59 protein-coding genes and 2 pseudogenes (1 of these 61 only partly in view) are annotated in these 56,630 nt (G+C 52.7%); 33 read left to right on the forward strand and 28 right to left on the reverse strand.

Translation table 11 applies throughout. The features are described 5' to 3' along the window. Positions 1-650: 650 nt before the first annotated feature. Positions 651-1,919, forward strand: coding sequence for a LamG-like jellyroll fold domain-containing protein (locus tag WOA58_RS16730; RefSeq protein WP_340605431.1), 1,269 nt, complete (start codon positions 651-653; stop codon positions 1,917-1,919). Between the two features lie 764 nt (positions 1,920-2,683). Here the strand turns inward: WOA58_RS16730 and WOA58_RS16735 are convergent. After that, positions 2,684-3,295: a DUF5828 family protein gene (locus WOA58_RS16735; RefSeq protein ID WP_340605432.1), complete on the reverse strand. Its 612-nt coding sequence runs from the start codon at positions 3,293-3,295 to the stop codon at positions 2,684-2,686. A 1,401-nt stretch (positions 3,296-4,696) separates the two neighbouring features. Here WOA58_RS16735 and WOA58_RS16740 point away from each other — a divergent pair. The 3 genes from WOA58_RS16740 (at position 4,697) to WOA58_RS16750 (ending at position 7,530) form a co-directional block, all read left to right on the forward strand. Next, the gene (locus WOA58_RS16740) at positions 4,697-5,359 is read left to right on the forward strand and encodes a helix-turn-helix domain-containing protein (RefSeq protein WP_340605433.1); all 663 of its coding nucleotides are present in this window, start codon (positions 4,697-4,699) and stop codon (positions 5,357-5,359) included. Positions 5,360-6,250: 891 nt separating this feature from the next. Next, positions 6,251-6,490 carry a DUF4177 domain-containing protein gene (locus WOA58_RS16745; protein WP_340605434.1) on the forward strand — a complete coding sequence of 80 codons (240 nt, stop codon included), beginning with the start codon at positions 6,251-6,253 and terminating at the stop codon, positions 6,488-6,490. Beyond that, positions 6,487-7,530 carry a hypothetical protein gene (locus WOA58_RS16750; protein ID WP_340605435.1) on the forward strand — a complete coding sequence of 348 codons (1,044 nt, stop codon included), beginning with the start codon at positions 6,487-6,489 and terminating at the stop codon, positions 7,528-7,530. Before WOA58_RS16745 ends, WOA58_RS16750 begins: the two co-directional genes overlap by 4 nt. A gap of 12 nt (positions 7,531-7,542) precedes the next feature. Here the strand turns inward: WOA58_RS16750 and WOA58_RS16755 are convergent, their stop codons facing one another. Next, positions 7,543-7,743: a hypothetical protein gene (locus WOA58_RS16755; protein ID WP_340605436.1), complete on the reverse strand. Its 201-nt coding sequence runs from the start codon at positions 7,741-7,743 to the stop codon at positions 7,543-7,545. A gap of 193 nt (positions 7,744-7,936) precedes the next feature. Between WOA58_RS16755 and WOA58_RS16760 the strand changes: the two genes are divergently transcribed. The 3 genes from WOA58_RS16760 (at position 7,937) to WOA58_RS16770 (ending at position 10,769) form a co-directional block, all read left to right on the forward strand. Then, on the forward strand, positions 7,937-8,956 hold the full coding sequence (locus WOA58_RS16760) for a DHH family phosphoesterase (protein WP_340605437.1): 1,020 nt from the start codon (positions 7,937-7,939) through the stop codon (positions 8,954-8,956). Positions 8,957-9,253: 297 nt separating this feature from the next. Beyond that, positions 9,254-9,757 (forward strand): tyrosine-type recombinase/integrase, encoded by a 504-nt coding sequence (locus WOA58_RS16765; RefSeq protein WP_340605438.1) that lies wholly within the window; start codon positions 9,254-9,256, stop codon positions 9,755-9,757. A 730-nt stretch (positions 9,758-10,487) separates the two neighbouring features. After that, positions 10,488-10,769, forward strand: a complete 282-nt coding sequence (locus tag WOA58_RS16770; RefSeq protein ID WP_340605439.1) for a hypothetical protein — start codon at positions 10,488-10,490, stop codon at positions 10,767-10,769. Positions 10,770-11,192: 423 nt separating this feature from the next. Here the strand turns inward: WOA58_RS16770 and WOA58_RS16775 are convergent, their stop codons facing one another. Then, positions 11,193-11,699, reverse strand: a complete 507-nt coding sequence (locus WOA58_RS16775) for a DUF302 domain-containing protein (protein ID WP_340605440.1) — start codon at positions 11,697-11,699, stop codon at positions 11,193-11,195. A gap of 285 nt (positions 11,700-11,984) precedes the next feature. On the opposite strand from WOA58_RS16775, the gene WOA58_RS16780 reads away from it, so the two are divergent. Together WOA58_RS16780 and WOA58_RS19115 are read left to right on the forward strand one after the other, a co-directional pair. Then, a complete protein-coding gene (locus WOA58_RS16780; RefSeq protein ID WP_340605441.1) occupies positions 11,985-12,350 on the forward strand; it encodes a YhjD/YihY/BrkB family envelope integrity protein in 366 nt (121 codons plus the stop codon). Then, complete coding sequence (locus WOA58_RS19115) at positions 12,250-12,756, forward strand: YhjD/YihY/BrkB family envelope integrity protein (RefSeq protein WP_390220973.1); 507 nt, start codon at positions 12,250-12,252, stop codon at positions 12,754-12,756. The genes WOA58_RS16780 and WOA58_RS19115 overlap by 101 nt, the downstream gene beginning before the upstream one ends. Before the next feature lie 690 nt (positions 12,757-13,446). Here WOA58_RS19115 and WOA58_RS16795 read toward each other — a convergent pair. Further along, positions 13,447-13,929: a SprT-like domain-containing protein gene (locus WOA58_RS16795; protein ID WP_340605443.1), complete on the reverse strand. Its 483-nt coding sequence runs from the start codon at positions 13,927-13,929 to the stop codon at positions 13,447-13,449. On the opposite strand from WOA58_RS16795, the gene WOA58_RS16800 reads away from it, so the two are divergent. From WOA58_RS16800 to WOA58_RS16820, 5 genes are all read left to right on the forward strand, one after another. Then, positions 13,881-14,084: a hypothetical protein gene (locus WOA58_RS16800; RefSeq protein ID WP_340605661.1), complete on the forward strand. Its 204-nt coding sequence runs from the start codon at positions 13,881-13,883 to the stop codon at positions 14,082-14,084. The two genes, WOA58_RS16795 and WOA58_RS16800, sit on opposite strands and share 49 nt — an antisense overlap. Positions 14,085-14,777: 693 nt before the next feature. Beyond that, positions 14,778-15,887, forward strand: a complete 1,110-nt coding sequence (locus WOA58_RS16805) for an acyltransferase (protein ID WP_340605444.1) — start codon at positions 14,778-14,780, stop codon at positions 15,885-15,887. A 170-nt stretch (positions 15,888-16,057) separates the two neighbouring features. Beyond that, positions 16,058-16,513 carry a hypothetical protein gene (locus WOA58_RS16810; protein ID WP_340605445.1) on the forward strand — a complete coding sequence of 152 codons (456 nt, stop codon included), beginning with the start codon at positions 16,058-16,060 and terminating at the stop codon, positions 16,511-16,513. A gap of 267 nt (positions 16,514-16,780) precedes the next feature. Continuing rightward, positions 16,781-16,990: a hypothetical protein gene (locus WOA58_RS16815; protein WP_340605446.1), complete on the forward strand. Its 210-nt coding sequence runs from the start codon at positions 16,781-16,783 to the stop codon at positions 16,988-16,990. Positions 16,991-17,050: 60 nt separating this feature from the next. Beyond that, entirely contained in the window at positions 17,051-17,419 is a 369-nt protein-coding gene (locus WOA58_RS16820) for a DUF7344 domain-containing protein (RefSeq protein ID WP_340605447.1), read from the forward strand. A gap of 1,049 nt (positions 17,420-18,468) precedes the next feature. On the opposite strand, the gene WOA58_RS16825 is transcribed toward WOA58_RS16820, so the two are convergent. From WOA58_RS16825 to WOA58_RS16835, 3 genes are all read right to left on the reverse strand, one after another. Next, positions 18,469-19,002 carry an Rrf2 family transcriptional regulator gene (locus WOA58_RS16825; protein ID WP_340605448.1) on the reverse strand — a complete coding sequence of 178 codons (534 nt, stop codon included), beginning with the start codon at positions 19,000-19,002 and terminating at the stop codon, positions 18,469-18,471. Between the two features lie 509 nt (positions 19,003-19,511). Next, a complete protein-coding gene (locus WOA58_RS16830; protein ID WP_340605654.1) occupies positions 19,512-19,814 on the reverse strand; it encodes a helix-turn-helix transcriptional regulator in 303 nt (100 codons plus the stop codon). 540 nt (positions 19,815-20,354) lie between these two features. Further along, positions 20,355-20,717, reverse strand: a complete 363-nt coding sequence (locus tag WOA58_RS16835) for a hypothetical protein (RefSeq protein WP_340605449.1) — start codon at positions 20,715-20,717, stop codon at positions 20,355-20,357. A 212-nt stretch (positions 20,718-20,929) separates the two neighbouring features. On the opposite strand from WOA58_RS16835, the gene WOA58_RS16840 reads away from it, so the two are divergent. The 3 genes from WOA58_RS16840 (at position 20,930) to WOA58_RS16850 (ending at position 22,514) form a co-directional block, all read left to right on the forward strand. Continuing rightward, positions 20,930-21,538, forward strand: coding sequence for a hypothetical protein (locus WOA58_RS16840; RefSeq protein ID WP_340605450.1), 609 nt, complete (start codon positions 20,930-20,932; stop codon positions 21,536-21,538). Then, positions 21,538-21,714 carry a hypothetical protein gene (locus WOA58_RS16845; RefSeq protein ID WP_340605451.1) on the forward strand — a complete coding sequence of 59 codons (177 nt, stop codon included), beginning with the start codon at positions 21,538-21,540 and terminating at the stop codon, positions 21,712-21,714. The genes WOA58_RS16840 and WOA58_RS16845 overlap by 1 nt, the downstream gene beginning before the upstream one ends. A gap of 68 nt (positions 21,715-21,782) precedes the next feature. Continuing rightward, positions 21,783-22,514, forward strand: coding sequence for a hypothetical protein (locus WOA58_RS16850; RefSeq protein ID WP_340605452.1), 732 nt, complete (start codon positions 21,783-21,785; stop codon positions 22,512-22,514). Between the two features lie 254 nt (positions 22,515-22,768). Here WOA58_RS16850 and WOA58_RS16855 read toward each other — a convergent pair whose 3' ends face one another. The 3 genes from WOA58_RS16855 to WOA58_RS16865 form a co-directional block, all read right to left on the reverse strand. Next, positions 22,769-23,059, reverse strand: a complete 291-nt coding sequence (locus tag WOA58_RS16855; protein WP_340605453.1) for a hypothetical protein — start codon at positions 23,057-23,059, stop codon at positions 22,769-22,771. Between the two features lie 110 nt (positions 23,060-23,169). Continuing rightward, positions 23,170-23,472: a hypothetical protein gene (locus tag WOA58_RS16860; RefSeq protein ID WP_340605454.1), complete on the reverse strand. Its 303-nt coding sequence runs from the start codon at positions 23,470-23,472 to the stop codon at positions 23,170-23,172. Between the two features lie 212 nt (positions 23,473-23,684). Next, entirely contained in the window at positions 23,685-23,966 is a 282-nt protein-coding gene (locus WOA58_RS16865; protein WP_340605455.1) for a hypothetical protein, read from the reverse strand. A 295-nt stretch (positions 23,967-24,261) separates the two neighbouring features. On the opposite strand from WOA58_RS16865, the gene WOA58_RS16870 reads away from it, so the two are divergent. Continuing rightward, positions 24,262-24,411, forward strand: a complete 150-nt coding sequence (locus WOA58_RS16870) for a hypothetical protein (RefSeq protein WP_340605456.1) — start codon at positions 24,262-24,264, stop codon at positions 24,409-24,411. A 198-nt stretch (positions 24,412-24,609) separates the two neighbouring features. Here WOA58_RS16870 and WOA58_RS16875 read toward each other — a convergent pair whose 3' ends face one another. Further along, positions 24,610-25,677, reverse strand: coding sequence for a 2,3-butanediol dehydrogenase (locus WOA58_RS16875; RefSeq protein WP_340605457.1), 1,068 nt, complete (start codon positions 25,675-25,677; stop codon positions 24,610-24,612). A gap of 989 nt (positions 25,678-26,666) precedes the next feature. Between WOA58_RS16875 and WOA58_RS16880 the strand changes: the two genes are divergently transcribed. From WOA58_RS16880 to WOA58_RS16890, 3 genes are all read left to right on the forward strand, one after another. Continuing rightward, complete coding sequence (locus tag WOA58_RS16880; RefSeq protein WP_340605458.1) at positions 26,667-27,596, forward strand: ParA family protein; 930 nt, start codon at positions 26,667-26,669, stop codon at positions 27,594-27,596. Then, on the forward strand, positions 27,589-27,987 hold the full coding sequence (locus tag WOA58_RS16885; RefSeq protein ID WP_340605459.1) for a hypothetical protein: 399 nt from the start codon (positions 27,589-27,591) through the stop codon (positions 27,985-27,987). Before WOA58_RS16880 ends, WOA58_RS16885 begins: the two co-directional genes overlap by 8 nt. A gap of 263 nt (positions 27,988-28,250) precedes the next feature. Then, the gene (locus tag WOA58_RS16890) at positions 28,251-28,556 is read left to right on the forward strand and encodes a hypothetical protein (RefSeq protein ID WP_340605460.1); all 306 of its coding nucleotides are present in this window, start codon (positions 28,251-28,253) and stop codon (positions 28,554-28,556) included. A 28-nt stretch (positions 28,557-28,584) separates the two neighbouring features. Here the strand turns inward: WOA58_RS16890 and WOA58_RS16895 are convergent, their stop codons facing one another. Next, the gene (locus WOA58_RS16895; RefSeq protein ID WP_340605461.1) at positions 28,585-30,501 is read right to left on the reverse strand and encodes an archaea-specific SMC-related protein; all 1,917 of its coding nucleotides are present in this window, start codon (positions 30,499-30,501) and stop codon (positions 28,585-28,587) included. 315 nt (positions 30,502-30,816) lie between these two features. On the opposite strand from WOA58_RS16895, the gene WOA58_RS16900 reads away from it, so the two are divergent. Next, the gene (locus WOA58_RS16900; RefSeq protein WP_340605462.1) at positions 30,817-31,167 is read left to right on the forward strand and encodes a DUF6788 family protein; all 351 of its coding nucleotides are present in this window, start codon (positions 30,817-30,819) and stop codon (positions 31,165-31,167) included. Between the two features lie 347 nt (positions 31,168-31,514). Beyond that, positions 31,515-31,934 (forward strand): TRAM domain-containing protein, encoded by a 420-nt coding sequence (locus WOA58_RS16905; RefSeq protein WP_340605464.1) that lies wholly within the window; start codon positions 31,515-31,517, stop codon positions 31,932-31,934. Positions 31,935-32,359: 425 nt separating this feature from the next. Here WOA58_RS16905 and WOA58_RS16910 read toward each other — a convergent pair whose 3' ends face one another. From WOA58_RS16910 to WOA58_RS16930, 5 genes are all read right to left on the reverse strand, one after another. After that, the gene (locus WOA58_RS16910) at positions 32,360-32,722 is read right to left on the reverse strand and encodes a PadR family transcriptional regulator (RefSeq protein WP_340605465.1); all 363 of its coding nucleotides are present in this window, start codon (positions 32,720-32,722) and stop codon (positions 32,360-32,362) included. A 184-nt stretch (positions 32,723-32,906) separates the two neighbouring features. Continuing rightward, entirely contained in the window at positions 32,907-33,164 is a 258-nt protein-coding gene (locus WOA58_RS16915; protein ID WP_340605466.1) for a hypothetical protein, read from the reverse strand. Positions 33,165-33,831: 667 nt separating this feature from the next. Beyond that, positions 33,832-35,079 carry a vanadium-dependent haloperoxidase gene (locus WOA58_RS16920; RefSeq protein ID WP_340605467.1) on the reverse strand — a complete coding sequence of 416 codons (1,248 nt, stop codon included), beginning with the start codon at positions 35,077-35,079 and terminating at the stop codon, positions 33,832-33,834. A 147-nt stretch (positions 35,080-35,226) separates the two neighbouring features. Further along, positions 35,227-35,823: a methyltransferase family protein gene (locus WOA58_RS16925; RefSeq protein ID WP_340605468.1), complete on the reverse strand. Its 597-nt coding sequence runs from the start codon at positions 35,821-35,823 to the stop codon at positions 35,227-35,229. A 602-nt stretch (positions 35,824-36,425) separates the two neighbouring features. Further along, positions 36,426-36,602: a hypothetical protein gene (locus WOA58_RS16930; protein WP_340605469.1), complete on the reverse strand. Its 177-nt coding sequence runs from the start codon at positions 36,600-36,602 to the stop codon at positions 36,426-36,428. Between the two features lie 201 nt (positions 36,603-36,803). Here WOA58_RS16930 and WOA58_RS16935 point away from each other — a divergent pair, with 201 nt between their 5' ends. Both WOA58_RS16935 and WOA58_RS16940 read left to right on the forward strand, forming a co-directional pair. Next, complete coding sequence (locus tag WOA58_RS16935) at positions 36,804-36,989, forward strand: DUF4177 domain-containing protein (protein WP_340605470.1); 186 nt, start codon at positions 36,804-36,806, stop codon at positions 36,987-36,989. 610 nt (positions 36,990-37,599) lie between these two features. Next, a complete protein-coding gene (locus tag WOA58_RS16940) occupies positions 37,600-38,361 on the forward strand; it encodes a CPBP family intramembrane glutamic endopeptidase (RefSeq protein WP_340605471.1) in 762 nt (253 codons plus the stop codon). A 343-nt stretch (positions 38,362-38,704) separates the two neighbouring features. Here the strand turns inward: WOA58_RS16940 and WOA58_RS16945 are convergent. Then, a pseudogene (locus WOA58_RS16945) lies at positions 38,705-38,854 on the reverse strand (IS200/IS605 family accessory protein TnpB-related protein); the annotation flags it as partial. A 272-nt stretch (positions 38,855-39,126) separates the two neighbouring features. Between WOA58_RS16945 and WOA58_RS16950 the strand changes: the two are divergent. The 3 genes from WOA58_RS16950 to WOA58_RS16960 all read left to right on the forward strand — a co-directional run bounded on the left by WOA58_RS16950 (position 39,127) and on the right by WOA58_RS16960 (position 42,498). After that, positions 39,127-40,050 carry a CPBP family intramembrane glutamic endopeptidase gene (locus tag WOA58_RS16950; protein WP_340605472.1) on the forward strand — a complete coding sequence of 308 codons (924 nt, stop codon included), beginning with the start codon at positions 39,127-39,129 and terminating at the stop codon, positions 40,048-40,050. A 484-nt stretch (positions 40,051-40,534) separates the two neighbouring features. After that, on the forward strand, positions 40,535-41,020 hold the full coding sequence (locus WOA58_RS16955; protein WP_340605473.1) for an alpha/beta fold hydrolase: 486 nt from the start codon (positions 40,535-40,537) through the stop codon (positions 41,018-41,020). 218 nt (positions 41,021-41,238) lie between these two features. After that, the gene (locus WOA58_RS16960; RefSeq protein WP_340605474.1) at positions 41,239-42,498 is read left to right on the forward strand and encodes an inorganic phosphate transporter; all 1,260 of its coding nucleotides are present in this window, start codon (positions 41,239-41,241) and stop codon (positions 42,496-42,498) included. Positions 42,499-42,650: 152 nt separating this feature from the next. Here WOA58_RS16960 and WOA58_RS16965 read toward each other — a convergent pair whose 3' ends face one another. Further along, a complete protein-coding gene (locus WOA58_RS16965) occupies positions 42,651-43,502 on the reverse strand; it encodes an IS5 family transposase (RefSeq protein ID WP_340605655.1) in 852 nt (283 codons plus the stop codon). A gap of 897 nt (positions 43,503-44,399) precedes the next feature. On the opposite strand from WOA58_RS16965, the gene WOA58_RS16970 reads away from it, so the two are divergent. From WOA58_RS16970 to WOA58_RS16980, 3 genes are all read left to right on the forward strand, one after another. Continuing rightward, complete coding sequence (locus tag WOA58_RS16970) at positions 44,400-45,374, forward strand: transcription initiation factor IIB (protein ID WP_340605475.1); 975 nt, start codon at positions 44,400-44,402, stop codon at positions 45,372-45,374. Between the two features lie 208 nt (positions 45,375-45,582). Further along, positions 45,583-45,966 (forward strand): helix-turn-helix domain-containing protein, encoded by a 384-nt coding sequence (locus tag WOA58_RS16975; RefSeq protein ID WP_390220981.1) that lies wholly within the window; start codon positions 45,583-45,585, stop codon positions 45,964-45,966. Next, positions 45,963-46,241, forward strand: coding sequence for a DUF7521 family protein (locus WOA58_RS16980; RefSeq protein ID WP_340605477.1), 279 nt, complete (start codon positions 45,963-45,965; stop codon positions 46,239-46,241). Before WOA58_RS16975 ends, WOA58_RS16980 begins: the two co-directional genes overlap by 4 nt. 600 nt (positions 46,242-46,841) lie before the next feature. Here the strand turns inward: WOA58_RS16980 and WOA58_RS16985 are convergent. After that, a complete protein-coding gene (locus WOA58_RS16985) occupies positions 46,842-47,573 on the reverse strand; it encodes a uroporphyrinogen-III synthase (protein ID WP_340605478.1) in 732 nt (243 codons plus the stop codon). A 93-nt stretch (positions 47,574-47,666) separates the two neighbouring features. Here WOA58_RS16985 and WOA58_RS16990 point away from each other — a divergent pair, with 93 nt between their 5' ends. Next, a complete protein-coding gene (locus tag WOA58_RS16990) occupies positions 47,667-48,641 on the forward strand; it encodes a deoxyhypusine synthase (protein WP_340605479.1) in 975 nt (324 codons plus the stop codon). Between the two features lie 27 nt (positions 48,642-48,668). Here WOA58_RS16990 and WOA58_RS19120 read toward each other — a convergent pair whose 3' ends face one another. Together WOA58_RS19120 and WOA58_RS16995 are read right to left on the reverse strand one after the other, a co-directional pair. After that, positions 48,669-48,866: a MoaD/ThiS family protein gene (locus WOA58_RS19120; RefSeq protein WP_390220974.1), complete on the reverse strand. Its 198-nt coding sequence runs from the start codon at positions 48,864-48,866 to the stop codon at positions 48,669-48,671. Between the two features lie 153 nt (positions 48,867-49,019). Next, a complete protein-coding gene (locus WOA58_RS16995; RefSeq protein ID WP_340605480.1) occupies positions 49,020-50,147 on the reverse strand; it encodes an aspartate aminotransferase family protein in 1,128 nt (375 codons plus the stop codon). 358 nt (positions 50,148-50,505) lie between these two features. Between WOA58_RS16995 and WOA58_RS19215 the strand changes: the two genes are divergently transcribed. Continuing rightward, positions 50,506-50,832: a DUF7853 family protein gene (locus tag WOA58_RS19215; RefSeq protein WP_461782297.1), complete on the forward strand. Its 327-nt coding sequence runs from the start codon at positions 50,506-50,508 to the stop codon at positions 50,830-50,832. Positions 50,833-50,849: 17 nt separating this feature from the next. Here WOA58_RS19215 and WOA58_RS17000 read toward each other — a convergent pair whose 3' ends face one another. From WOA58_RS17000 to WOA58_RS17025, 6 genes and pseudogenes are all read right to left on the reverse strand, one after another. Beyond that, the gene (locus tag WOA58_RS17000; protein ID WP_340605481.1) at positions 50,850-51,074 is read right to left on the reverse strand and encodes a hypothetical protein; all 225 of its coding nucleotides are present in this window, start codon (positions 51,072-51,074) and stop codon (positions 50,850-50,852) included. Between the two features lie 671 nt (positions 51,075-51,745). Then, positions 51,746-52,825 carry a mechanosensitive ion channel family protein gene (locus WOA58_RS17005; protein ID WP_340605482.1) on the reverse strand — a complete coding sequence of 360 codons (1,080 nt, stop codon included), beginning with the start codon at positions 52,823-52,825 and terminating at the stop codon, positions 51,746-51,748. 320 nt (positions 52,826-53,145) lie between these two features. Continuing rightward, a complete protein-coding gene (locus WOA58_RS17010; protein WP_340605483.1) occupies positions 53,146-53,328 on the reverse strand; it encodes a hypothetical protein in 183 nt (60 codons plus the stop codon). 711 nt (positions 53,329-54,039) lie between these two features. Next, complete coding sequence (locus tag WOA58_RS17015) at positions 54,040-54,813, reverse strand: hypothetical protein (RefSeq protein WP_340605484.1); 774 nt, start codon at positions 54,811-54,813, stop codon at positions 54,040-54,042. Between the two features lie 68 nt (positions 54,814-54,881). Then, positions 54,882-55,589 carry a helix-turn-helix domain-containing protein gene (locus WOA58_RS17020; protein ID WP_340605485.1) on the reverse strand — a complete coding sequence of 236 codons (708 nt, stop codon included), beginning with the start codon at positions 55,587-55,589 and terminating at the stop codon, positions 54,882-54,884. Positions 55,590-56,074: 485 nt separating this feature from the next. Then, positions 56,075-56,630: pseudogene (locus tag WOA58_RS17025) on the reverse strand (IS5 family transposase) (its annotated part continues 199 nt past the right edge of the window); the annotation flags it as partial.

Raw genomic sequence — 56,630 nt, forward strand, 5'->3', positions numbered from 1 at the left:
CCCTCTATCGCTAAAAGCACGCGCCAACCATAGTGAAAGTGAATCACAACTGGATCACCAAATGATCTCTAAGAACAGCTGTGGTAGTGACTGGTACTTTTATAGCCATCACTACTGCCAGATGGAACAATTACTAATATTCTTGCAGAAAGCGAGCAAGAAGTCGATGCTGGAGACGATCTCTTCGTTCTCAAGAGCGGCTAATTTCGCGAATTCGTTTCATAGCCTTCTTAGATAGCGACCTTTGGTCATTGCAACCGACTTCGCGAATCCCTCTCCGAACACAACCTCGGCGGCGATTTCGTGACACACTCATTTGGGGACGCCATAGTGACGACCAGAGTAGCTTTTGGACCAGCACACCCCGCCAACTATTCGCAGCGAACCTGAAGTCTCTCTGCCGGGAGATCGAGAATCCCAACTCGAAACCTGCACTCCTTCGAAGGTCAAGTTGGCTTCTATTCATCGTCCAACCCCCGCTTCGACCCGATATCCGAGTCTATAAAATGTTAATCATGACAATTAAACTAAAGTACTAGCAACGAGACAGTAATCATAACAGTGAATAATCCCTTTAGCCGTAATCGATTACGTCATAGATATCGCCATCCCACTGAGTATATTCGATATAAAAATATAATAAAATACATATGAAATTAGCCCAGAATCGTCGCCGGTTTCTCTCTACATTAGGTACTAGTTCGGTTGTCTTCACCGCGGGATGTATAGGACAGTCTGATACGAAATCAGATGATAACGCTAATCCGGATGAGACACCGTCCAACGAAGAGAATGAAAGCAAAGAAGACGATGAACCGGATTCTCCCGAACGGATAGAGCTCAAGTGGTCAACGAGCTCAGACTGGGATAACGCCCAAGAGCGCGAGGGCGTCATGAATATCAACGTTGGCGGGCGGAATGCAGAATCTCTCGCGCTGGGCTATGATCCGACGGCTGATCGGATCAGTGAGTTCGACGCGTTTTGGCCGCTCGACGAGGACGATCCCGATGCCGATACGTTTGTCGACGCACTTGGCAGTGCCGACCTATCCCACGATCCCGAGCGATGGGGGTTCACCGATGATATCGATCCCTCTACCCCAGGACTGCTTGGAGGGACATCCGTCGAGTTCAGTGGGGACGACGCTATCCTGCATGAGGGGCTCCCCATCGATCCTAGCGAAAACTGGACGATGGGGCTATGGGTATGGTTCGACGGCCCTGAGGACCAACCTCATTCAAACGCAATGATGCTGGAAAGCGTCACTGATGACGAGGCGCTCGGTCTTATGCCAAATGTAGATCCTCCCGCGTTCAAGATTGGGAGTGTAAACAATACGCCGGGGTCTGGAACGGAGATCGAACGGCAACAATGGCATTTCCATGTTATACGATATCAGGCTTCCGACACCAGAGTCCAGGGATATCTCGACGGAGAGTTCGACTACTCCATCCAACCTGAAGACGATTCTGAGGAATGGATCCCCGAGCTTCACGACGTCACGCTGGGACATCGCCGTGTCAGTAGTATGGACAAGATCTTCAACGGGCGGCTCGATTCGGCGTGGATGACTCAGGGGTTGCTTTCAGAAGACGACATTCGATGGCTTTACAACATTACCAATAAGGGTGAGGGAAAATTAACAACGATGCCAAAACAGGCGCCTCAGCAGGCTGTGAACCTCAAAGCAGCGGCCGATATCCCGGATAAAACGACCGTTTTGGTAACCATCCATCAAGACATCACCGGCAACGGCACAAGCGATACGTCACAGACTGTTGATATCAGTGACGGCGCGAACTCGTACGAGTTGGACGGATTCAAGGCGATTGATGGCGGTACATACTGGACCACAATTGAACTCAAAACGGATGACCGAGAGACTACACCCCGTGTCGAGTCGGTAATAGTACGGTGAGGATGAAGGTACCAAATCGTAGTCCTGGCACTACCGCACTAGCATAGCTTTATTTTTCTGTCAGAGCTAACAGCATTCGCTCGTCGAAATTCCGCTCGAGCCGGCCATATTTCGAAGTGTAATCGCCGTCACGTCTCGATTGCGAACACTTTCCCGGAGCGCTTGGTACTCGGGGCGCTCATCGACGTCCTGCGTGACGGTTTCGGTCGCAATACCGTCGTCAGTTACGACCAAGACTACTACGTATTGTAAACAACGCTTTAGTGTTGAGAATCCTACTCGCGAGTGATCTGTGTAATCGGAACAATTGTAGCCTCATCACACTCACGGCAAAACTCTAGCTTGTCTTTGTATGGAGCTCCACAACGCTGGCATGCATAGAGCCATAATTCTCGATTAGGATTCCGCGCATCGTACGTCATTTGATTTTCCCCCCGCTAGAATTGCCCCTTCAAATATTAAAGCTACTTGTCCATAGGAGTCGAGCGAACGCGACAGAAATTTTGCTGTGGTAGAATAAAATACATCAACTATTGAAATAATATTATATTTACCAAATTCTACCACTTGAGACTCCGATAAACGTGATCCGATCATATTATCAATCTCTCAGTGAAGATGGCTTCGGGTATACAGTCTCAGTGCCAACTTATAGCGACAAAACGATTACTGAAAACGGAGCGCTTGGTGATCCATATGAAGCAGCTGCTAAAGCTGGTAGCATCATATTGCAAGAGGCGTGGATACGTATGTTGATCACGTTATTAGTCGATCGAGTCCTCATCGGTAAGGCGCTCAGAGATCACACTTTTCAGATCGTCGTCATTCACATTGACCTCAAAGATGAATTCCTCCTCATCACCGGTCGTGACTTGGCCGAGGTTAGCACTCATCAATTCATTGTCAAAATAATACGGTGAGATTTGGGTCATCACCTGGTCATAGACGGTCTCTTCGACTTTCCTGAGGGTCTTTCGTCCTGCCGTGTCGGCTGCCCGGGCGACGTGTTCCATGGATTCGCCCGCTTTATCGGTTGGACTCTCGTCATCGTCTTTTTCCAGTTCCTCCGAGGATTCGGTAAGCTTCTCCCCGGCAGTCTGAATGTCTTCGGTAGGCGATTCACCGACCTTCTCGCCTGTTCCCTCATCGACGCTGGCCTGCTCAGCGGTTTTCTCGCTGATGGCGTCTTCAAGTTGATCGTGGGGCTTAGGACGCCATTCGTCCCACTCCGCAAACGCGTCGGGGTAGCTTGAATTCGGTTTGCTCGATGCCGTATGAATCCCTGCATCCCGGAGCGCGCGCGTGATACACTCGCCGTGTTCGATGATGTCGGCCCATGTGCCGCGGACCTTGAACCCTGAGACACTCTCTTCCATCTCTCCGTCTGCGTATGTCTTCCAGAGGTTAATTTGTTACCACATATTATACTAGTGTTCTATATTCCGAGAGGACGCGAGCAGCGAGCGACTGCAGCAGTATAAGCCTGCGAGCTGGAGTGAAAGGCTACGTTTTAGTCAATCCCATTGCCTGCATTGTAAGCTTGCTCGAGAATACGATATCGACCATGTCTTCATGTTCGACCCCGACGACCTTCGGACGCTCGAGTTTACCGTCGTTCCCGATGATACCGGCGAAGCGTGACTTATTCTTAGATGTTGGTATTTGTGTAGTGGAAACTCTCGGGTTTCTCGCTCCGCTCGCCTGTATTTCGACTACGGTCGTATCAAGGCGTAGTCGCTCAACTCCCCGGTTCGATCGTTCGTTTTTTGTGGTGCACACCGAACGATCCGCGAGAAGCGTTTGCTACGAGCGGCGAGTCGAAGTAATCTGAGAGTAGCCGGATAGTTCTCCGCTTCTGCTGCCTGATCAGAGATGATCCTAACCCTAACGCCATGACAGGTGCCACGAAAACTGTGGAGGCGTTGATTACAGCCAGTACAACAGGACGAACATGACGATGCCACCGATCGTAACAGTTGGGAGGTCGATGAGTGGCTCCGCTACCCACCCTCGACGGAGTTCGAACTCGTCGAGCTCGTCGGGGAGATCAAAGCTCTCCAGAACAACGAAGACCAATAAGTAAAATGAAGGTCGTCATACTGGAGAGGGGTACGTTCGCTCTCTCCTCTTTCACTGATTCCTCTCAGTCGTCTTCAGGATTCATTGGAGCGTGCACCCCTTGACATGGAACTCGGAGTGCTCTCCGTCCCACGTCGGAGCGACTCGCGCCCACAGTTCTCACACCGGTAGTACGTCGCACCACCCTGCTCCGGCAGCTTGAGGTGCGGACCGGTGATTAGCGTCTCCTCATCGCTGGTAGTTGCCTTGTGCAACATCGCCTTTATTGGAGGAAGAATGTTGCACAAGAGCCATATATCGGTGTATTCGTTCGCTATCGAGGGTGGTAGGCCAAGTGGGGAAGTTATACCTATTGCTACCGAATCGCCTCACCTGACCCAATCATACGAGATTCGCAGTGAGCGGGAACTGCAACGGGAGCTATCGCGCCTCTTCCAATCTGCCTACAGGAATGACGTGCCAATCGGACCTACTTGGGTCTGTGAATACACAGACCGGCCAGATTTGGAAGTAATGGCGATCGAGCTTGCGGAGAACTGAGACCAGAAAGGCGAGTCACGAGATAGAAACTTCGGACACCTCTTTTCGACTCACATTACACACTGACAGACTGTATTCGCCAGTTTGGAGGGTGATCTTCAGCGGTAAAACTACCCCTAAGAGCACAGCCTTATCTCGAGTAATAACCCCGCATATGCATGGCGACGATCTTCGAATTCGAGGTCCCAACTGACAAATTCGCGCTTGAAAAAACGCTGACCGCATGCCCGGAGGCAGTCATCGAAATCGAACGAGTTGTTGCGGATGATCCAGACCAGATCACCCCGTACGTATGGGCGCACGCTGACGACTTTGCAGCACTCGAAGACACCTTCGACGACGATCCGACCGTCGAGGACCGAATCCTGCTCTCGGAGATGGGTGACGAACGGTCGTATCAAATGACCTGGGAGGGGATGATCGATCAAATCGTTCCGCTCCTGACCGATCATGAAGGAACCATTACTCATGCCACTGGTTCGGCAGATGGGTGGAGCCTTCGCGTTCTGTTTCCGGATCGGGCAGCGCTCTCTGAGGCTCATGACTATCTACAAGAGGCGGGCTTTTCGCTGACGGTTGGAGCGATATATGAAGCCACAGATGACGGCCATATCCAGCATGGACTGACCGAGACGCAACGTGAGACAATTGTTGCAGCATTTGAAGCCGGCTATTTCACCGTCCCGCGAACGGTAACACAGACAGAGCTCGCTGAGCAACTTGGGTTATCACATCAGGCGCTTTCTGAACGGCTCCGACGGGCAACGGGCGAACTCGTTGAGTCGACGTTAATCACCGGCGGTGACAAAAAGGGAGAGTGAACTTTCCCTGCAGTATTGGGATTCTTTGAGTGGGTTGTCTCTTCGATCAGTTTTCGGCACGACCAGAAACACAGGATGAGCCGCCGGCGAGCGATTCAGGTACCTCATCACCCATAGTTGGGAGCTGGTTGCGGTGCAACTGGCCTGGCTGAGAATCCGCCTGACAGTCGACCAGGCCACACCAGCGAAGCGGCCATCGATCGCTTGCTCTTGTCTTTTTCAATTCGTTCGGGACCCCGACGGCCGTATCATAATTCTCGTTCGGCGTGAGATAGTCCTCGTTCACGACAAATCCGAATAGCGGTCGCCGGTGTGCTCACCGTTCCGCTTGGCGGTCTCGAGTTGGGCGATCGTCCCTGACAAGTAGACCATAGTTGTGAGACAATCAGAAGCTGTTTCTCACAAGTCCAATGATCACCTTCTATGCCATATCGAATCACTTAAACACTCATTGCACTCCTTTTGGTCATAGTCCTCTCATTCAGTGGCTGTCTAACGCTCAGTCCATCAGTTACAGCGGATACGGATGCATCACCGGTGTTCAACACATTCTCGACCGATGAGCCCTGGGGTGGTCAACACGTCCGCACTGACGCAACCCCTGAAGCCAGCAACATAACGACAATAACGGTTATTGATTAGTCAGGACAGCTCTATAGCACAGTAAGTGTTGACGCAGGCCAGACCACAGTTTCCGTCTGTGTGCCCACGAACCAGAATCCGACTCTAGTTGCCAGCAACAGTGTTGACTCAACCACCATAGATACGATGACCGCCACTGCAACCGGCGAACAGATCATCTAAACCGGTTTCACTATATGGACCGAGCAGAGGAGAACAGAGACGAAGAGGGGATGGGGGTTTTTGATAGCAGTACCAGTAAATTCGTGTATGAGCCATCCCCCATACGATGAATCTAACATATACTGGGAATACGAAACGCTCAGACCTCCCCGCGGCGACACCAAAAAAGAAGCTGAGGATCCGAAAGACGAAATAAACGAGCTTGCCGCCGCTGGATGGCGACTCGTCGAAACAATCGACTACACGAGTGGCGGGACCAAGTATCTCGTCTTCGAACGTCCCGTTCGAAATAACGATGACTGTGTAGAGGATGCGCACTCGACATGAACTCCGAAATCGATGAGTCGAACATCGACAAAGACGTCGACGTTAGTACGGCCAATACGATGCACGAACGGGCTGGTGAAAGTCGTATCAAACTCTGGGTTCTGCTCAGCGCAAACCGCCTCGTTCTTACTGGTGTCTTAACCTTCGCGATGTTTCTCGTATTTGTAGTCGCTGTCACGCTTATTCCTCCACCAATTGTTCCACAACTTAGGTCCGGAGATACGATTGAAACGCTATTTTCGACAATGATCACCGTGATTGTCACGGGCACGACACTTGTTGTGACAATTGGTCAGCTAGTCATTGCTGAAGAGAATGGCCCACTTGGCGAACAACACGGCCGAATGGAAGATTCAATGGATTTCCGTGACTACACCCAGGAATTAATTGGAGCACCAAGTCCTGCTGATCCATCGGCGTTTCTTCGGAACCTCATTGATGTCTCGCAGGATCGTGCGGAGGCAGTTCGTGATGAACTCAGTGATATCGAAAGTGATCAACTTCGGTGGGAGATAGAACAGTTTACTGATAGCCTCATCGGTAATTCAGAAGTAGTACGTGATCGACTGGAAGGAGCTCAATTCGGAACGTTCGACGTCATGTATGCGGCATTGGATTATAATTACGGGTGGAAGATCTTTCAAGTCGAGCGCTTGCTCCACGATCATGAGGAAGATCTCGGCCAACCCGAGAACGATCTCCTGAATGAGTTGAAAGTGGCTCTCTCGATGTTTGGTCCAGCTCGGGAACACGTCAAAACGCTCTACTTCGAGTGGGCACTGGTAACGCTCTCACAGCTCATTTTGTATGCCGCGATTCCAGCACTCGCAGTTGCAGGTGTCATGGTTACTGTTGTCGATGTAACAACCCTAACGGGAAGCACGATTGGTGTTGAAAACATCACATGGGTAATCGGGGCTGCTTTTGCAGTAACGCTAGTACCCTTTTTCTTATTTACAGCCTACGTATCCCGGGTCGTTACGATCGCCAAACGGACGCTTGCTATTGAGCCGCTGATCCTCCGGGAATCACAACGGTAGGCAGGTAGACAACTACTCATCAGTCAACTCTAATGAGATTTGTGCGACGGTGATATCTTTATAATCGTCTTCAGGGGAGAGCACGGTCATGCTCCATGTTTCGGCCGTTGCTGCATGGAAGGCATCAAAATAACCTGCCACCAGTCGGCCGATACGAAGCCGTCTCCGAGGCAAAGGTCCGGGGCGTTCGGGCACCGAGAACTCATCGATCACCGAGCGCGTCGTCCGAGGTGGTGTCGCCGAGTACTATTCCTCTTGGTAAATCCTTCGAAATATGATAATTATCATACTGAATGGTGGGTTCGTATCTTACACAAACTGCAACGATCCTTGTACGAGGAACTCATTGCCTCCTACTCAAGAGAGCATATACTCCTAACTATGTAGAACCCATATATTTAAGATAATGAATAAAGCGCAACATCTACACGAAATCCTCACCGAAGGCAGCGAGATCAACATCGTCTGTCACAACAATCCAGATCCGGATTCCCTTGCGAGCGCGCTCGCGTTGGGGCAGATTGCAACTGACGCCGACATCGACGAGCAGCGTATCCTCTATAGCGGCGATGTTTCCCATCAGCAGAACCGGGCGTTTATCAATCTGTTCGATATGGACCTCCAACTGTTCGAACCTGCGACCGTTCAGAATCGACCTGCAGACTCGTTGCTCGCGTTCGTCGATCATGCAGTTCCAGGCGTAAACAATCAGGTCCCCGAGGGGACTCCCGTTGATGTTGTGATCGATCACCACCCTGCCGATGAAATTGACGCCCGGTTCGTTGACCATCGTGAGGATATTGGGGCAGCTTCGACTATTCTCACGGAGTACATTCGCGCCCTCAACATCGGTCTTGACGCTGCGCTTGCGACGGCACTTCTGTTTGGTATCCGGCGTGAGACTCTTGACTTTCTCCGCGGAGTGACCCGAGAGGAATACGACGCGGCGGGATATCTTCACGACCACGCGGATCAGGACCTGCTCCGACAGCTATCGGCACCGTCGGCTACTGGGAGAACCCTCGACGCAGTCGCGACTGCTATCGGCAACCGAATAAGAAAGCGCGCGGTACTCATCTCTCACGTCGGCTGGACGACCGAACAGGATGCGCTCTCGCAGGCCGCCGATTATCTCGTGGCGCTGGAAGGCGTCGAAACGGTCGTCGTCTTCGGAATCGTCGACAAAGCCATTCACCTCAGTGCACGATCTCCAGATCCACGAGTCCACGCTGGTGATATCCTTGAAGAAGCATTCGGAGACGATGGGAGCGTCGGGGGCCAGTATGATGTAGCAGCCGGTGAAATCCCGCTCGGCATCTTTGCCGATTTTACGACTGATGACGTACAGTTGCTCAGTGTCGTTGAACGGGCTATTACCGCTCGCCTTCTCACAGTACTCAATCTTGCCGACGATTTGGAGGAATGAACGCAGCCATCTGTACTTCATGGAGACGCTCAACTCGAGTGAGCTCTGCTAACATGATCATTAAGATTGATCGGAAGCGTCTGTGCTGCCGAGTACGTCGGGGAGTCTTTCTCCATGAAGGCTTCTCTCTCTCTGCGTAGTCGCCATTTATCAGGATCGGCTGCACTGATGCCGCTGTGTGTTCTGTTCGATTGAGTTTCTGCTTTGGAAACTCGGTAACTCAGAAACAAGGCAAGACCTGGTTTTCCTCCAAAATAAATCGAACACATCCGCGATGCCTGCCCCTCTGAATCGTTCGTGACCTACCTCCAAGATCGGAATGAGACACTCATCGTTCTCCTTGCAAACACTGGGCTCCGCGTCAGTGAACTCGTCGCGCTCAACTGGGAATATCTCGACCTGAATGCCGACCCCGGCGAGCTCTACTTGCCGAGTAAGATCCAGAAAGGCCATCCTATCTCGATCTCGCTGATGAAACCCGCCGACAGCTTCGCCGGTATCGGAACCGCGTCTTGGAACAAGAGTAAAGCGTTATTCCCATCACGCCAGTCTGACCGTATGACCGACCGATCTATTCGCAATACCGTTACACGAGTTGCAAAAGAGGCTGGTGTTTGTTCCTATTGGATCGAAGGAGGACGCGACAAGTCACACGAGATGTCGCCCCATACATTCCGTTATTCAATCGTGTTTCAGATGATCCGACGCGAAAACAAGCGTCTCGAAGATGTGATGCTGCGACTTCGGCACGCGAATTTACAGACGACTGACGAGGTCTATGGACACTTCCGCCCACGCTAGGGGTACTGAGCATCCCAGGCGACGTTCCTACTCTCGATAATCGAAATCCGAAAATAACTCCCATGGCCGTCGGCGGTGGTAGCGGCCCAATCAGAGTGTCTCGTCGTCGTCCTGCGTGGATGATTCGGCCACAACACCGCCATCAGTCACGACTACGCCATCGTTAGCCGGTGGGCACTCAACCATCGAATCACCAAACCTACAGCAATGCTCATGAGCGGCGACCATCACTGCTCCCGAAACGCCCTAGACACACCGAGACGGGCACGGTAGTAAATAGACATAACCCGCTTGCGGTAGCCCGGCCAATGTTTTTGCTGACTCATAGGATACCGGTAGAACAATCGAATGTGTCATTACTGCTTACTGTGTGACTGGACCGCAAATACAAATGAGATGAATACAAACGGATCGGGGCATGCAGCCATCAACCACCACGTTGCTACGGGCCACCCTATTGTCTCTGAGCGATTCCCCTCGGAGTCACTCGAGAACGACTATCGAGTTCAACATGTCCTGAAATAGAATCCTAGATCATCCAACTACCAGAGGACTAGACACGGCGATTGGATTGCGATATATGGTGTTCATGTCTCAGGCAAGGGCAACCTGGCCTCGGGGTCTCTACTACTGAGACCCGTTGATACCAGCCTCAACCAGCAGGGTTGTGAACCACCAGTTATCGAACGCGATCCCAATCTATACGGGTGCATTTGCCGTCGATTCCGATATGAGTCCAACTGTTCTCGAACTGCAGAACGCGATCCGTACAGCCGTCGGTCGCTTTGAGCGTGAGGTGAGTGCGTCGTTCACTAAAGAGAAACTTATTGCCATCGCGAATGGGGTGGGATATACTGTCGACGAGGGGTCACGCCCATCAACGACGACGATGCGAGCAGGCATCCGGTGGGAGACTGGACTGAGTGAGTCGAAAGAGGCCGCCAGCGGTGGGTCGTTTATCAAAGATGAATTGCAAGCGATCGCCGACGAACTCGGCGTACAGATGGAATGACGACGTTCTTTACTCACTGATTTACACGAGTTGTCTGGCGGTACGCTTTCCGTTCCTCGTGAAAGCAATCTCCGACAACGATTGCGTCAGTACCCGAATCGAGAACGGTATTCACTTTCTGCGTCGAATCAGTCCCGTCACCATGCAGCAAGTGGGTTTCATAAAAACTGTCGTGGCCGCGTCTACAGCAGCTGTACCTCCGAATTGGCCCGAGTCCCAACATAGAAGAGCGGAAAATCATAGAATTCTTCGGTGACAAGAACAGCTCCTTGGACCTCCTCTATTGAGTGAGGAGGTCCTTGATATCAACAGATGATAAGTTCATAGGTAGCTGAGCTTTAAAAATTCCTCTATTATATTAAATTAGATCTGGTCACTAAGTATTTTGCCAGCCAACTCCTTTAGAAGTGTTTGATAGGTGTTTTACTCCTCTGCGCCGGCAGCTGCAAAGCCTGCGAGGGCCTCGCTCATCATTTCGATTTGTTCAGATTCGGACACGCTGTGCCGATCCACAAGGTTCCACTCAGGATCGTTATAGGTGATCTGTACTTGGCCGTCTTCATCACACCAAACGAGGAGCTTCTGAGGAAGATCGATTCCGGCCGTTTGGTTTTCTTGCATAATTGGTGTACCGACTTCCGGTGTTCCAAAAAGGATCAGTGTCGTCTCGCGGAGCTCCTCGTCAACCGACGCAGCGTTTGCAGCGTGATTGAATGTCGTGATCAGCTCCGGCGGCCCCTCTTCAATCGCGGCTTCGATCCGTTCGACGGTTCCCTCTACTGTTTCGCCTCCCTCGACTGTGATGAGTCCGTCCTCAGAGTTGGAGGCAGCGGCTGTTCCACTGAGTCCTGCAATGCTGCCAACACCGGCAGCGCTCAACCCTGCAAGCTTTAGAACGGTTCGTCGGTCATCATCAGGTTCTCGTGTCATAATTCAGTCTGATAGAGTCAATCTAAGCACAAAATACTGGCGCAACAAATCATCGTGTAGATACCATCCCGTCCGTACGTGATTATCTCACACAATCCAATTAACAGTTATTGTGTTGACAATGAGCACACCGATATCTATGTCATCGATCCAACTTTTGGAGACCTCCACAATTATTCCTCCTAGCAGAAACGCAAACAATGGATGATCCTAATAGATACTTTCGGGTCGTTGCCTTGCAAGTGATACCCATGGGTCTTTATCTGTGTTGAGAGCAGTACCGATGTGAGTCGAATTGACAGTAGTATCGCCATTAGGCGAAGAGTGATTGAAGAAGCCCAGAACGATCAGATCACGTTTCTGGCGGCGAGCATCGCCTACTACGCATTTACGCCAATTATTCCACTTTTACTCTTTCTGTTTCTCATCGGTTCGATCGTCGGCGGCCAAGAGCTGGCGAACCAGACCATCGACCAGGCAGGTGAATACCTCGCTCCGGCTGGACAGGACGCGATCGAGGACGCGATCACGGGTGAGGAAGGACGAGGTGGTGCAACGATCGCAGGGTTCTTGGTCCTGTCTGTGGAGCGCACTGAAGCTGTTTCGCGGACTCGACACTGCGTTCTCGATCGTCTACGATGCCGGCCTTGAGAAATCGATCATTGGCCAGATCATCAATACAGTGATCGTCTTCGGTGCAGCCATTATTGCTGCAATGGGGATGATCGTCCTCGGGACAATGATTGTAGTCTTACCGGACGTTCCGTTTGTATTCTTCACCCCGCTGTTTCTGATAGCGGGCCTCACGCTCGTGTTCTTGCCGATGTACTACTTCTTGCTTGATACTGAGACGATTTCTGTTAGGCAAGCACTCCCTGGATCGTTTCTCGCGGCGGCTGGCTGGACAATCCTTCACACGCTGTTCGGACTCGAACGCTGGTCAGTACGATGCCTACGGTGTCGTCGGTGCAATCCTGCTGTTACTTACCTGGCTGTATGTTGGCGGCATCATCATTATTTTCGGCGCGCTCTTCAACTACGTCCTCATGGATCGTGAGGATGAGTTGCCTGATGACGCCGAAGCCGCAGACCGCTCACCTCTGGCATCCTCATACAACTAATATAGAAGACCAGATTCATCCTTTATCTTTCTCAATAGTACTGCCCTGTCACGACCCCGCTCGATTACCGGACGACGTCCTACTATTAGTTCAGATACAATTATAAATAGCACATTGATATAGCCCTAGAACAGGACACGAAAACCTCTCCGAATCGAGGAGGTCGAACGTGATACCGGTCGTCGATCGATCGCCAGCGAGTGTTACAACTTCACATTACTTAGCTCATGGGGAAACCTACCCCGCCCTGAAGGGGCAGGTCCCATCTAATGGGCCAACAACCACGCTTCTGGACCGACGAGCTCGGAAGCTCGCCAACTCGTGCTACCGAGACTCATAGTATAGGCTTTGTGGTTAATTCGGCGATTGTGAACGCTTCTGGGGGTTCAGCAACGATCTCCAAGCAACTATTGACATGACTCAGCCTACTCCAAGAGATAACCGAATGAACCGCTTGAACCGCCACAGGGTTGTACTGGCTGAGGCGAACAGTCCTTTATTCGTGTCCTTTCTTGGAAATCGGGACCGGAATCTATCTGCTCTCATTCACTCTATCTTGACTCGCCTTGTACAACGTCAGCACTTGATGAAGACAATATGTTGCACAAGGAAGAAATGAACGCGTACTACGCATTTTCGACACTGATCTCCCCACCACACTGCCCACACAAATACTTCTCGGAGAGCTTCACAACCTTCGACCGGCGATATCGGGAATCACAACTTTCACACTCCTCGTAGATAACCCAGTAGTTCGGCTCAGCGTACTGCTCACGATGACGATCTGTCTCCAGCGGTTCAACCCATTGGTGAAACGTCGGTCCGTGGTCGGCCTTATCGTACTCGTGATACTGCCAGACGTGGATCAGATCGTGGCGAACGATTCGGGAAAACTGCTGCCAACCGTACGCCTCGTAAGCATCCCACGAGAGACGGATCGTGATCTGCTCACTCTGATGGTCATTGTTTCGCCTCTTTTCGACTGAATCAGCTGTTTTGTGGAGCAGTATCGTAACCGTGCTGGCAAATGTATTTGAGGAGTACTGAGAGACGGCTACATATGGTTGATATTGTCCTGCTTCGATTGGCAGTACGGTCCGGATGGCCACAACGGGTCATGGAGCTTCTTATCCGGGTATTCGCCCTCGAACAGTTCATCATGCAAGAGGGTGGTGGGATCGGAGACGCGTTTCGGAACTGGATGAACGCTCAATTCACGCCGGTCTTGGTCGACGAAGGAATCTACACCATGAACGATCTGTAGCCAGGAAGCTACGATTCCGATCGACCTCGACTAAGAGCTTGAAACAGTTGACGTCGTTGACGATGCCGAACATGGAACGGCTGTAGGTAACGCCTTTTTCATAGGTGGTGCGCAAGATACGCGCTCTGTATTCAGCACCACTTCTGAAACCTGTCACAGTCTGAGGATTCCAACAGGGCCACTACTTCCTCTCAGTCGTCTTCAGGACTCATCGGTGCACTTTCCGTCCCCGCGTCGGAGCGACTCGCACTACCAGTGAACTACCTCGGCCTCGGTGTCTCTACCACCGAGAACAATTCTGCGGCAACCCAGCCTGCTGAGACACCACTCGAACAGATCTGCACGCGCTCGGGCATAGTTGCTGATCGTGAACTCACGACCACCCAGGAACATGCGCGATTCATCGCATAACGTTATGGGATGATCAGTTAGATAGTGCCTTCTGCAATATCGACTCTTTCCCGACAGGATATGGTTGCACAAGGTTCCCACTTCCAGCGACCTGAGAATCTATTGATTCCGAATCACCAAACTCATCGAAGAGTGTCTAATCCCAGAGACTCCCTTCGCAGGGCCATAATGTCGTCTCTTTCTCAAATTTGACTGAGTGATCTATCCATTTCTTGCATGATAATTATAACTTGTAACCCATGAATCGAAAAGCTCACAACCAGAATCACCTCCTCTCAACTAATGGCCGATCGACTGCAGAGTATCGATTCGATGCGACTACTCGCAATGGTCTTCATCGTCTCGATCCATACAGACCCATTTAGAGGGCTAGGAGTATACGGCAATACTCTCAACTTTCTAATAGACAGTACAGCACGGTTTGCAGTTCCGTTTTTCTTCGTGACCTCCGGGTATTTTTTCGCGCTTAAAACAGTCCACCGTGATCCAACGAAATATTTCATCAAGCGAGCGATCATTATCACGTCACTGTACATCTTTGGACTCTTACTTGCGTTTCCCGTGTTTATCACTGGTACTGTCATCCGTTCAGGGACCGATACCGAAGCGATAGTCCAGAGTAGCCTTCTCAGAATCGGCGAGTTCATCGCACCAGTTGAGCTGCTCTACTATGGCACTTCTATCTCCGTGATTCTCTGGTTTCTCCCCGCATTACTGTTCTCACTCGGGCTTATCTACCTCGCTATCCTCTCGAAGACAACGAAGTACCTTCTACCCATCTCGATAGGCCTTCATATCATCGGCTTACTGGGAGCGAGTTATACGATGTTTGTCGATATTCCCCTTGAGACTCGGGATGCGCTCTTCTTTGGATTCTTTTATACTAGTCTCGGTTACTGGATTGCCGCATCCGATTGGCAGCCAGATTCTGCGCATAGTACGCTCTATCTCGGTGCGACGATCTTATTCAGTATTCTTCATATCGGAGAACGATACATGCTTGGCTATGTCCTTACCGGTGAGACGCTTGCCCAGGGAGTCTATACGGCGAGTTATACGATCAGTACTGCGTTTCTTACTCTTTCGTTGTTTCTATTCTTGCTCTCACGACCACATTTTGGTCGATCGACTCCAGTGCCAGCATGGGGAAAATACGCTGTCGGCATCTATGTCGTCCATCCTGCGGTGTTGTACATCGTAGAACGTACAGACGGTCCAATACGTCACATTGGCATTGAGGCGACCGACACCCTCCTCTGGCATTTGTTGTTAACGCCGGCGACTTTCTTCGGGGCTCTCTTGGTCTACTTTATTGCCCACAAAATAGGACTTATCGAAATGGGAGGGGATCATCTACCACGTCTCAGTCGAATACGGAGTCAATTATTCTAAGCAGGAGGATGCCCCAGATCAAACGTAGGTACTGTATATTATCTCTCATTACCTGCCTAACACGCGATTGGTTATCGGAATATGACACGTAGCCCCGGTAATGCCTATAAAATAGGTCGAATATCCCTGCAAGGGCGCCGGCTATTTCAGTGATTGTTCTACCAGATCTCGTGGTATCCATAATCAGCTTCGTATTCTCACTGGGTCTAGCGTTTTTCGTCGCCATGACCGTTGGAGCAAGCAGCGTTTCAGTATCGATGGCACCCACGATCAGCGCGAATTCCGTCAGTGTCCTTCGCAGAGCATTCCTCACTGCGATTCACGAGAACGATGATTTCTTCAACCCCGACATTCAGACTGTGTTCATCCTCGGCCACTATGGAGAAGACGAAAAACCACACCTCAAAGCAGTCCAGGAACCTCTGAACGAACCGGGGACACATCCTCGCCTAATGGAGGATGTCTTCGATTTTACCGAGAACTGGATAGCGAGGTTCAAACTGCTACTCTCGTACGCGGACACCATCGTCGGTGTCTACGAACAGCGAATTTGCAGACAAGTCTGGCTATCTGGCGCTGGTTGGTATTACGATGATAAGGTAATGGATATATCCGTGCGACTTTGATTTTCTATGCAGGAGTGATCCGTGTCGAGAGGTGTTATGATCACGCGCACCAGCTTGTAATTCATCTTGATACTGATCGGCCTCACACCTCCGGCATCGGTCATTCCAATCACTATATACTCTCGATGTTGACGTTGGTGGACGCGTACTGCTAGTCTTGAGTAGGCGGCTTCAGTGCCTCCACACGCCCCCAAAGTGGCTCCATTGACGCCTTCTTCATCCTATCGAACAGACAGCGTTATACTGATACAATTGGAGAACAATTGTATGGGCGATCAAACCACTATTACGCTCGATCGCGCCGACAAAGAGCGTCTTAACGAAGAACGAGGCGCTGTTCCGTGGGGCGTATATCTGATTGGGTTGCTCGAAGATAAGGAGGAAGAACCGGTCCGATTAGATCCCGCACAGGCCGAAGAACTCTCCCGAATGACCGCAGAACGGACAGTTGATCTCTTCGAGGAGCGACGATACTGACTTCTCACCTCTCATGGCGATACAACAGAGTTATACCTGCGAATTATAGTAGGCCTGCCAATGGCACATGGATCAACGAAACAACACTCATCTCTCTCACTCGACACGGTATTCGAACTCTTAGCCAACAAGCGACGACGGTTTGCGCTGTATTCGCTGCTTGGCTCCTCCGATGCTCCCATCGAATTCGAGACGCTAATTGAGGATGTCGCAACTCTCGAAGCCGCCATACTCCGAGAGCCACTCACTCGAGAACTCTACCAGAACGTTGCAGCGGACCTCTATCAGTGGCATCTCCCGGTCCTCAGTGACGTTGGAATCGTTGATTGTGATCCTCGGCACGAACTCATACGCTGTCTTGATCAGCCCCTACTCGCTCAGTGGGCCGCTCGTGTACGGCATGATGAACTTACCCAAGCTGAGGAGTGATAGTTCCTGATTGCGATCGCGGCAATGTCACCGCTTGCCAACCCCATTCAGCAAATTGCAACGAGGCCGCAGGTCAGTCACTCTATGAGGGCAAGAGTAGATTTGGTAGACCCAAGGATAGTACCCTGTCAGCGATGTCTTCATTCCAGCATTGTTGTGTTGGGCTCGTTCTTGGGAAGAGTTCAGTTGTCCCTCCATTCGTGCGAGTTGGTCTCAATATGTCACGCAAGTCCTTTATTCACTCCTGAGTTAATATCTGGTGATGACACCCGCATTCCTCGGCCTCAACAAGATCGAGCACCACCAGAAAATCAACGACGACGGTGAGAGCGAACCGACTCGGTTCTTCTAAGTAGTACTGAACGTTTCACATCTCGTCACCTCTCTTAGAATTCAATCGTCTGACCTCTCAGACGGCTCCAAGGCCCTAGTGACAACCACTGTATCCAACTAGAGGCGACTTTGCGGTACCATAGCTAGTAAACAGGGACGCCAACGACAAGACGTGACAGAGTAGTCTATCTCACTTGTCTAAGTCTGAATCACACGGCGCCTATTTGAGATACCCCGATAGCTATTTTTGTGTGAGTGTATAACATAGTCCGCGGTTGGCTTAGTCCTCCGACCGGTTGAGAGAGCTGACCTCCCCACATGGGAGGTTTCGTACCAAACGAAGAGTAGAAACTCCACAGTATATATCAATAGGTTTTAATAGATATGCGTCATCATCTAGCATGGGTACGAACCGTTCAGACATGACGGCTCCGTACCCCGTATCCGTGGTGGGCTGGATTCCATACCAGCCCTCTCACCAACATTCGCAGCTCAGCCGATTCCGCTTCATCGAGATGCTAATCTATGGTTGGCCGAACAAGTCCGTGGTTTTTTCGCGGAGAGTGTCGATGGCTCACACGGGCACGGGATCTGATGTGGCCCATTGCAATCCTGCTGCCTGTCGGGGCTGGGATCGCCCTGCCCCGGAGAGAATCGTCACGTTCCGACTACACTACGGAGCGATGGATCTCCTGAGGGCGAGACGATATCTACTGTTAGTGATCCGGCTCACCAACAGGCGCTTCGAGGCGATCGACCTGTACCACGAGAATCCTGTTCGTCGTATCGATACCGTCGAGAGTTCCTTCGACCACGAGCTTTGAGAGTGGCGTTGGACCAACCGTAATCGAATCACCGTTCTCGTAGTCCTGGACCGATCCCTGAACGTGAATCTCCGCGCGACACTGCTCGGGATGCTGAACGCTCGAGAGATCGATTTCGCGGATATTAGCATCTTCGACGGCCTCACCATTGTGAGTCAGTGAAACCGCGGCCGGCTCGTCCAATTGGTCCATGTCTAATACTTCAAACGCCGTTACTGTCGGCTTGTACCCGCCTTTTGGACCCGGAACTCCCTCGACCAACTGCAGGGCTTTTAGACTCTGCATCTGATTGCGAATCGTCCCTGGATTGCGGTCGACTTCTCCGGCTATTTTGTCGCCTTTCACCGCATTCTCTCTATTACGGTGAAGGTCAACGAGTGCAGTGAGGATGCTCTTCTGACTCCCTGTAAGCTCGATTGAGGACATACCTCCATTAGAAGGTAGCTTCTTTAATAAACTGTGGAAGCACAGTATGTGCCAACATACGTATAGGCCTTGTAGAGGTTCCACAGCACAATCGAATAGCTAGATCCGCTCCATTTAGTAGTGGAGCGACCTACAGATAATTGATGGCTACGGATCGATCATCTCCTCCATCCCTTAGTGATCAACTGGCGACTCTCCAGTCTGAGAATCCACGACGATATGCCCTCCTCAAACGCCATTTCAGCAAGCTCGAAGAGCTTCTCGAAAACACTGATCGCAACTACGCCTCGGCAAAACAACTCCACTCGAACTGGGATGATCCACCATTCCAACCCCAGATTACTGGCCAGCTTCTCAGCACAGCCGCGACACTTGATATCCTTCAAGTACACACCCATCGGAGCAATCGCAATCGATACGATCTCACTGCGTACAATCAGACGCGGATGGAACGTCTTGCCTCTCTTCTCGAAGCAAATCGCAACTAATGGGTGCAACACGTAACCCTGTCAGCGGGCCTCAGACTCGACGCTCACCAACTCACCACAATATTGATCCTCCCATTCGCGGCGCGCTCGAAGCTCGCGACGGCCCCGTTCGGTAAGCTCATACTTGTTCGTCCGCTGATCGAGCTTGCCCTTCTTCACTAATCCCTTATCCACGAGTGTATCGAGATTCGGATACAAACGCCCGTGGTGAATCTCGGTCCCGTAGTACTCCTCGAGAACATCCTTTAGCGCGAGGCCATGTGGCTCATCGAGTCCAGCAATAACATAGAGAAGATCGCGTTGAAAGCCTGTCAAGTCATCCATATTGCCTAATAGAGAGAGGTGGCCGTTAAGATTCTGCATTATCTCACCAAATATACATAAAATAAAACCGATAGCTATCATCCTTGTGCAACAGATCCGCTAAGTAGAGTCTGTTGCACAAGGAAGGAAGTGACTCATTCTGCACAGCTGAAGTCAATTAGCTGGCCGGAGGAATCGCCAACAAAAGGGATCAAGCAGTACTAGTTTGAACTCATGGTAGTATATACTCGCATAGAGCAGTCTCTCACTCTATAGATTGGCGCCACTCTTGTGTCAATTTCTGTGCTATCAACAGTTAATGTAGCCAGAACGCTGTTTCGTCGCCTTTCGATACATACCTCGTGCAACACCGACGGCTCTCGAAAGGCGACCGTTGCACAAGGCTTGGCTTCGACGGCGACGAGGACCGGAGCCGGGGGCCGGGTCACTCTCTCGAGCGACGAGGAGCGTGCTCGTGTACGGAGAGTGGTCGATGCCGCCCTACTAAGTGGTCCTACCTGGATACACCGGACGCTCAGAACGCGCGTGAGCGCCTCAAAATCAAAGTTTGAAAATCGGACCGTCGTCGTCCTGCTCGTCAGGGCTGTCGCCGTCCTCGCTCTCGTCGATCCACCACACTTTGCCCGAGCCGACCGACAGGGAGCGGAGCTCACTCTGCTCGACAAGCGTCCCTAGGTGATCACGCGTCGTCTGATTGCCGATCGGGAGCCGCTTGACGACGTCCGGCGTGCGAACGATCGGCGCGTCCGACTCCGCGAGCACCTCTCGGACCGCGTCGAGGACATCCTCGCGCGTCGCAAGCGGCGGCCGTCCGCCCTTCTTGCCGCGCTCCGCGTGGCTCATGGGCTCGTCGTCGTTGTCCTGCTCGCCAGCGGGCGCGTTGTCTGAATCGCTGTCGACCATCTTCTATCTACTACTCCGTACGATCCGGTCTCTCATAGGGTTATTTGTTCTATACCCACTATCCTATTAGAACCGATAAAATAGCTTTGTAGCGATAGAGATATTAACTACATATGAGAAAGGACGTCTCCCTTCGAAGCGCTTTGGTTCGCGGAAAAGCGCCTGGTGTTCCAGTACCGGACGCGGGCTTTCTCGGAAACCAGTGAAAGCCAATGTGCGCTACAACCCCCCACGGTAAAACGACGACGGATCACGAACCGACCGACCTCGACGCTCGCGACGTCCGAGCGCTTACCGACTGCATGACCGTGCTCGGAGATCAGGGCCGCGTGCGCGGCGTTCCTGGCCTCTACGAGGTCGTGAGCGCAAGCGGCTCGACGTACCTCGTCGACGTCGATCAGGGCGTGTGCGAGTGTCCCGATCACGAGCACCGCGGCGCTCACTGCAAGCACCTCCGGCGCGTCGAGGTCGCAACCGGCGCCCGAACGATCCCCGCGTGGATCGCGGACGACGAGCTCGACGACGACCTCGGTGCGTTCGTTCGCAGCGGTCCTCGATTCGAGCCCGGCCACGTCGTCGCGGAACCCGACGCGAGCACCGCCGGTCACGCGGTCGCGACGGACGGCGGTGTCGTCGTCGAGGACGTCGGGAGCAACGAACCTGAGCCGGCGTCGGAGCCCGAGATCACGCGCCACGTCGAGCCGCCGGAGCAGGGGGGCGCGACGTATTACCGCTGCGAGTGCGGTCGCGAGGCCATGCGTGAGCAGGACCTCCGAAGCGACGCCCACCGCGAGGAGTGCTCGGCTCGGGGTGGCCTCTAATGGCTGCTGAGTCGCTCGACGAGCACGCTCGACAGCGGCGACGACAGCGGGCCGTGGCGACGCTCCGCGAGCGCGTCCTGCCGCTGCTCGCCGTGCTCGCCGTCGGCGTCCTGATCGGCGTGCTCGTCGCGAGTGGCGCCACGACCTCGATCGCGATCACGGTCCCAGGAGCATAGCGACAGCAGTAGCTAACCACATTAGATTTATGACAACTACAACCGAGATGAGAACCGATAGCACAGACATGGGAACAGACGAGCAGCGCCAGAGCTACGTCCTCGCGAACCTCGATCGCGAGGAGTATTTCGACCCGCGATATCTCGGCGGCGGCCGCGAGTTCGACGAGCTGCTCGGGAGCACCGTCCCGAGCGCCGTCGTCTACCTGCTCCACGAGAGCGACGCGACCGAAACCGACGACGATGTGCGCGCCGCCCACCCGAATCTCGGCCGGTGGGCTGACGACCGCGTGATCGTGATCGGCGATCTCGACAGCTCCGACCTCCACGCCGAGGTCCGGTCACACCACACCTGGACCGAGATCTCCTCGGAGATCCGCGACGAACTCAACGAGTACCTCGGGAGTGCGGACGTCGACCCCGACTCCGACACCGGGGCCGAAGTGGCCGCCACTGTCGACGGCGAGCAGGAACGGGTGACGCTCCCTGTCGAGCAGACGCTCGCCGCCATGCGGGAGATGCCGCCGCTCGCTTTCGAGGAGCTCGTCGCGCCGTCAGCCAGCGGCGGCTGTGGGCCGCGTCTCGCCGCCGACGCTCACCTCGAGGCGTGGCAGGGCGCGGACAGCGGCGCGTCGCCTGTCGCCTGCTGCGTGTCGTGTGCTGCGCCCCACGTCGTGGCGTGTGTCGCGACGTGCGCCGTGTACCTGCCTACGCTCACGCCTGGGGCGTGTGCGCCGCGTGACGCGCCGCGACGTGACGCGACGTGCACGCCTGCCTGCGCGCTACGTGACGTGACGTGATGTGTGCGCGCCCACGCTCGCCCGCCTGCGCTCGCCTGCCTACTCGCGTCGCACATCGCGTCACGTGTACGGGTGGTGCCGCTGTCGATAATCCCCCACTCTCCCAGGAACGGGGGTTAATTGCATATACTGGTTGCTGATTCGATCGGGATGGATCTCGAATTTTTGAGGGCTCGGATTTCAGGAGCAACGGGAGTCGCCGCTCACGACTCGTCACGGACAGCGAGCTCGGCACAGTCCGAGCAGAGACGGGCCTACTTGCCGGGGAAGCACGCGGGGTCTTTGGCTCGCCACCCACGATCGTCGGCGACGTGCACCCCACAGATGGGAGTGGGGTGGTCCCCGTCCCCGTCTCCGTCCCCGTTTGGCTCCACCGCCGGGAGGTGACAGCGTTTGGAGCCAGCGGATGGCGAACGGAGCCACTCGTCGTAGCGATCGTAGACGGCCTCCCGCTGGTCCTCGGTGAGTGTCGGGCGGTGTGCTGAGGGGCGCTCGCGCATGTTGGGGTGCTGGTCGGAGCTCGCCCGTTGATCGGTGCCGGACATGGATCGAGCAACGGAAGCCACTGCCAAAAGCGATTACCATCACCTTGTGCAACAGTCGCCTTTCATGGACGGCCGATATTGCACAAGGCAAGAAAAGAGAGGCCGAGCGCTTACCGATCGAGCATCCTGATCCGGCCGTGGACGTGCCCCGAGCCCTGCCGACAGATCACCGCTTCGCCGGGCTCGAAGGCCCGAAACTCCCCCTCGGCGTAGGTGTGCTCCTCCTCGCGTCTCGTCTCGCGGCTCGCCTCGACCATGCCACCGCCGAGCGGTGCCTGCTTGTGCTCGACGACTCCCGGACACCGGAACCATGGCCGTTCCCCGCCGAAATTACATTCGGTGTATTCGAGTCGAACTGGATAGTCGTACTCGCGCTGTTCATCCGCCTGGTGATCGGTGACGGTAAACTGCAACCGAAGGAACTGGCCGCGAGCACGTTCACCCCCCGCGTCCCCCGTCACTTCCCATCTAATATCCCCGCTTTCCTCGCCGTCGCGGAACCACCGATAGGACCCGCGAGATCCCGGCGTAAGCGTGTACGTGAACTCATTGACATCGATTGCCTTTGATTCCTCAATCGTCGGCGTCGTTGCGTAGTCGTCGCGCCCCGATCCAAGCCCACCCATTAGAACAGGTTTTCCAGTGGGTCGTCGGAACCGGGACCGTATTTCGACGGCTCCCCGCCGATCTCTCGTTGGGCCGTGCCGGTCGTCGCTGCTTTCGCTTTCGAGAGTCCCGCCCGATCAAGGATCGCTTCGGCGGCTCGCAGTTGAATCCGTTCGTCCTCTGCATCCAGTAGCTCGCGGATCGTTGTGGCCGCCTCGGGAACCGCCGCTTGGAGTTCGGTGCGGGCGTCGTCGATTGGGGGTGTTGGGGCGTCCTCGTTGTCGGTGTCGGCGCTTGCCATACAGAGAAATCGGCGCGCTTTTCCATAAATCATTAGGGAAACTGGTGTGTTTTCATGTCCCACACCCTCCGTAGAGATGGCTTGTATCGGCGACAGAAGGGCATCTCACGACGTGCATGGGGTTGTTCTCCATATAGGTGATTGTTTGCTTCGAGAAGTACTGTTCAGGAGTGTTCGGCTCTTTCTGGTGGTCCCATCAACCCAAAGTGATCTTGTTATCTGTATCGATAGACCACGGTATCCCATCAAATCCCACATTGTGGTTTTATGGTGGATGTAGAACTTTCGTTTAACTATGAGTGAAATTGTAACAGTTAAAATTGATGAACGAGGTCGTCTTGTTGTATCTAAAGCAACTCGCGAAGCGCTTAATATCTATGGAGAGTCAGCAATCGTCCGTCTCGAAATCGAAGTTCGGGAACGAAACCAAGATGAGGATAATTGAATAGAACTACTCTACGACCGAGGACTATTTAATCAGATTTGACCGAAATTAGATCGTGGTGGTGAAACGCAATCAGGAGTTTTTCAGCAGTTTCCATGTGTGAACTACCCTACCCTCAACGACCGCCGAAGGCGCGAGTAGGGTAGTTCACTGCTTGCTATCGATGATATGTGTCAATTTTTAGGAACAGGATTCAAATCATGGTTCGACAAGGATTTTGACTTGATCACTTTCAGAATCGAGTAGGGGATCGAACCCTGATTGAATAATCTCGTCGAGATCGATCTGATCCGTCACCAGCGGACCGGGATCGAATCGCCCATCCGCGAGCATCTGAATCGTCGGCCGGAATTCGCGGGCCGACCGCGGGCCGCCTTCATAGCCGAGCGTGCCAGTAAGTGATCGCTCGCCCAGCACGATATCGTTGAGCTGCATGTCAACCCCCTCCTCGAAAATACTCACAATCGTTACCCCTCCCTGATGTTTGGTGCTTTGGATAGCTTGTGCGACCGTCGTTGCTATCCCCGCTGCCTCGAATGCAACATCAACGCCGCCGTTCGTCGCTGCGGACGTCGTCTCGACTGGATCTCTCTCCATCGGATCGATCGTCATCGTTGCCCCACTTTCGGCCGCCCGGTCCCGACGTGCATCACGCGGTTCGGAGGCGATGATGTCCGTCGCCCCCGCTGCTCGTGCTGCTTGAATCACGCCGAGGCCGATTGGGCCACTACCGAACACCGCCACCGAATCACCCGCCTGAATCCCTGATCCGCGGACTGCGTGGAGGGCGACCGTTAACGGTTCGACTAATGCGCCGTGTTCTACCGACACGTCCTCCGGCAGCGGAATCGCTTGCACCGCATTGACGACGACTGATTCGGCAAACCCTCCGCCGCCACCGGAAAGGCCGATGAATCCGCCCGATTCGCATAGGTGGTACTTGCCTGCCGTACAGTACCGACAGTCTCCACACCACACAACCGGATTGACGGCGACGGGCTGTCCCTCCGTCATCTCAGCCTTGTCACCAACTTCACTAATGGTGCCAGCGAACTCGTGGCCCATCGTTACCGGGGCGACATCGCCAGTAACTGGATGTGGGTCGTCGCTCGGGATGAAAATCGGTCCAGCGGCGTATTCGTGGAGATCGGAGCCACAGATTCCACCGGCGCTGATATCAACACGGACCTCGTTTGGGCCGACATCGCCAGGAGTGATGTCTTCGACTCGAATGTCTTGTTGCCCATGATAGGTTGCTGCGCGCATATTGTGTGAGATTCACCTGCACTCGTATAGTCTTTTGGCATCATTGGAACGTGTCAATTTTTATAAAAATAAAAATTCCAGTTTTCTATGGATAGTTTTATGAGAATTGCTGTGAAATGACTATACTATATCAAACCATGACAAAAATACGAAGTATATTAGGAATTATCCTCATCCTGGAATGGTCAGTATTGCTGGCTGTGGCGCGACCGGCGGTGGAAGCGGCAACCCAGTTGATAATCCAGACGACACCTCGAATAGTGCGACGAATACATCGACAGTGAATACGACAGCAGCACAGAACAGTTCACAGAACTCACAGAGTACCAATGGAGAATCCACGACCGCGGGCACCACTGATACGTCAGCATCAACTCCCTCGTCGAGCCGGGCGAGGTACTCCGGGTGCGGCACCTGATAGGCGTCCCGGTAGTCGAGCTCGCCCGCGACGGTACGTCTGAAACCGTTATGATGTAGTTCATTTTCCCGGAAGAGTAGCAAGACTCGCCTTCAACCCCACAAGGGTACGTCTGAAACTGAGGAGTGTCCGACGCCTGGGGGTGATGAAGTGTCCTTCAACCCCCCAAGGGTACGTCTGAAACCTTCGGACTGACATCCCGCTGAACATCGGACTCCCCTCCCTTCAACCCCCCAAGGGTACGTCTGAAACTATTTCTCTACTACGGGTATGGTTAGATAATAATACACATAAGCATTTCCCTTCTAGAAATCACCTCTTGATAGAACATATTCTTCTTTAGCCAAATCTCAACCAGTCTTTTTCTCTAATCGGAGTGATTCTCTTCCAGGAATTCGTCCCACCTCGATCGTGAGTATTTCATCTCGCACACGGGGTGGGTGAGTGAGATGAGAATCGTGTAGATCGTAACCATTGCACTAATTGAATAGATGACTATTCGAACTATTCATACTATTTGAACTCTGTATGCTCTATCTATAAGTGGCTCCTTCTACAAAGCCTGAATACTATGGCTAGCAAGAATAGCCAAAATAGCGTGAATAGCCCAAATAGCCCATATCAATCAGCGGACGTAGATAGTGCGCCGCGTGCTGTTTCAGTTAGCATGCTAAAGGGGGGTGTTGGGAAATCAACTATCGCAGTCAATGTTACTCGTCAATTGGCTGTACACGGTCATAATACTCTTCTCATCGACCTTGATCCGAACGGACATGCGTCGGTCGGGCTTGGATTCAGCGATCAGTACCACGACACAAGCAAGGATATTGGTGATGTGTTCTTCGATGATGCGGACCCATCCTCCGTGATCTATGATACTGACTATGAATTCGATCTTCTCCCCTCTAATGAGGAACTTGAGCAGATCGAAAGAGAAATCGTCATTGGAGATGTGTTCCAGCCGTCTGCACTCTTGAAGCGGGAAGTGGTCACACCGTTGCTGGAGGACGAGTATGACTATATCGTCACTGACTCTCCAGCATATCGATCTCGACTTACTGATAATGCACTTGTAGCGACAACGAACCTTCTCCTCCCTCTTGCGCCAGGCAATGAAGCGATATCCGGGCTTGAACGCACGATCGAGCGCCAAATTGCGCCACTACGCAAACATCTTGATGTTGATGTACTTGCCCTTGTTCCGAATATGCTGAGTGGCCGGATCGATCAACAGACCCAGGACAGACAGCTCCTTGAGCGATTGAACTCCCACGACAACCTGCAAGATCGTATCCCGAATTTCGCTCGAATTACTGACTGGGAGGCTATTGATTCAGGTGAGCAAAAGCCCGTTCCAGGGATTCGAGGTCGAACGAGCATTACGAAAGCATACGGTGAGAACAAACCGCTCTTGGATTACGATCCGGAGTGTGACCAGCTTGCCTGCTTCAAAGAGCTTGCTCATATCGTCGAAACGGGGAGAGTGATTCGCCATGACTGATAGCGATCCGTTTGCCGATCTTGGAGACACGCTGGAAGATTCCGATGAAGAATCTGTATCAGCTGAATCATCTACTGCTGAGTCTCAATCATCCACATCGGATTCTAATCAAACAAATGACTCACTGACGGATACTGCTTTCTCGTACGAAGCTGCTCAACAGCGTCCGTTCTATGCACGAGCTTCAACGATTGATGACTTCGATTCCTGGCTCAATTACGAGCTGGAGAGAGAACTCAATGATCGTGGCTATCAGAACATTGTTGTCCGTGAGATGACGGACGCACTTCTTCGCACTGTCGTTGAAGAGGATCTCGTTGAGGATGTCGCCCAGCGATTTGAGTCTGCACGAAACAACGCTACTAATACAGGTTCTGAACAGTTTGAATAGTGTAAATAGCCCAAATAGATTGAATAGATTAAATAGCTCAACTATATTGGAAGCCAGTAAGTTGTCTTTAGGAGCCGGTGGCCAAGTCTGACAGTAGGATCCTTCCACAGGAATGAAGAATATCAATATACTTGCAAGATAATTTGCGACGAAGTTGGGCGACTGAACCAGAGAGATCTGGTGACAGACGGCAGACTCCTGCTATCGGTCCTGATATCTATAGCCGTAACCCTCTATAGTACCAAGCTGTATTACTCAACGTAATGAATGAGGGGGAGCAACCAGCAGTTCGCTATCGGTTTAGTGATCCTGTTGGTGTACTTGCAGCATTTGATAGAGCGGGGATCGAACATTTGGAAGTGTCTGCAGAACGGACGATCGTCATCTACAGGCGCACGATTTTCGATTTCGAGGTTGATGATGGCCAGTTAGAAGACGCTCAAACGATTACAGTGGAGGTGTTCGATATCTCACCTGACCTGGATGCCACGACCGACTCAGTCCCGCTTATCGAGACCCTGGTTGAGGAGCTTGCAACCACCGCGAGCGTCGACTGGGAACGCCGATGACCACACAACCTCCCTTCCACCGTAGCCGCTAGATTTCTGCGATCCGCTGGTAATCATCGTCGAGGGCGCTTGCGTCCTCAGGTAGCAGTGCAACGACGATATAGGAGGCGTACTCCTCGAGATACTCGACTAGCTGTGCAATGCGCTCGGAGTCGATAGCTTCCAGTGAATCCAGCAGGATGAACGGCATCTCTTCGTGAACGTCGTGGACGAGATAGCCCGCCAGTGCAAGTACTAATCCGGTTACTTCGCGCTCGCTCTCACTGAGGTGCTCGACCGAATCCTCGTAGGTCGTCCCGTCGTCTGTCTGGCGTGTCACGTGCAGCTCGAAGCTCGCATCATCAGTTCCTTCTGGATGACGGTATTCGAGCCAAATTCGCGCGAGATTCCCGTAATCGAGCAGCTCGACGACCGTCTCCATGTGCTCGTTGAACGCCTCGATCGCCTCGCGTTCAACCCGTTCGATGCGCGTTCGAAGCTCCTCAAGCTCTTCGTTGATCTCCTCACGGCGAGCCTTGAGCTGCCCGCGCTCCTCGAGTCGGGATTCGAGCTCCTCGATATCATCCTCGAGCGCATCGCGCTGACGTTCGAGTCGGTCCCGCTTGAGTTCGAGCTGGGTGACCTCTTTTTGCGCCGCCAGAAGCTCCTCATCGTCCTCGTCGGCTTCGACGGTCGACTCTAAGTTCTCGATCTCTTCGAGAAGTTCCTCTCGTTGTGCTTCGAGCTCAGTGATCCGATCAGTCCGATCGTCGAGTTCCGATTTGGTTGTTTCAAGCGCCTGTTCGAGTTCGGTCCGTTCGTCCCTCGTTGCGGCGTGGTCTTTGCGCTGAGCTTTGAGCTCCTCGAGTTCTCGGTTGAATTCGTTGCGTCGTTCGACTTTCTCTTGGCGAAGGTCTTGGAGACGCGAGACCGTCGATTCGATCTGATCGGTGTCGACTTCCGAGCCACACGTCCAGCAGGTGACCTCATTCGACTGGTCTGCGACCAACTGATCAGTTACTGAGCCACCATCTGCTTCCGTTTGAGCCGCCTCTTCGTCGCCGAGAAGATCAGTGACCCCATCGTCGGTAATCTGCTCGTTGAACTGAATGACCGTCTGGAGTTGGGAGATGATCTCATCGAGTTCGCGTTTCCGACCCCGAATCTGTTCGATCTCGCTGGCTATATCATCGAGTTCATCCTCATCGATCGTCGGGAGCTCCTTAAGCTCCGCTTCGATGTCGGCGTGCTCGTCTTCAAGCGAAGAGACGCTCTCTCGTTCGGTCTCCAGGTCGTAGGTAACGTCCTCAAGCTGGGACTGTGTCTCTTGGAGCTCGTCGAGTTGATCCGAACCCGTACTTTCGGAGTCGGATTGCTGGGCTGTTTGGAGTGTTTCACGCGCGCCTTCGAGGTCGGCTTCGGCGTCCTCCAGCTGCTTTGTGACGCGTGCGTGCTCTTCTTCTAGCGAACCGTGTTCGCGCTCGGCTTCGGACAGTTCCGAGAGTTGGTCGTCGATGCTGCGCTTTTCGGCCTGGAACTGGCTGATTCGGGCCTCGATCGCATCGACATCGACCGGCCGGAGAATGAGTTCTCGGAGATCGTCATTACGGATGACGGCGCGTCGGGCCGGGTTGGATTCGAGCAAGAACGCAAATAGATCGGCCAGTTGTGAATCATCAAGATATGGGTCACCGGCGAACGCGACGCCACCGTTCGTACGCGTCAATTCGCGAGTATAGGTCTCCTCATCAAGCGTAATCGAAACCGAGCCGTGGTCGGCATCACCCTTGAGAGATGCCCGGTCGCTCCCAAGAGCAGCCATCAGTGACCGAAGGAACGACGTTCGATTGGTCGCGTTTCGTCCCGCAAGGATCGTCACACCGGGAGTGAATTCGACTGAGGCAGCGTCGATCCCACCGATATTCTCGACCTCGACGTCAGCGGTCATATTGTGAAGCGAAGGCATCGTATAGTCCTTCTTTTGGGTAGTCTTCAATAAGCGTTCAGATGCCCGTTTTCTAGCGAATTCAACTGAACACCGTTTTGCTACGGAGAATTCCCTATTGATCGTGCTCCACAGCTACTGAAGACCTTTATTTAGAACCATTCCTAGTGCGACCCCTACTGGCAAGAGACTATGCACGTACACCGCTTTGCTCGCACCCGCTTGCTGGAATTTCGGATCTTCATTTCGAAACCCCTTCTAAAAACAGCGCCTATTCTATACCCCCTTGTGCAACAATATTATACTGACAGACGTTGATTGTTGCACAAGGTAAGAATGTCTCCGACTGCACCCCCATCGCTTCCGAATTACCTCGCCGACGGACTTCCCAAACAGGACGACGAGACCCTGCGGGAAGTCCAAGAGTACGTCGACGAGCTGCTTGCCGTTCGCGAACAGCGTCGAAGCGAGCCAGTCACCGAAGACGAACTCCCCGGGGACGCCCAAGTCCTTGAAAACGAATCAGACGGTGCTGTGTATATTGAGTACCGCACCTGCGGTGATGAGAGCTGCTCATGTATGAGCGGTGGTGCGAAGCATGGCCCCTACAAATATCGGGCCTACCGCGACGGAGACACTGTGCGGCGGGAGTATCTCGGTAAAGCATCCGGCAGTGATACGGACTGATTCAATTGTCTCCAATTGCTAGGTTGAAATTGTCCACTGGAAGCTACTTCGCATCGTTTCCCCAGCGACCGTGCATTTCGGGCGCCCAGTCGTCAGGAACGACACGATCCGGATTATCCGGACAGACCGCCTTGTGTCCGTTTACTGCTCGATCCGTTAGGAACACTTTCCCACACTGGTTACACTTCTTCATTCACAACCTGTTGTAAGTTGAACTGCAACTATTATATATTTGACGGGTATGAGTTTCTGCTCATCAACTATGTGGTGAGAGGATCATGGACACAGCAACTGCTACCAGTACTCTCATGCCCATTGAAAACTGTCTCAGTAACTGAGAATTGCATATGGAACTCTCAGATACCCTTCTGTGTCTGTTTAGTAGTGAGATCGATCACCGGGATGGGTCCTATACAATCGAGATTCCCGAACGCGAGGTCGAACTTGGAGACCTTGAGACAAACAGTTCGTATCGCATCGCTATGGTTCCGCAGGCTCGGACCCAGCCCGACTCGAATACTGACGCTACTGAGGAATCGACGCAAGCGACAGCCGAGTCCGGTCCGCCCGTTTCTGAGGGTGATCACCGAACCGTCGAGATCGAAACGATCGGCGAGCAGGGTGATGGGATCGCACGAGTCGAGCGAGGCTACGTGGTCATCGTTCCCGATACCGATCCACACGAACGCGTCGAGATCAAAATTACGAGTGTCACAGACACTGTTGCCTTCGCTGACGTCGTTAAACGTTACGAGGACCACGAGTAGGAAGCGTTCTCCCGTCGTGGTGATCAGGGTGGTGCCACTACCGGATTAGAAAGTATCCACAGAATCCCGCTTACTTCATTCCTTATCGCGAAAACCACTTAAATGAGATCGGCTGCTCGCACCGGCTCTTTTAGAGATGGTTGGAGTGATACGGGGAGTGGCGAAATTACCATAGTTGAAGTGATTATTGACTGCCAGTGTAGTGAAAAGGGAGTTGCGAGGCCATAGCCAGCAGTGCAGACGGTGCGAGACCGCATTCGATTGTCACTGTTGGACCCTTGTGGACTTTGTTATCTCGAGACTTGCGCCATATAATATGTGATAATTGATATTATTCAGTCAGCAAGTGGCTTCAGTAGCTGCTATTCGTTCGACTGAACTCCGCGACTGCCTTCATGAGAGTTGGTTATACAGCAGTCAGCTGTCTACGCAGCGTCGTCGAGTAACTGGCCGATATCGTCTGCGCGCTCCTCGCCAGTCACAATCTTTGAAACCTCCCAGTTGAGTTCGCCCAGCAGTAGCTCATAGCCTTCGTTAGTGAGCTCGTACTCGTTGGTGCGCTTGTCGAGTTCGCTTTTCGCGATCAGGTCGCGTTCAACAAGGTCATCGAGGTTCGGGTAGAGCCGGCCGTGGTTGACCTCGTTGCCATAGTACTCTTCGAGTTCACCTTTAACTGCAAGCCCGTACCGAGCTTCCTCAGCAAGGACGGTGAGGATCGTTTGCTGGAATGCGGTCAAATCGTGCGCGGTACGCCCCTCTCTGTCGGGTGTCGATTGTGCCTCTGACATCCTCTTGAGCGAGACAATCTCCCTAAATAACTGCTTGGGAATTGATCTCATTTCGGATACAGTAATCACTGACGAATTGCGCGCATAACTGATGAGCGGCTGGTTTTGGGTGGTAGGGAGTAAACTTCTGCATAGCCACTAGCTTTGTTCACATGGTCGATTCGCGAACGGTACGTCGCTTTATCTACAATTCCTCTGCCGGGTCTGCTGGGAGCGATTCGATAGGTGGTATTGGTTCGATTGGTGGGCGCAGATCCCAGGGGTGCATTTCGATCGTGAACTCGTAGTTCTCGAGGGTGATCTCGTAGAGAGCCTCACAATCGCAGGAGTCGTGATCGGGATCGATGGCGATAACGAGACCCTGCTCGCCGTGAAGCTCAAAATCGGGGTCAGTTTCGTTGGGAATGTCGATGCGGACGCAATCACCGAGTTGGTAGGTCATCACCGCTTGTGGGCCCGTCTTCTCCTATAAACTCTTGTAGCTTCTGAGTCGGCGGCGCTATGGCTCCTCAGAAGTCAGTGGAGCGGGCACTTGCGTGGAAATCGGCCCGTTGGGGCGAGGGCCGACAGCAATCTCTGTCGACGGCAGGTAGCCCGTCGACAATCGTGTTACGGAGTGGCGCGACTTAGCTCCAATGTTTCTTCTACAGGTTCATTTACGGCAAAGTTATTGCATACTGAGTGACGGGACACACATGAGTAGCATAACTGAACAATCAGAAAGTAGCCAGACAGGCCTTCATACGGGGTTCGGACTTGGAGCCGGGTTAATCGTCGGCGCATCAATCAGCGAGACAGGAGTGGCAAGTGAGTGGTTTCCGTTCGCATTGGGAGCCGTCTTTCTGGTTGGGTCATACCTGAGGTTGAAATGGCGATAAGCGATCCAGATAGGTATAGTGTTCAATGTATCGGTAATGAACTCGAACATTTCATATAGTGTGGTGATTTCTCCAAGTCCATCGTAGGTGGTCCTTGTATTTATATCGCCGCCGGAGATATTATTCATCTAGAGGTAGTTGTAGCTCTGTGTTAAGCACCCAGTGACCGATCTCAGTACCCAATTCGACGCTATCTTCGAGCGTGAACCGGAAGTGGTTGCCCAGATAAATTCATCCCGTTATCGACTCTTGTAGCGCCTCCTCGAAACTTTCGAAGGAGCGTTCTTGATCTTCTAACTTATCAGCATCGAGTCCGGACCTGACCTCAAGCTCAAAGGATTGATCGTCGCCGAAGAACGCCTCGAGAATGGTCTTTCCGGCAGCACCCATCGCTGCTAACCCGGAGGGGTACTCCGGTGAGCCGCCCTTTGCATTCGGTTTCCAGTCCTCGTTGGCAAAGGTATCGGCATTGTCCTCGGTGTTTGCATTGTTGATCGCACTGTAGGGCCGCCACATATCATAGTGGAGTTTGGCTTCCCACGTCGCAATGGCGCTGTCCGCTAACGCGAGACTCAGGAGAGCGAATAACCGTGTGTTCTCCGACAGCGATAGTTCTTGGTCGCGAGCAACGCGTTGTGCGATCATGTTCCATCGACCTGGTGGGCGAGCTGTTTTCGCCGACCCGCGCCAGAACTCCGCGATGTCAAGACAGGCCTGTGGTTGGTCGTCGGCCTTCTCGCCGAGCTTGTAGATTTCATACCATGACTCGGCATAGCGTGGGCTCTCAAGCGCGGGTGGCCCGGATGGACGAAACTGCTGTCGACGTTTCAGCGACCATGGATCGATGAAAGCGAGCTCTGGTGATCCCCATTCCGTATCGAATTTCCCTGGTCCGTTTGAGGGTTCATAGTCATACTTGAAATGATCGGTTCCACTTGTGTGGAGCTCGAGATAGTCGTCTGCAACAGAGCACCCCCATTCGATTCCGGCCTTTACAGACCCGTCGTCTTCGCTCTTTGCGAGGTCTTTTGCGACCGATGTATCGATCGAGTTAGTAGTGTGATCGAAGAGCTCGGAGAGTGATCGATGAGCAACAGCACTCGCTGCTGCAAGGCGTGAAGCCTTCGTTGGTGGGTCGGCTGTAGCTGGATCAACGTAATAGTGATCGGCACTGGCTGTCGTTGCCCTCGCCGTATTGATACCATTGACTGCATCGTAGATGGCTAGGTTGAGGATGGCTCCGGTGCGAACGACTGTTTCTACATCGGCTTCGTCCTCGCGGAGTGCGTTGATGAGGCGTTCGTTCCAATCAACGACGATATCACCGGGGAGATCATCTACAGGATGTTGTTGGTAGCTCTCTGTGTTCGAGCGCAATTTGGCGACGATGGATCGAATTTCGGTCTCGTATCTGTTGACCAGACCGGTCGTTACACCAGCGATCGCTACTGAGCTAAAAAGACGCCGTTTGTTGCTCATGGGTACTCTATAGTAGCTAGAGTAATGGGCTCTACGTACTATAATTTGTGTGACGCCTAACCCTTTTCATATATTCCGGCAAGCCATGATTTCTGAATAGGGAGCATGACTACAACATGATGGCTCCATTGTCCTATATTGGACTACTCACCATATGAATGGGACGAGTCGATACGGCGTTCGCTCAGTATAGTGGATATACTCAGCACCCAATTCTCTGCGGAGCGTTTGTTCCTCGACGTGAATCCGGTACCAGTAGGCGGTTCCGATTCCAAGGACAATGACACCAATACTAGCCCAGTTAGCTAGAATGACTCCGATACCGAGATGGAGTAGGAGACCGCCTGTGTATGCAGGATGACGGACCCATCTATACGGGCCGGCCTCAATCACTGGCTGGTCGGAGTGAATCATTACTCGGGTCGTGAAGTACTGATCGAGCGTTCGAATCGCGTATTGGCGCAAACCCCCTCCTGCAAGAATCAGCAACGCCCCAACGCTGAACACAATGAGAGGGCGCCATTCGATCGCCAGCATGGGTAGTGCATACGCACAGCCGCTTCCAGCGAGAATTCCCCCACCCCCAGTCACTGCGATGAGCCGCCGCGAGTTGTGGTCGTGTCTATCCGCCTCATCAGGTGTGGAACGCGTGAGGGTCCGCCGGAGATCCGACCAGAATGCAATGAGAAGGACCACGTAGAAGATCGCGATGTAGAGTGGCTGTGTGAGAAGTGATGAGACCATTGCTACGCTACGTCTTATTCCTTGACCCAGTCATGATACGCGGTTCTTGCGGATTGTGGTGACGACTGTTCATCAATGGAGCGGTCATTTCGAAATACTACCTAGATCGTTCCCTGTTGCCTGTTCGGACCGAGTGTGATCACCGTGCTCGTGGGCTAATCCGATGCCGATGTTCACCATCGTTAGGCAAACGCCGATGATGAACAGACCGACCGTGAAACCGAGATCCGGCGGGAAGGAAGTCACTGAGATGGTGGCCGCAAACGTCGCTAGCCCACTGAATGCACCCCACCACCATGATACTCTGTCGTTTCGACCCCAGATAGCCCAATGTCGATGACTGAGACCGATGCCGATCGTCCAAAACAATCCGACAGAACCGGTAAGGAGGGGGTCGGCTGCAAACCATCTATAGACGCCACTAGTGAGAAGGACACCTATGGCGATACTCACGCCCCACCACTGCCAACTGTTCATAGTTAGACTGCTCGTTCTTATGAAATATATCTTCGGTGTCTATAGTTATAGTTCCAGTCTGTTGCGTTAAATACCCCTACATCAGTTTCTCTGTGGAGACTTTCAATTCACTTCAGACAGAACCACTATCGAGTAACACTCTCATAGAGAAATACACCACCAATCACGCTTCCGATGACTCCTGCAATGAGCAGTCGGTTTCTTCCACCACTGGCCGAAATAGCGGGGGCTTGAGTAAGAAGAAATCCACTGACTATGATAAAGAGAATACCCATTACAGCAAGTGCGATCATCTCAATCATGGATTGGTTCATAGTATTGAATTTTATGTGTGTGGATCGCTCTATAAGTATCGTTGATATGTCATCCTTGTATGTTCCCAGCTGCGATTATAATATTGTATATTCGATAAACAATTTCGGACCTTTTTTTAGGGATGGGCGGAACGATTTTCGTTGCGCGATTTTTAGATCATCGTGAACACCATGACGAGTGAACGGCTTATGAGCGGCGAAGCTGACTACGAGTACAAGGTCGTCAACGCTCCGACCAGCCTTCTGTGGTTCCGAATCAAGCGCGATGCGACCGAACGATTGTTGAACGACCTCGCGGCGGACGGATGGAAACTTGACGAGGTCGTCGTCAACTGGTGGGGCGGTGCCGAACTGTTCCTCCGACGTTCCCGCTGAGTGACAACCTCCGAACTTGCTGCCGATGAAAGAGGACCCCGGGACCACTACCCAGACAGCCTGTTCGCGGTGCCCGACTTACCCTCTATATTCAGCACGCTGCTCTTGACAGAAATTCGGCATATTTCTGACCGGCGCGTTATCTGTTTCCTCTGTCTGGAGTGATCGGGACTATCTTCATTTCCCGGCTAGAATGACCTGTTACGTAGCGGTGCGCATCTTACAAAATGATTTTGTGGAGAGATGATCGATCTATTTTCGTATAATGACCAGTCTGTACCAGCGTCTGAATATATGGCTAAGAAACCTATCTCAGGTCAAATACGCTCTCACGATGGGGATGATCACGTTTGTGACTTCCTTCGGGATTAGTGGGCTCCTTTTTAATGAATTTAATTTCATTCAGGAAGCTACTCTTGGGATTACACTTACAGGAGTCTATTATTTCATTGATCCACGGTGAAGGGTGTGTTCTCTGTATATAGTGATCTACTGCTTCCGGTTCTGTATTTAACCCGTTCTTGAGCGGTTGTGTTTCTTTGAGTATCATGTGATTGTATGTGGTACTCAAACAACAGAGAAAAAGGTACAGTAGTTCTCAAACCCAATAATGAGCTCCCGGACAACGGACCTGACTCTCCAGAACTCTGTTAGCACGCTTGTGACCGTCCTCCTCATCGCGATTGGGGGATTCCTTCTCGGCGCAGTACTAACCTCTGTTGGCACCGGTATTCTCAGTGTCTTCGGGGTTGACGTGCTCGAACAACCGAACCTACAGATCATCATCAGTGCTCTTGCACTCCAAGGTCTTGGCTTTGGTTCGGTCGCATTGTTCTACCTACTGACTCGTAACAAGGGGGTCGATTTTCTTATGCTGTCGATACCTGACTTCCGTGACTTACTTGCGATCGTCGGTGGAGTAGTCTCACTGTTTGTCGTGCTAGTCGGAGTTTATCTCGTCCAGACGGCGTTTGGTATTCAGTCGGCTGATCACGGTCTCGTTAAACGTGGCATGCAGAATCCTGAACTCCTCCTCATACTCGTTCCATTGTCGATTCTCCTTGTTGGCCCCGGTGAGGAGCTTCTCTTCCGTGATGTTATTCAGCAGTTACTCCGATTCCGTTTTGGAACTATTATTGGGATCACTATTGCGAGCGTGATCTTTTCAGTCGCCCATGTCGGCTCACTCAGTGGCGAAGGACTGGTTCCAACGCTCGTTACCTATATTCTCTTGAGCGTTATCCTTGGAGTGAGCTACGAGTATAGCGAAAACCTCGTTGTCCCTTCAATGATCCATAGGCTGTTCAATGCAATCCAATTCCTCGTTATCTACTTGGGAGCAACGAGCAACAGTCCACTGTTGCTCATCTAACGGGAGATACAGTTGTTCCTACAGGAATTAGAATACTCATAGAACGCCGCTGAGAACGAGTCCAACGATAGTTGCGTTGTAAACACCCTGTGTGAGCATGGCTGGAATGATGTTCTGTGTTCGGAGATAAATCGCTCCACAGATGATCCCGCCGATTCAGTGGTCCCGCTCGCAGTGCGTCGAGAACCGGCCAGCGTCGGGTGAGGCCCACGAACTTGTCGGTGTCCAGAATTGTGTTTATAGGTGTCGGACAGGATGAAGATTGCCGTCCGTTCGGTCGTACGGTGCGGCAGACGTAGCGCTCGTGTACTCGGGTCGCGCCGTCAGGGGTTCTGCTACCACCCATGTACTTTCCATAGTCGAGCCGTTCACGGATAAACGACAAGTCTTCCATAACGATGACGGGGTTCTCGAACGATCGGGCGTATTCGACGGCACGCCGAGATGCTTTCTCAACGATGTCCGTCAGAGCGTTCTGGTAGTGGTCGAATCTCTATCCAAGAGCGTAAATTTCTAACGTATACTCGCGTTTTCAGACGCAGGTCGAATGGTAGGTCCGTTTCGATAATCACTGATGGTGGCCAGACCCGATATCCGTTTTCAGCACGTTTAAGCGTCTGTAGTCTATGCTTTGTCCTTCTACTTCAGTGGAAAGGATCGTGTTAGAGAACATGTTTACTTAATGTTTTTCAATGAGGAAAATATCAGGAATGATGATACTAACAGAACAGAAGCGCTATTATCTGAACAATGATTTATTGGATGATGGTATTATCACCGTGGAACCACGATCGATCAAGGAACGATGATCTCGTCCCGGACGGAGGCAAGGCGGACGATGCAAATGATGAAGGGCGGAATGCGGAGGAGGGGGACGACCGTGTTGGATTGGTCTGGCGCCTCGCGGCCGTTTTTGCCGGCGTGACGGCTATCTGGCTTCTCATCTTCGTCATGAGCGACGCGGTGTTCGAACCGGGATACAGTAGACCAGGACATGTCACGAGCGCCGTTCTCGCGACTGTGCTGACCGTCCCCTTAGTCGTACTCGCTCGCCGGCGCCTTGATAAGCGTCCGTTAGCCGGACTCGGACTCACTCCCCTCCGGACGGCCTGGCACTCGTTTCTTCTCGGAATAGGCTGTTACCTGCTTCCTGCCGGTGCCGGGTTAGGAGCGGCGCTCGCGTTCGGTTGGGTCGAACTGTCACTCAACACCTCCGTCGGAAATCTGGTATTCTTGCTTCTCAGCCTGGCGGTGCTCGTCTTTCTCTACGAGGCGCTTCCGGAAGAACTCGCCTTTCGGGGGTACTTCTATCGCAACCTGAGCGCGTCGTTCTCACGCTGGTTGGCCGTCGGCGGACAGGCCGTTCTGTTCTGTCTGTGGGCGGTCGTCATCGGCGCCGCACCGGCACCTGAGAGACTACTGATCTTCTTCTTTATGGCGATTGTCATCGGAGCGATTCGGGTCATCACTGGCGACCTCTGGGCGTGTATCGGGTTCCACCTCGCGTTCCAAACCGTCCAGCAGTTCTTCGCCGGCGGGTGGGCCAATCAGCCGTTCGTCGTCAGCGATCCGGTCATACTCGTAAATATCGTGTTCGGGCTCGTGCCGCTCGCACTCGCAGTTCTAGTGCTCAGACTCGTCGTAAACGAGGACGTCGAGTGGCGATCGAGCGAGCCGGACCCAGCCTAGATTCATGGCGTCGACCGTGGTGCGTTCATACCGACCGTAGCCGTCTGCTTCTTCCTCATCTCTCACCGTCTCGCGAGGCTTTCGCACAATCTTCCACTCAACGCTGTCTGGATCGCTTGCCATGACAACGGCTACAGCCCAACAGCACTGAAGTACGGTCTTGAGATGATCTGTGAGCTCGCTGAAATCGATACTGACGAGAGAGACCTTACCTGGTACTCGATCCACCCCAGCACCGGAACATCTATGTCTGAGGTGAAAGGGATGAAGGTGGCACAGAGATGCAACTCCGCAATCGAAGTGTCTGTACAACAATATCTCGAACGGCCGTTGTCGAAATATCCTTGACCGGATGGGATAAGAGCCACTGACAGCATCGACGCGCGGCTCTATTTCGTGTCCGGAGCAACGGTCGCACTTTATTGCAGCGTAGCGGTACGAGTGTCTCCGTAATCCCTTATACTGCCGACTCAAACAGAGATACATGTCGCGAAATACTTCTTCGAATTCCTGGGGCGACTCGGATACTCTCCTTCGCGAACGATGTCTCATTCATTATTGGGTTGTCGGTCTAGAAGATGCTCCAGTAGTCGTCCTGACCCACGGCGCGTCGATGGACCACCGGATGTTCGACGACCAGCTCGATCCGCTTCCCAATGCTGGCTATCGCGTACTAACATGGGACGTTCGGGGGCACGGCCTCTCAAAACCGATTGGGACGCAATTCAGCGTTCCAGGCGTTGTCGAGGATCTAGTAGCCATTCTTGATCAACTTGAGATCGATCAAGTAACTCTTATTGGGCAATCCTTTGGCGGCTACGTCTCACAAGAGCTTCTGTTTCGACACCCAGAGCGGGTGACTGCGCTCGGAATCATTGGTGCGACCGATATAACCAGCGTTCCACCGCTACTGGAACGTCTGGCACTCAAGTTCTCTCCCTATCTCTTTAGGATCTGGCGGCCTTGTTGAAACCCTCAAGCGCTGATAGGTTTCAGTAGCCGTGCTGAATACACAGCGTATATCGGTCACTGATCTTTGAGCAACCCGTATGGAGACGAATCGGTAGGGACTAGTGAGACTCCAGTTGTGAAGTGCTAAATCTTCGTGTTACTGTGTCTATCGGTTGTAGCCAACAGTTCAGCAGCGAAACGGCACTATTTTTTCGCGTGCGAACCGAGCACACGCACGTGGCAGAATTACTAATTCTCGTGGGATTGCTGGTGGCGGTGTTCGTCGGGTACAATATCGGCGGGTCATCAACCGGTGTTGCCTTCGGTCCGGCAGTTGGCAGCCGGGCCGTCAGAAAAGTCACTGCCGGGGCACTGTTTACCGTGTTTGCGTTCCTCGGAGCGTGGACGATTGGGCGGAAGGTCATCACGACGATGAGTAACGAAATCGTCGATGCAGCAGCCTTTACACCCGAAACGAGCGTTGGTGTCCTCTTTTTTACCGGGCTCGCACTCCTGATCTCGAACCTCTACGGTGTCCCGGCGTCAACCTCGATGACAGCCGTCGCAGCAATCGTCGGACTCGGATTGGCAACGGGGACGCTCAACACTGCACTGATGTTTACCATCCTGTCGGCATGGATCGTCGCCCCACTGATCGCCGTCTTCATAGGTGCGTTTATCGGCAGATATCTGTACCCGCACCTTGACGCCAAATTCGAATTTGGTCGCCTTACGAACCCGTTGATCGCAATCGATACCCAGGGGAGGCTCCCACGGCTATCGGTCAACGATAACGTCTCGCCTCGGGATCTGATCGGGTCGGCGCTTGTGGTGGCAATTGCCTGCTACATGGGGTTCAGTGCCGGGGCCTCGAACGCGGCGAACGCAGTCGCCCCGCTTGTCGGTAACGGTTCCCTTGACCCCAGCCCGGCGATTCTCCTCGCAATCGGGGCCATCAGCGTGGGCGGCTTCACGATTGCCCGGCGGACACTGGCGACCGTTGGCAACGATATTACTGAGATGCCGATTCTGGCAGCGCTCATTGTTTCAACCGTGGGTGCGACGATTATCAGCGTCCTATCGTGGCTCGGAATTCCAGCCAGTCTCGCCGTGAGTACGACCAGTTGTATTATTGGACTCGGGTGGGGCCGTGCAAGCCGAGCGCGGACGCTCGCAGACATAGTCACACAGTCCCCTGCCGATGAATCCGCTCCAAAGTTTACGACTGGTGCACTCAAACTTCACCCAGTTGAAGGCAACAAGGGGGTCAATTCGGGCCCAACTGTGGGCGAACTCGCTGAAGGCGAGACTCCTCACCCGGACAGGCAGCACGCATCCGGGGATGGTGTGTCTAGCATCGGCGAAAAAGACCCAGAGGAACTGTCCGCCGAAGGCCTGTTCCACCACGCAGCGGCAGCTCGCGTCGTGACACTCTGGGTGATCACGCCGATGATGTCGCTCGTGGGGTCCTATGCCTTGTTTTCACTCCTCGGCTAAGAGAACACCTCGTCTGTCCATCGGCCTCAGTCGTGGTCAGAGGCACCGCCCATCTACAAGAATCGTGCGCGAGTGGTAAGGGTTGGCGTCTTTGATATCAAGACCGCTGTGCTGACTTGATCCTCTGTATTCAGCAGTCCGTTCCTTTTGAATCACGTACATTCGCTGTCCTCGTATGAAATAGCGAGGCTTCGCTCCAGATTGTGAACCACGCACTTGATGACGAGCTCGCGGAACTGCTTCCACCAACGGCGTGACCGCACAAAAGCCCCGAATTTCTGTTTAATTGCTGCATTGACTGTCTCGTTCATGTTCCGTCGATGGTAGAGATCGCTGTCCAGCCGTGCATTCCACGCCTTGTGAAGTAGGGTAAACTCCCGGTGTTTGATGAGCGGACGAATATCGTGATTCTGGGCGAGCCGCCGGAGCTTCTGGTCGTCATATCCCTTGTCACCAGTCAATACTGAGATGGACGCTGCATTCCGTTTCACTACCTGTGGTGCAATCTGTGTATCGTGTTTTCGTGTCGTCGTTACGTGAATGTCAAGCACGGCGTTGGTCGCCGTATCGACCAATAGCGTCGTCTTCAACTGCTGGATGGTGAGGTTCGTACGCTTCGTGTAGTGGGCTGAGGTGTGGGCTCGTTCAAACCCGGACGCATCGATACCGGTGATACCGTTGACCGGCAAATCTGTGAGCGAGACGTTCAGGAGAACCCGCCAGACAGCCATCTCCAAGCGGTCGAACGCCTTACAGAGCGTCGAGGGTGCGGGGATCGAACCGAGATTGAGGGCGTCACGAATGCGAGGCATCTCGATAAGTTCATCAACGAGATCTCGGTAGGTGGTCGTCTTCTTCACTTTCAGACAGAGCAGGACAACGTGCTGGCGGAGCGTGAACCGCTTCCGTGAATAGCGTGTCGAGAACCGAGCTACTGCGCGACGAGCCAACACCATCGCGCGTTCGGCGAACTGGAGAAGTTGAGACTTCGGGAGACCATCCATCATACCTCACGCTACTCACTCGTTATGTTTCTCAACAAGGGTTTCAACAAGGCCGATCTGGCCGGACCGACATCTCCGCAAGGTCATCGCCGGCTACACCGCAGAGAGCGAAGACGTCAGAGAGTACGCCAACAGGGCAAATCGCCAGCTTTCAAAATGGGAGTTCCTCACCGTCTGGAAAGGAGTCGCGAGCGCCCTTCACGACGAACCGGATTACCGGATTTCAAAGCCGCTACTACTCACGCACGGCGAGCGGGATAAGACGGGAACAATTGCACGGGACGCACCGTCATGGGCCGAGCGAGAGCCGAATTGTCAGTATGAAGTGATTCCGGACGCGGGCCACAATGCGAATCAGGACAACTCCGACCGGTTCAATCGAGTGTTCATGGACTTCCTCACGCGACACGTTTCACCAGATTAACGATCGGGTGGGGGAGCATCCTTCGATGATGTGCCGGAATCGGACGCTTCTATACTCTGGAGAGATACAAGAACAGTTCTGTATAATCAACAGCGGGAGCGCGCATGAAATACTTCGGGAAGGTCGCGTCCGAGGTGGGCGACGAGTCCGAGTACAAGTATGGGGTATCGAGTGTCGACAGCGGTGAACGCCTCAACAGGAGTTGATCGCGACGCTCGATCAGCATCGCTCATCGGACGCGTTATGTACTCGTCTGCAGCGCCAGCTCGCGAAACTTCATGTCAGTCGGGGCCGATCTACAGAGGCTTGCGATCGGCAATTGCACGTCAAAGCACGCCGAGGAGTACCCCCAGACCACGCGAACGATTGCTGCATTCCCATCGTGTGGGAATCCGCCCCGTACTCTTGATACAATCTCTCGTAGCAATCAGTAGCCGCCTGAATCAACCGATAATCCACAAACCAAGATACATATGACTCATACGACACTCACTACCAAAGATGATCGGACTGATGAGCAAACACAAGCGTCAGCATCTCAGTCGGTTTCATCGTGCCCGGAGTGCGGTGGTCAAATCGTTTCTGATGATGAGCATGGGGAGGACGCTTGTGAGGAATGTGGTCTTGTTCTCGATGCGGATACTATCGATCATGGTCCGGAATGGCGTGCGTCCAACCCCAGGGAACGAGATGAGAAGAGCCGGGTCGGTACGCCAACGACACATTTGATGCATGACAAAGGCCTTAGTACGACTATTGGGTGGCAGAACAAAGATGCGTCCGGACGGATAGTAGGAGCGGAAAAACGAGCGAAATTAGAACGTCTTCGACAATGGGACGAACGATTTCGAACAAAGAACGCCCATGAACGAAATCTCAAACAGGCCTTCGGAGAGATCAGGCGGATGGCATCTGCGCTTGGACTACCACAGCCAGTTCGGGAAACTGCGGCAATCATCTATCGTCGGGCCGTCGAAAAAGATCTGCTTCCCGGCCGATCCATTGAGGCGATGTCAACGGCATCACTGTATGCAGCGGCCAGACAGCATCAGGTACCACGTACGCTAGATGATTGTGCGGCCGTCAGCCGAGTTGAACAACTCCCTATTCAGCGCGCGTATTGGTATCTCTCCCGTGAACTTGGATTGCAAATCAAACCGACAGATCCGATTCAGTATGTCTCTCAATTTGGGTCGGAACTTGATCTAAGCGACAACGTGCTCCGTCAAGCCCGGGAACTACTTACTGTTGCAAAGGATCAAAACGCCCATAGTGGCAGAAAACCTGCTGGCTTAGCAGCAGGCGCGCTCTATGCAGCGAGCCGTTTGGCTAACGAAAATCTCACACAAATAACGGTAAGCCAAGCAACTGATGTAAGTAGAATGACAATACGTGCTCGTTACCAAGAACTCCTCGAGATATACGGTGCTGAGGGTAATACTACATGATTTTCCTATGACACTCGAGCAACTCCCACTACTAATTAATCGATCGCAGACGGTTCTTCGCGCACAGACGTACATTTCCCATCCAAGAAGCAGGATACGGTCCGACGGATGGTTCACGAGAGATTGGAACGAGATATCAGATTGATGCTGCGTCTCCTCTCTAACGTAGAATCGGGCCGAATATAGTACTGACTAGTCAAAGTAGACAATAGTGGGCGATTCATCACCATCGGAAGATTCGCCATCCTTCCAGATGGTCCTCGATGCGCTAAATGACACTAACTGCCAGGCTATTCTCCGTGAGACGGCACATCCTATGACCGCAAACGAACTCAGCGATGCATGTGACATCCCTCAGTCAACCTTGTACCGAAAATTAGACTTGCTCAGTAGTGCCTCGCTTGTCCGTGAACGCGACCAGATTAATCCGAGTGGAGGCCGAACGACATACTACGTGCGGGATTTCCATGATGTGACGATCTCGATGGATCCTACCGCCGAGAATGGACTTTCGGTATCAGTCCAGCGGCCACCACGAAATGCAGACGAACGACTCGCGGATATTTGGTCACAGATGAGTGATGAACTATGATCTGGATCGGAACTGCTATTGTTATCGTTAAAACCGTAATCTTGCTGTTGGGAGCTGGAATCACCTATATCGCATACAAAGCGTACCGTCGAACGGGATCATCCTCGCTACAAGCGCTCGGTATCGGCTTTACCAGTGTAACGCTGGGGGCACTTCTCGCGGGTGTTGCTGATCAACTTTTCTCCGTTTCGCTGGAGATGGGAGTGCTCATCAACAGCGTCCTCGTTGCGATTGGATTTGTGATCATTATGTACTCCCTCTATATTGAGAACTAACGATAGCGACCTCAATTCGCTATCACATATTTTAGATTCCTTCTCTCAGAGAGCGGCAAACGATCCGCCGAGAATGGTTGGTTTACCGTACGATAGTATTATTTCTGAATACAGCGAAATAGTGTGCAATGGCTTCCGTGAACGGAGAGGACAATTCCCAGCAAGAGAAAGGAGTAGGAATGTCGCTCGGACTCGTTCTTGGGGTTGCTATTGGTGCTGCGATGGATGAGCTGGCCATCGGTATCGCCCTCGGAATTATATTCGGTGCGAGCCTCGAAGCTGGCTGGCCTCGAAAACGATCTTCGTAATTCAGCATCGCTTAGTAGTTCTCTGTCAGGTAATTCCGGATGTGCGGGCCGAGGGCGAGCAGTAGTCTACGATACTGATTTTGATTCACTTATCCAAGAGAACGGCATTCCATTTCTTGAGGAGAACACTGTCTGGGGGTTCGTCCCTGTTAGGCAGACTCCGGAGCATATTGTCGGTCGGCGTCATCTCTTATCGGAAAATCAGCTGAGAAGTTTTTTAAAGGCTACTAGACAGAGCTATCGAATAATGATCCGAAGAACGGATCTTGAAGGGGTCCGTATTATATGTCGGTTAAGTATCTACAATCTCCTGGACAGTACGTCTGGCTAATTGCGCGAAATCTACTAACTCTGGTTTGATATCGGCCTTGAGCCCTGTGTCACGTATTGCACGTTCTGTCGGGGTACCGATCGCACCGATAATAGTTTCCTCTACCCCCTGTTTGAGTGCCGCCACATTGTCTTCCTCCTCGGCGATCTCGAAGAAATGATCCACTATCCTTGGTGACGTGAATAGTATCCCATCTAACTGACCGTCGATAGCAAGTGAAACTGACCGACCAGCGGTTTTCGGCCGATCCAATCGATACAACTGCGTTTCATGGACATCGGCACCGGCTGCTTCCAATCCTTTGACCAGTACATCACTACCATGCGCGCTACGAGCAATCTCGATAGTGTCTCCTTCAACCTCAGCAGAAAGTTCCCTAACGAGACCTGTGGACGTGAAGGTCGATGGAACAATATCAACTGAAAAGCCACTATCCCGTAATGCCGAAGCTGTTTGGTTACCAACAGCACACACCGTCTCCTCATCTGGATACCACCCGTGCTCCACAGCGAGTTCGACTCCGGTCGTACTAGTAAAAATACAATAATCTGCCTGTTGAGGACTCTGTCCCGTCGGACAGAAAGTCAGCATTGGATCTGCGACTGGCGAGACATCCAGTGATTGAAGATACCGGACGGCCTCGTCGATACGAGTATCGTCTGGGCGAAGGACGGCCACTTGTGGCTTGGGCATAGTGAATGATCTGTCGCTGATAGACTTGGATATACCGAGAGTGAAGCGATGGATTCCGAGCTATTCAAACCTCCCGTCAGATTATCTAATCGTATGGACAGCGATGACTCTCACGATCATGTCGTCCCAGGGAGTAACGAAGAACTCGATACACCTGACGTTCGTGGCTACGACTTTCGTGGAGAGTTCGACTTTCAAGAGATGCTCGACTCCTACGCGACGACGGGGTTCCAAGCGACACAACTCGCAGAGGCTATCGATATCGCCGAACGCATGCAGGAGGCAGACGCTACTGTCTATCTCACGTTTACCTCGAATATCATCTCGTCGGGGCTGCGCGAGACGGTCGCGTATCTCGTTCGAGAAGGGTACGTGGACGTTCTCATCACGACATCCGGGTCGCTGACCGAGGATGTCATCAAGACAGCGAAACCGTTCAAGATGGGAGACTGGGATGCAGACGAAGCATCACTTCGGGAGCAAGGTATCAACCGGCTCGGGAATCTCTTCGTCCCTTCTGATCGATACGTGTGGTTAGAGAAGTATCTCTATGACTTCTTCGACGATTTCTTTGCGGACGAAAAGATTCGGACCCCGACGGCCTTTGCACGTGAGTTAGGCAAGACACTTGACGACGATGACTCGGTATTGAAGCAGGCAGCCGATAACGACGTGCCAATATACTGTCCAGCGCTGACGGACGCCGAAGTCGGGAATTTCCTCTACTACTATCGACAGAGCTACGACTCGGAAGTTGGGATCGAGATTCTGGACGATTATGATTTGCTCATCGAGGACGGGTTGCTTGCAGACACGACAGGGCTCATTGCGGTCGGTGGTGGTGTACCGAAACACCACGCGATTATGACGAACCTTTTCCGGGGTGGGGCGGACTACGTTGTCTACATCTCAACAGGGATGGAAGGGGATGGATCATTATCTGGAGCGCCGCCGAACGAGGCCGTTTCATGGGGCAAAATTAAGCAAAAGCGAACGAATTACACGCAAGTCGAGGCAGAGGCGACGCTTGTCTTACCACTATTGGTAGCTGGAGCATTCAAACAGTAGCAAGTACCAAGAATTGACTCATAATTATCAAATACGGAGTGAAAATAAGCCACCGCTGACAGGCGGAAACAATGCAAGTTCATCGCTGTCTTTGATTTTACTGACAAGATCAGAGTCTTCCGTGTAAACGTTTTTGCCATTCTGGAGTATGTTTATGCGATTCCTGAGTTCACCGTTGTGATCCATGGTTCGCTCACGGAATTTAATATTTGTCAAGTAGTTCATCGGGAGCGTCGCCAGCAGTCTAAGTTGAATCTGGGTTAAAGTCTATTATCACTTGACGGGCGTCTGTGATCCCATCCAGGTCCTTGAACAGTTCTATCTTATATTCTATGCTACTAGTGCCATCACCTCAATACTAATTTTCTATCTGTGGTATCATTCAACTATTTCCCCAAGTGCATCTACGACGCGGTCGGCCTGGTTTTTATTGATGATGAGTGGCGGTAGGAGGCGTACAACAGTCCTTCCTGCAGGGAGTGCGAGAATACGATGGTTCATCGCTAATTCCTGTAAGATACGGTTTGCTCCTCGTTTAACCTCAATACCCACCATCAACCCCTTGCCGCGGATATCCCGCACCCGGTTATCGAGTTCTACCTCTAACTGCTTCTGCAGGTACGTTCCGATCTCAGCAGCATGAACTGGGAAATGTTCCTCAGTAATCGTCGATATTGTCGCTTCGGCTGCCGCTGAGATAAGAGGGTTACCGCTGAATGTCGATGCATGGTCCCCATATTCCTCTGCAATCCAGTCGCGGCACATTGTCGCGCCGATGGGTAATCCGTTTCCAAGTCCCTTTGCACTCGTGAGTATGTCTGGCACAACGTCTACATGCTCACAGGCCCAGAGCTTGCCTGTCCGACCTAATCCTGTTTGAACCTCATCCAGAATTAGTGCTGCCCCAGCTTCTGTGGTCAGCTCACGGATCATTTTCATGAAATTGGTAGAGGCAGGGTTGATACCGCCCTCGCCTTGGATGGGTTCGACTATGACAGCCGCTGTATCGTCATCGACTGCCTTTGCCATTGCGTCAGCATCATCATATTGGACGAACTCTACGTTCTCAAGAAGCGGCTTGTAAGGGTCCCTGTATTTCTCCTTCCACGTAGCTGAAAGTGCTCCCATTGTACGGCCATGGAATCCCTGTACTGTAGCGATAATTTTTGTATCGCCAGTAGCTGCACGAGCAAACTTCAGTGCAGACTCGTTGGCCTCAGTCCCAGAATTACAGAGCCAAACCTTTCCGATATCACCGGGCGCTACGTGTCCCAATGTCTCGTAGAGCTGACTTCGCACTGCAACAGGATATGATCCTTGCACATAGGTCAGGTCCGAAAGCTGGGTTGTGATGGCATCCGTAACCCTATCGTGGCCGTGACCCAACGGGACGCAAGCGTAGCTCGCACCCATATCGAGGTATTCGGTTCCATTGTCATCGTAGAGATACGGACCATTGCCTTCGACGATCTCGATAGGTTTCTCAGAATATACGAATCCACTCATTCTTAGCTATCACTGGTAGTACTCGGAAACATGCTGGGAAATATCTGTCCTACTCTACCCCGAACAATTACGACCAGACAATCCGTATTTGCTTCTCAATGAGACCGTCAATTGATTTTCTGAAACGCTTTAATGGCATAGTGACTGCAGACATCAAACCCCGCATACAGTGTCTGAGAGGACGGGCTGTCTCTATCATCGTGCGATGATTGGTAGCCCCAAAGCCAAAAGAGGGGGCCTTGTCAGCTCTGATTTGCTATTCTCCGCGTGTTGTCTGGGTTTTTAAGCGTGCAGGCGTGTATACTGCTATCAAGAGACACTACTATGGCACTCCGGATAGGTAGCTAGCAGTGTGAGAATGCCACCCTCATCCGAGAAGAAACAATCCCTCTCGTTACGACGAGCCGAGCAGTGGACGCTCCATCACGTATTGCTTCATCGGCTTGAGCGAGGTTTCTCCGATTCGACTAGCGCGCCTCCACCCGCTGATGTATTTTGGGCGTTCATGACGCTTGACTCGGGGGAGGTGTCGTTTACTGACGCCGAGCTCAGAGCGATAGAGTCTGTTCTTGCAGAGTACCACCATTCTACAGACTGGTGGGCCAGTGAGCGGTCCCGTCTCGAATCACTTCTTCATCACGTCACATCTGTCCGTGATACGAGCTGTCGATCCCAGTCAGCTTGACTCCTTTTTGGATCGGATTAAATCGGTGGCATTGGTTCAATTGGTGGCCGGAGGTCCCACGGGTGCATGTCAATCGAGAGGTCTTGGGTTTCGAGGGCGACCTTGTAGAGAACTTCACACCCACACGTACACTGTCCGGGGTCATTGTCGAGAACAATGGCGTGTTCACCGTGAAGGTTAAAATCGGGGTCGAGCTCGTCGGGGATGTCGATACGGACACGGTCGCCGAGTTTGAGGGTCATCACCGCTTGTGGGCCCGTCTTCTGATATGAACTCTCGGTGCTCGAACGGGTACTGGAATTTTGTGGTAGGAACGGTTGGCCCTACGTTAGGTGCCACACAAAAAATGACCCGATGGGACATGGGTCAACGGTCGTCTCCAGCGATAGGCTGGATGCCTCGTCGGCAATCAAGATATGTGTTCACATACCTTAGTAGAATTGCTTTGATAAGCAAGTGAGTGCCTTGTATAACGGGTTGTAATTACACCACCAGTTCGTTGCCCAAGGGGCTCGGTTCCACTATACGTTCTTGATGGGCGTCCCCGCAGGCCGTAACGATCGTCAGAGATACTTCCAGTACGTGCCCGGCTCGGCGGGAGCGTACCCGTCTTTCTCTTCGACGAGATCGCCGCGTTCGAGTGCTGCTGTGATCGCTCACCTCGAACTGATCAACGAGGCTGGCGCAACGTTGGCGCGAAACATGCGTGGGGATAGTCCATCGATGAGTCCGACCCAGGTCGCTCGTGAGAAGTCGGTGGCGGCCAACCCTGACGATCAGGCGGCATTGAGACGGTTGGGGCCGCCTCCGAAGCGTGAATGGCCGATATCGGCTATGATCCTACGACGACCGATATGGCTGGCGGGAACTCGAGGAGAGCGGAATGAAGGTCTCTGTGGGGTCGAAATAGTCCTTACTTTGACTCGAACTCAGAGTAGAGGTGCTGCCTTTCATCTCCAGCCGAAGTATCGTCATCATCACTTCGGAGTGAGATCTCACGTTGTGGGAAGGGGATCTCGATCCCTTCCTCGGTGAATCGCCGCTGTATAGCACGGTTGACCTCATCGACAATACGGGGTTCTCGAAGCGGATGAGAAATGAAGATTTGAAGCTCGTACCGCAAGGCTGACTCACCGAACTCCTGGAAGAGAACGGTAGGTCGTGGCGAGGAAAGGACTCCGTTCGAATCTGCAGCGACCGATAGCAGGATCTCCTCGACGATCTTTGTACTCGTTCCGTATGCGACCTCGATCGGAATCCGGATGCGTTTCTGACGCTGCGGGGCCGACTCGTTACGTAGCTGCGCAGAGTTCAATACCGAATTTGGGATCGTGATCATCACTCGGTCAGGCGTCAGCACTGTTGTACTTCTGATCCCAATATTAGTGACCGAGCCTTTCTCGCCCGACTCAAGAACGATGAAATCGCCGATCTTGTACGTATCGTCGAAATAGAGGGCGATTCCACCGACGAAGTTCGCGATTGCGTCTTGGGCAGCGAATCCAAGAATAATCCCAAACACGCCGGCTGAAGCAAGTAGTGGGGTAATATCGATGTTCCAGACGAGTAGCAACGCGATGCCGGCGACGATAGCGACTGCAGCGGACCAGAGGTTCTTGAATACGGGAGCGAACTCGTAGTGGTTATCGTGTTCTTTGATCTCTTTAAGGGACTTACTGCCGGCCTGGATCCCGGCACGTGTCCAGAGCACGATGATTGCCGAGAGGACAATCGCCTCGAAAAACGAGAGGATCGGAGCCCCGATAAGCTCGAGACTGAGAAAGAGCCCATAGAGAAAGACCGAGAGATACAGTGGGACATAGATCTCTCGCAGAATAATGTGATGAATGGACCCTGTCGTCGATTCGACCGCGGGTGCGACCCACCGGCCTGTAAGCTCGATCACCTTCGCAGTAGTTACTGATCCGATCAAGACGATCAGTATCTGCGTTGGAAGGGTGAACCGAGCGAGTAACTCGGTGAGTTGCTCCATTAGTCTACAGCTATCGTTCAATGCTCGAAGTCCTTCTGATTATGCCGCAAGCCCGTGTGAAACCTTCTCTTAGAGGAATGTAGCCAGTCATATCCTGTCGCAAACACTCACTGCTCGCAGATTAGTAGGTGTGGCCATTTGGGCCAGCTAAATTCAGGTAAATTCGGACCTCGTCGCCGGGTGAGTAGGGGTCCGGCGCTGGTTGGGGGATGTCTTCCACTGCTGTGGGGTTGATTTGATGAAGAGTATCAGTCTATCGCTGGATAGAGATGGACCTGATTGGGAATAAGCCTACGACAGCTTCACTGGCAGGATCGCCGTCAGTGCAGTAGTTGGGCCAGTTCGTTCTCGTCGAGATCCCAGTAGTGGGCAATGTCTCCGAGCAAAGCGCCGATCGTATCACAGTTGTAGCACCGACAATTCTCGTGTGTTGCTGCGGTGAGTGCGCGGGCGATCAGTTGCCAGTCTTCGAACAGCCATTCGTCGGGGGTTCCGGCGGGCATACGTCCTGGTGGGTCCGTCTTCTGGTATAAACTCTCGGAGGATCTGGGTTGGTAGTGCCGGACGTAGACAGTGATCGAGTGGGAGTACGCGTGGAAATTGGCCCCTGGGGCCAAGGGCCGACAGCAATCTCTGTCGACGGCAGGTACTCCGTCGGCGGTCGTGTTACGAGGTAACGTGATTTAACTTCGTTGTTCCTTTTCAGTGGCGCCTTGTGCAACGGCATAGTTTTAGCACCGACGTTGCACAAGGTAAGTCGCTTCTGAAATGAGGAGGCTCGTTTGTTCTCAGTAGAGGATACGCTCTTTACCAACGGCCAATATTGTGTGTGGCTCGATACTGCTGGTAGTACGCTTTCTCGAGAGTCCGGAGGTTGTATTCATCTGGGTTCCGTTCGTGGAGTTCAGTAAGGATTCGCGGGTAGTCAGACAGCCGCAGTGCTCGGTCCTCACCAAAGAGAGCTGCAATCATGTATCAATCACAGACTGAATTGTTCGTCGGATCGTGAAACGCGAGAACGACTGGGGCGGTCGCAGTCCCGATACCGGGGATCGATATGAGGGTTCAGCTGGAGTTTCGGATCGTCAATTGAGAAGGCTGCTTCACTGATTCGCTGGACAATTTCGCAGGAACCTTGTACAGCCACTCAATATATCGATCTCGCCGTTCACGTTGAGCGGTCAGTTTCCACTGCGTTACTTTCTATCGGAGTATCAGGACCGCTGGAATTCATCGTGCTTGCCAGTATCACAAATCCCCTCAGAAGTTTGTTCGGCGAATCCGTACTGCTTGAGGTACTCGAATCGACGTTCGATCTCATCTTCTGAAACGCCTAACTCGGAGGCCAGTTCGCTCACGGATTTTGGAGCACTATCGTCCAACTGCATTCGGAGTTCGTACCCTTCCATATACCGCCGATAGTACTCCCGAACGACGTCGTCGAGTGGCGTTTGGATCCCCTCGTTTTCATCAAGTCGCTCCAGAGATTCGGACACCACCGTGACAAAGAATTCCCCACCCAGAAGCTCTACTTGGCGTTCGATTTCGTCTTCGATGACGTTGAAGTCGAGATTCGTCTGGATGAGTGTGGCCATATCGCCGATATCATCCGGACGCTCTGCAACGGCTTTGAAAAGAAAGATGTCCTCGAACGAGACGAGACCGATCGAGAAGTACTCGTCCGAAAGAAACGGCTCGCTTCGTGCACGCATTCTGTCACTGAAGAACAGTTTATCGGCGATCTGTCGGTAGAAGACGTCGAATTGGCAACCAGCGTTGTTCCGTACGCAGTGGCGTGCACCCAACTGGTCGTACTCGTCACCAAGATCAGTAACTTCCTCGTACCCGAGGTCGTCGAGTACCCCTATCAGGCGGCTGAGAGCCGCCTCGTCGACAACAACGAGATCGATGTCTTTGGTCGTGTCCTTGAGCGACGGCTCGTGAAGTGACATCGCGCCACCGCCGATGAGATACGCCTCAACCTCCATCTGGAGGTGATCTGCGATCGTCCGAAGTTCGGTCTCGATATAGGTACGACCGAAGCGTTTACGAGAGTTCATACAGTCATCTCGTAGTCTCTGGCTGTTTGTTTGAACTCTTCCCATTGGGGTAGTTGCTCAGTCGTTGTTTCTCCTTCTGTCTCGAGATAGTCGCTGAGACCGTTAACGATAGCGCGTAGATCGATCGTTGTCTCGGGAAGATAGTGTTCGGCACAGTCCTGTAATGCCGCCTGGTCGATCTCCTGCTTTTGTATCAACAACAGACAGTACGTTCGGTACCGAGAGCCATCGTCGATCAGCAGTGTATGGCAAACTAACTCTGCGGGAGTGATCTCTGAAAGTCGATCCGTCCGGACGTAGTGTCGTCGATCACGGGTGAGAAGTGGAACGCCGAAATCGCCGAACAGTGCTGGCCCAGTGGGGTGAAATCCCTCAGCGCTAACGTCATTGTCGCACGCGAAGAGATACTCGTCGTGTGTTTCCCATACAAAGTTGAGTCCAGTCGCGTGTTGTTCTGCTTCACGGCGATGTTTCTGATGGAACAGCCCTCTAGCGATCGGCACCAATACTGTGAACGGGTCGTTGAGACGGTATCGGGACTTCGATTTCCCGACAACACCAACGCGCTGGAAGTTATCTAAACGACGGTATACCGTTGCCCGGCTAATGCCACTTCGTTCAGCCAATTCAGTCGCGGTCCGTTGTTGATCGAGATAATAGAGAATCTGTAACCCAGAGCCGGCGATAAGACTAGGGAGGTCCATATGACTATATTCCGTAAGAAGTCCCTCAAATTGTTCGATTGGTTCTATATCCGTAAGCGAGACCAACTTTTGTCGACCACTTTGTCCGGTATGTACGTATCCGTCCGCTTCCAATTCGGCGACGACACGTGAGGAGTGGCCAGGGCTCCATCCGAGTTGATCAGCAAGTGTGCTGATACTCACTTCCGACTCACCCTCTATTATGAGATGTGAGATTACCCGGAGATGACTTTCCCTGATCATATTGTCTCAAAAGAGGCAAGCAATATATAAAACCTTTTCGTGATTTGAGACGTTATATATATTTTCTAATGAATATGGTCTATAGTGTTACAGACAGGTGATTGAGTAACCGGATTGATCCTGTGGGATTGTGTCAGAAGAAGATATTTTAGCGAAGTCGTTCGGTTGCCAAGAGCTGGTGTTGGATATATTCGTCCAACTGCTCGTGGACAAGCTGGTTTGACTCGGAACTGCTTCCATCAGCGTCGTGAACGGACGAACGCACCGTATTTTCGCTTGAGTCGGGAGTCCACCGTTTTGCTCTGGCTCCGTTGGCCATAGGGGTCAGTCTCCAGCCGAGTGTTCCAGGCTTTCTGCAGTGCTGAGAACTCACGGTGTTTAATCAGCGGACGAATCGAATTTTCGCGGGCCATCGCCTGAATCTGCTGATCGTCATATCCCTTGTCTTCAAGAAGAACATCAATTTCAGCTGTGTTGCGGTTGATGAGTGACGGTGCGATCTGTGTCTCGTGCTTGCGGGTCGTTGTAATGTGAAGATTGAGGATAGCGTTCGCTCTGGTATCGACTAAGAGCGTGACTTTCAATTGCTGAATCGTCAGCTTTGCCGGTTTCGTGTAGTGCTTCGAGGCGTGAGTTCGGTCGAAGCCCGAAGCGTCGATCCCCACAACACCATTTGTCGGAAGCAGTGAAACAGAGAGATTGAGAAGTACCCGCCAGACGGCCATATCAAGCCTATCGAACGCCTTGCATAGCGTTGACGGCGCGGGGAGTTCGGTGAGGTTGATCGCACTCCGAATA

The organism is Halalkalicoccus tibetensis, assembly GCF_037996645.1.
GTDB classification, from domain to species: Archaea; Halobacteriota; Halobacteria; order Halobacteriales; family Halalkalicoccaceae; genus Halalkalicoccus; species Halalkalicoccus tibetensis.

Excerpts from the sequence above, each read along its gene's own strand:
- WOA58_RS17015 (WP_340605484.1), bottom strand. The coding sequence starts at position 54,813 with ATGGAGGTTGAGGCGTATCTCATCGGCGGTGGCGCGATGTCACTTCAC.
- WOA58_RS16870 (WP_340605456.1), top strand. The coding sequence starts at position 24,262 with ATGAGTGAAATTGTAACAGTTAAAATTGATGAACGAGGTCGTCTTGTT.
- WOA58_RS16885 (WP_340605459.1), top strand. The coding sequence starts at position 27,589 with ATGACTGATAGCGATCCGTTTGCCGATCTTGGAGACACGCTGGAAGAT.
- WOA58_RS16985 (WP_340605478.1), bottom strand. The coding sequence starts at position 47,573 with ATGCCCAAGCCACAAGTGGCCGTCCTTCGCCCAGACGATACTCGTATC.
- WOA58_RS16770 (WP_340605439.1), top strand. The coding sequence starts at position 10,488 with ATGAGTCCAACTGTTCTCGAACTGCAGAACGCGATCCGTACAGCCGTC.
- WOA58_RS16820 (WP_340605447.1), top strand. The coding sequence starts at position 17,051 with ATGGCACATGGATCAACGAAACAACACTCATCTCTCTCACTCGACACG.
- WOA58_RS16745 (WP_340605434.1), top strand. The coding sequence starts at position 6,251 with ATGAGCCATCCCCCATACGATGAATCTAACATATACTGGGAATACGAA.
- WOA58_RS16915 (WP_340605466.1), bottom strand. The coding sequence starts at position 33,164 with ATGACCTACCAACTCGGTGATTGCGTCCGCATCGACATTCCCAACGAA.
- WOA58_RS16775 (WP_340605440.1), bottom strand. The coding sequence starts at position 11,699 with ATGACACGAGAACCTGATGATGACCGACGAACCGTTCTAAAGCTTGCA.
- WOA58_RS16925 (WP_340605468.1), bottom strand. The coding sequence starts at position 35,823 with ATGGTCTCATCACTTCTCACACAGCCACTCTACATCGCGATCTTCTAC.
- WOA58_RS16815 (WP_340605446.1), top strand. The coding sequence starts at position 16,781 with ATGGGCGATCAAACCACTATTACGCTCGATCGCGCCGACAAAGAGCGT.
- WOA58_RS16910 (WP_340605465.1), bottom strand. The coding sequence starts at position 32,722 with ATGTCAGAGGCACAATCGACACCCGACAGAGAGGGGCGTACCGCGCAC.
- WOA58_RS16825 (WP_340605448.1), bottom strand. The coding sequence starts at position 19,002 with ATGTCCTCAATCGAGCTTACAGGGAGTCAGAAGAGCATCCTCACTGCA.
- WOA58_RS16880 (WP_340605458.1), top strand. The coding sequence starts at position 26,667 with ATGGCTAGCAAGAATAGCCAAAATAGCGTGAATAGCCCAAATAGCCCA.
- WOA58_RS16990 (WP_340605479.1), top strand. The coding sequence starts at position 47,667 with ATGGACAGCGATGACTCTCACGATCATGTCGTCCCAGGGAGTAACGAA.
- WOA58_RS16750 (WP_340605435.1), top strand. The coding sequence starts at position 6,487 with ATGAACTCCGAAATCGATGAGTCGAACATCGACAAAGACGTCGACGTT.
- WOA58_RS16935 (WP_340605470.1), top strand. The coding sequence starts at position 36,804 with ATGAGCGGCGAAGCTGACTACGAGTACAAGGTCGTCAACGCTCCGACC.
- WOA58_RS17010 (WP_340605483.1), bottom strand. The coding sequence starts at position 53,328 with ATGCCCGCCGGAACCCCCGACGAATGGCTGTTCGAAGACTGGCAACTG.
- WOA58_RS16905 (WP_340605464.1), top strand. The coding sequence starts at position 31,515 with ATGGAACTCTCAGATACCCTTCTGTGTCTGTTTAGTAGTGAGATCGAT.
- WOA58_RS16940 (WP_340605471.1), top strand. The coding sequence starts at position 37,600 with ATGAGCTCCCGGACAACGGACCTGACTCTCCAGAACTCTGTTAGCACG.
- WOA58_RS16865 (WP_340605455.1), bottom strand. The coding sequence starts at position 23,966 with ATGGCAAGCGCCGACACCGACAACGAGGACGCCCCAACACCCCCAATC.
- WOA58_RS16830 (WP_340605654.1), bottom strand. The coding sequence starts at position 19,814 with ATGGATGACTTGACAGGCTTTCAACGCGATCTTCTCTATGTTATTGCT.
- WOA58_RS17005 (WP_340605482.1), bottom strand. The coding sequence starts at position 52,825 with ATGGAGCAACTCACCGAGTTACTCGCTCGGTTCACCCTTCCAACGCAG.
- WOA58_RS16890 (WP_340605460.1), top strand. The coding sequence starts at position 28,251 with ATGAATGAGGGGGAGCAACCAGCAGTTCGCTATCGGTTTAGTGATCCT.
- WOA58_RS16900 (WP_340605462.1), top strand. The coding sequence starts at position 30,817 with ATGTCTCCGACTGCACCCCCATCGCTTCCGAATTACCTCGCCGACGGA.
- WOA58_RS16800 (WP_340605661.1), top strand. The coding sequence starts at position 13,881 with ATGGTTGATATTGTCCTGCTTCGATTGGCAGTACGGTCCGGATGGCCA.
- WOA58_RS16930 (WP_340605469.1), bottom strand. The coding sequence starts at position 36,602 with ATGATTGAGATGATCGCACTTGCTGTAATGGGTATTCTCTTTATCATA.
- WOA58_RS16970 (WP_340605475.1), top strand. The coding sequence starts at position 44,400 with ATGACTCATACGACACTCACTACCAAAGATGATCGGACTGATGAGCAA.
- WOA58_RS16855 (WP_340605453.1), bottom strand. The coding sequence starts at position 23,059 with ATGTCCGGCACCGATCAACGGGCGAGCTCCGACCAGCACCCCAACATG.
- WOA58_RS19215 (WP_461782297.1), top strand. The coding sequence starts at position 50,506 with ATGCCACCCTCATCCGAGAAGAAACAATCCCTCTCGTTACGACGAGCC.
- WOA58_RS16840 (WP_340605450.1), top strand. The coding sequence starts at position 20,930 with ATGTGCGCTACAACCCCCCACGGTAAAACGACGACGGATCACGAACCG.
- WOA58_RS16835 (WP_340605449.1), bottom strand. The coding sequence starts at position 20,717 with ATGGTCGACAGCGATTCAGACAACGCGCCCGCTGGCGAGCAGGACAAC.
- WOA58_RS16895 (WP_340605461.1), bottom strand. The coding sequence starts at position 30,501 with ATGCCTTCGCTTCACAATATGACCGCTGACGTCGAGGTCGAGAATATC.
- WOA58_RS17020 (WP_340605485.1), bottom strand. The coding sequence starts at position 55,589 with ATGGACCTCCCTAGTCTTATCGCCGGCTCTGGGTTACAGATTCTCTAT.
- WOA58_RS16760 (WP_340605437.1), top strand. The coding sequence starts at position 7,937 with ATGAATAAAGCGCAACATCTACACGAAATCCTCACCGAAGGCAGCGAG.
- WOA58_RS16850 (WP_340605452.1), top strand. The coding sequence starts at position 21,783 with ATGGGAACAGACGAGCAGCGCCAGAGCTACGTCCTCGCGAACCTCGAT.
- WOA58_RS17000 (WP_340605481.1), bottom strand. The coding sequence starts at position 51,074 with ATGACCCTCAAACTCGGCGACCGTGTCCGTATCGACATCCCCGACGAG.
- WOA58_RS16845 (WP_340605451.1), top strand. The coding sequence starts at position 21,538 with ATGGCTGCTGAGTCGCTCGACGAGCACGCTCGACAGCGGCGACGACAG.
- WOA58_RS16920 (WP_340605467.1), bottom strand. The coding sequence starts at position 35,079 with ATGAGCAACAAACGGCGTCTTTTTAGCTCAGTAGCGATCGCTGGTGTA.
- WOA58_RS16740 (WP_340605433.1), top strand. The coding sequence starts at position 4,697 with ATGGCGACGATCTTCGAATTCGAGGTCCCAACTGACAAATTCGCGCTT.
- WOA58_RS19120 (WP_390220974.1), bottom strand. The coding sequence starts at position 48,866 with ATGAACTACTTGACAAATATTAAATTCCGTGAGCGAACCATGGATCAC.
- WOA58_RS16805 (WP_340605444.1), top strand. The coding sequence starts at position 14,778 with ATGGCCGATCGACTGCAGAGTATCGATTCGATGCGACTACTCGCAATG.
- WOA58_RS16955 (WP_340605473.1), top strand. The coding sequence starts at position 40,535 with ATGTCGCGAAATACTTCTTCGAATTCCTGGGGCGACTCGGATACTCTC.
- WOA58_RS16980 (WP_340605477.1), top strand. The coding sequence starts at position 45,963 with ATGATCTGGATCGGAACTGCTATTGTTATCGTTAAAACCGTAATCTTG.
- WOA58_RS16730 (WP_340605431.1), top strand. The coding sequence starts at position 651 with ATGAAATTAGCCCAGAATCGTCGCCGGTTTCTCTCTACATTAGGTACT.
- WOA58_RS16965 (WP_340605655.1), bottom strand. The coding sequence starts at position 43,502 with ATGGATGGTCTCCCGAAGTCTCAACTTCTCCAGTTCGCCGAACGCGCG.
- WOA58_RS16875 (WP_340605457.1), bottom strand. The coding sequence starts at position 25,677 with ATGCGCGCAGCAACCTATCATGGGCAACAAGACATTCGAGTCGAAGAC.
- WOA58_RS16995 (WP_340605480.1), bottom strand. The coding sequence starts at position 50,147 with ATGAGTGGATTCGTATATTCTGAGAAACCTATCGAGATCGTCGAAGGC.
- WOA58_RS16735 (WP_340605432.1), bottom strand. The coding sequence starts at position 3,295 with ATGGAAGAGAGTGTCTCAGGGTTCAAGGTCCGCGGCACATGGGCCGAC.
- WOA58_RS16950 (WP_340605472.1), top strand. The coding sequence starts at position 39,127 with ATGGTATTATCACCGTGGAACCACGATCGATCAAGGAACGATGATCTC.